This window comes from Micromonospora sp. NPDC005171 (assembly GCF_040608575.1).
GTDB lineage: Bacteria > Actinomycetota > Actinomycetes > Mycobacteriales > Micromonosporaceae > Micromonospora.
This window is the reverse complement of record NZ_JBEXIM010000022.1, coordinates 1-57671: the sequence shown is the minus strand read 5'-3', so window position 1 is coordinate 57671 and position 57671 is coordinate 1. Positions and strand designations below refer to the sequence as shown.

The window sequence follows — 57671 nt, the reverse complement described above, 5'->3', positions numbered from 1 at the left end:
TCGCCAACGGCTCCGTGCCGGTCGCCGATCTCATCACCCACCGCCTGCCGCTCGACCGCGCCCTCGACGCCTTCGGCATCGTGGCGCGCGGTGAAGCGATCAAGGTGACGATCGAACCGTAGGAGGATCCGTTGCCCACCAGAACAGTCCTCGTCGGCTCCGCCAGCGGGCTGCACGCCCGCCCGGCGGCGCTGTTCGTCGCCGAAGCTGCGAAGCAGCCGGTGCTGGTCACCATCCGCAGCGGCGACAAAAAACCCGTGCCGGCCCGCAGCATGCTCGCCGTGCTGTCGCTCGGCGCCAAGAAGGGCACCGAGGTCACCCTGGAAGCCGACGGCGACGGCGCGCAGGCCGCCGTCGACACCCTGGCCGACCTCCTCGAACGTGATCTGGACGCCGTCGATGCGTGAACTTCGGGGAGTCGGGGCCAGCCCCGGTGGTGCGGCGGGGCCGATCTACCGGCTGGCCCCGCCGCCGGCCCTGCCGCCGTTGGCGGAGACCGTTGATCCCGGGGCCGAGAAGGCGGCCGTGCGGGAAGCGGTCCTCGCCGTCGCCGCCGACCTGACCCGTCGCGCCGACACCGCCCTGGACGCGACCGCCGCCGAGGTCCTGCGCGCGCAGGTCATGATGGCGCAGGACGAGACGCTCGTCGACGCGGCCGACATCGCCATCGACGGCGGTGCGGACGCGCCGCACGCGATCACCGACGTGCTCGCCGGGCACCGGGCCGCCTTCGAAGCCGCGGGCGGGTACCTCGCCGAGCGGGTCAGCGACCTCGACGACCTGCGGGACCGCCTCGTCGCAGCGTGCCTGGGGCTGCCGATGCCGGGCGTGCCGAACCCCGGCCATCCGTACCTGCTCATCGCCCGCGACCTGGCGCCCGCCGACACCGCCGGTCTCGAACCGGGCCTGGTCCTGGGCCTGGTCACGGCCGAGGGCGGGCCGACCAGCCACACCGCGATCCTGGCCCGGACCCTCGGCATCCCGGCCGTGGTCCGCTGCGCGGGCATCCTGGACGTGGCCGACGGCGCGCTGGTCAGTCTCGACGGCGCGAGCGGCATCGTGGTGGCCGGCGTCTCCGCCGAGACGGTGCGCACCGTCAACGCGGACCGGCTCGCGGAGATCGAACGCCGCGCCCGCTCCCAAGGCCCCGGGCGGACCAGGGACGGCCATCCCGTCGCGCTACTGGCCAACATCGGCTCGGCCCGCGACCTCACCGGCGAGGTTGAAGGCGTCGGCCTGTTCCGCACCGAATTGCTCTACCTCGACCGCAGCGACCCGCCGTCGCACGAAGAGCAGGTCGCCGCGTATCGCGACGTCTTCGCCGCGCTGCCCGGCCGCAAGGTCGTCGTGCGCACCCTCGACGCCGGCGCCGACAAGCCGCTGCCGTTCCTGCGTCTGGCCGATGAACCCAACCCCGCGCTGGGCGTCCGCGGTCTGCGGGTCGCACGGCAGGCACCCACCGTGCTCACCACGCAGCTGGCCGCGATCGCGGCGGCGGCTGCGGCGACGGACGCCGACGTGTGGGTGATGGCGCCGATGGTCGCCACGGCGGCGGAGGCGGCCGCGTTCACCGAATCCTGCCGCGAGTACGGCCTGCCCACCGCTGGCGTGATGATCGAGGTGCCGGCCGCTGCCCTGCGCGCCGGCCAGGTGCTGCGCCACGTGGACTTCCTCAGCGTCGGCACCAACGACCTCAGCCAGTACACGTTCGCCGCTGACCGCATGTGCGGCGACCTCGCTGACCTGCTCGACCCGTGGCAGCCCGCGCTGATCGCGCTCCTCGCCGCCTGCGCGGCAGCCGGCGTCGAGGCGGGCAAGCCGGTCGGTGTGTGTGGAGAGTCCGCCGCGGATCCCGATTTCGCCCTGGTCCTGGCCGGCCTCGGCATCACCAGTCTGTCCATGGCGCCCCGCAGCATCCCGGCGGTGCGCGAGTCCCTGGCCGCGCACACACTGGACGAGTGCCGCCAGATCGCCGAGGCAGCCCTGGCCGCCCCCAGCCCGGAGGTAGCCCGGGCGGCGGTCGGTGCTTCACGCCAGCTCCGGTACGGCGACAGCGTGTCGTGCTGACTCTCGACCATGTCCACCTGGCAGACCTGCGCCCATGCCACTTCCTGGCCGTGAATTGGACCGCCATTCGGATTTGTGGACGATCGGTCGCGCTAGGCCTCGGCGCCGCCGCCCAGCGTCTCTCCCAACGACCCACAGCTCAGGGGTGGGTGGGTGATCTCCTTCGAGACCACCCAATTGCGCTTGGCGCGGCGCACATCTCCAAGGCCTGCCGCCACGCTGCCTGAGAAAGCAAGCAGCATGGCTGGGCAGTTGCGAGGTCGATGCCGGGTGCCAGGGGCAGCGGTGCCGCACTCATCACGCTTGGCTCGGCCTCGGCTCCGCTCGAAAGGGCCGTACCGGACGCATTGCGTGTGATCCGCGCGGGTGCAACGCTGGGTCGATGGGTTGGTGGGAACGATTTCGACGTGGATCACGTCACCCGCTGCGCCGGCCAGGCCCGGGCGTACCACCGGCCATCTGGCCGTCCGACCTGCGGGAGCTGATCGGGGACCTTGCGTCGGCCCAGCCGGAGAACCGGGCCGAGCTGCTGGCTCTGCTGCGGCGATTGGAGTCGGCGAGGTACACGCGCATACCCGAGCGGGTGTACGAGATCCGCGAGATGATCCGCCGGCACGCGCCGGTGCCGGACGACGACGCGACCGCCGCAGCCTGGGCGGTCTGGCACGCCGTGCCGGAGTTGGACCTGATGGCGAGCGCCCGGGATCGCTGCAAGCACGCCAAGAGCCTGCTCGGCACGCTGCGCGAATTGGTGCTGCACGGCCCGGACCCGGCTTTCGAGATCGGCGATGCGGACACCACCATCGCCGATGCCCTCCGGCTCGAGGCGGAGCGGATCGGTCACGCACAGGTGGCCGGCGAGGGTGAACACCAGGTCGGCTACCGGGCCGCGCACGCCGGGTTCGTCAAGCAGATGGCGCATCGGGCGAGGGAACTCGAGGGGACGCCGGAGCGCAACCTCCGCCGCGGCGTCCTGGCCACGACTGCTCCGTCCGCAAGCCCGACCGATTCGCCCACGCCGGTGCTGGTGGCCCTACGCGACGCGGTGGCGGCGCTCCCGCGTCAGCGTGACGCTCGTCGCGGGCAGTGGACGGCGCGGGTGACCAGCGCCGTCGAGCCGTTGCATCCCGGCGGTCCGAGCGTGGATCCGACCGCGCTCGGGCAGGCGATCGTGGCTGACCTGCCGGAGCTCGACCGTCTCGATGAGACGCTGGGTCGTCTCGAACGGATCGAGGAGCAGCTGGCCGCGACACAGCGGCGGTTGGCGGCTCAGCGGGCGCACCTGACCGAGGAGGTGATCCGCTGGCGTAACGCGCTCGCCCGCGAGCTGCGCCAGCAGGCCGACCATCACGTCGCCGCGACCGGCATCTCCCTCGACGCCGATTTCACCGCCGGCTTCACCCTGGCCAGCGACCAGATCGCCCGGCACCTGCGCGAGCGGGCCGACCGGCTTGCTGTCGCGGACCTGCCCAAGCTCTCCTTCCCGATGACCCGGGCCAGAGACGCGACCTGACCGCAAACACCGTCAGCTGGTCGGTGATGGGGACTCGGCACGGTATGACACGGTAGGCGCGTCGGGGTGGGTGGCCGTGCTGGTGTCGGCGGCGGTTCCGAACGTCTGGAACGCTGCTCCCCAAGCACCTGATCAGGCCCTTGCTTGGTGACCTCCTCAGCTGTGCCAGGGGAGTCACCAACGCTAGACTTGCGTGAGCCTCAGCGTCGCGATGAGCGTCATTGGCGGTGGGGCAATGGGTCGCGTCGCCCCTCGGACACAAACGATCTACCTACGGTGTGCGCTGAGATCGACTGCAGCGCGCACCGTTTGCGTTTGAGGCTGGTAGGTGAGTCGGAGTCCGAGTTGCCGGTAGACCTCCCGTGGTGGCGCTGACCCTCGGCCGTACCGGGCACCGACCATGATCTCAGGTCCAGAGCACAAGCCCCGCCTTAGCTGCTTGACGAGCACCAATGGCCCCAGTAGGCGGTCAGCCCTTGACCGGTCCCGCTCAATCCTCGGCTGCCGACGTAGCTGCCGGGCCCGACTGATCGGTTTCCCGGTTTACGAGCGCGAGGCGGCGGACGAACTCGACATCCTTGTCCAGGTGCAGGGCGGTGACTGGCGCATCCGCCATCGGCGGCGTCTCGGTGCCGACCGAATATCGCGTACGCACCAGTTCGTCGTACGGGCCCTGCTCGTCGATTTCGGCGAGGATGAACGGTGCGCCGGCAGCCCACCTCCCGGAGGCTGTCCAGCTGTACCGCAGCTCGACCTCGCCGTCGCGGGGGCAATCCCAGGTGAGTTGGCTCACCGCCGCGCTGCCAGTGTTGGCGACCGCTGTCCAGCCAGTGCCGTCCCGCCGAAGGCAGACCCAGCTCGACTCCATCGCACCGTAGTCGTACGGACTGCTGTCCCAAAGTCCCACAAGATTCTCGTCCCGCATGAAGAGCATGATCACAGAAGCGAGACGACGGAGTTCCTGACGCGGATTCTTCCGCCTACGCGCCGATCGACCCAGCACTGGTTCGGCCTGCCCACGGTTCGGGCGGTGCGACAGCGCGTCGGCGCCGCGCTCAGGTCCGTCGAGCGAGCAATACGGCGCTGTTGCGTTGGCGGATCGGTGGGCACGCCGAGCCGCGTCAGGGGGCACCGGTTAGATCGCTCGGGCCGGTTCGGTGAACGCGGCAGCCATCTGGTTCGCGGGCGACGCGTCGAGTCCGAGTCGATCGGAGTGTTGGCATGCCGCTCGATGTCGCGCCACGCCGAGGGAGAGGTTGAACCGCCGATACCAGCGCATTTCCAAAACGATCACCTCAGGCGGGAGCCGGAGCCTGACGAACGCCGGCGCCGGCGGAGACCAGGACCGGAGACGAATTAGTCGCTGCGGGGGTGCCACTCCGCCGCTGCCACAGGTCACACCGACCTGGTTGAATTCATAGGACAAGTGGGCACGACAGGCGGAGGACCAATGGGCGGTTGGGGCAGCGGCAACTTCGACAGCGACACCGCAGCCGACCATTTGGGGATCTTGACCGACCGACTCATCACCGAAGTCGCCGAGGCGATGTCCGGCGACCCCGTCAAAATCGAGCCCGACGAATACTGGGGCGTCGCCGTGCCCTGCAACCTCGAACTGCTCCACCTCATTGCCCAGCAGAACTACATCGGGGTCGACCTGCCCGACCTGGATACCATCGCCGACTGGAAGACTAAGTTCCTGACCGTCTGGGAAGCGGCCATCGACGATCTGGAACCCACACCCGACCACAAGGAACAGCGGCGCGCCCAGCTCGTCCGTACCTTCGATCAGCTCGCTGAACTGGCCAAGGCCGAACAGGCGTAACGTTCCGGCCGTCCGCACCACCCACAGCAGGGATGGACGCACATCGTTCTCTGCTGCGGGCTGCGGCTATCTTGCCATCCCGTGTCTTCTGCCGCTGCCCGTTGCTGCTTGGGCGGCAGTTAGCTGGTCGGCATGCTCCGGATTCAACCGTCGGGGAGCGTTAAGCTGATCGCCGTTCGTCAGGTGGGGAAGTGGTTGTGTCGCCGACCGGACAGCTCACCTGTGGGTCAAGGGCACGCGCATGTGGGCTCGCTGCCCGAGGATCGTGCGATGCGTCTTCGCCACAGCATCATCGCCGTCACCGCCGTTGTCATGCTCGCCGCCGGCGGCTGCGGCACCAACACACCCGACACCCCGGCCGCCGCCCCGCCAGCGCCCACCGCAATGTCGGCTGCCCCCGCACCAGCCCGGGCGCCCGCAGAACCGCTCACCGCCGAACAGGTGCTCGGCAAACTGTCGGCGGCGAAAATCGGCCTCACCTCGGGTGCTGTGCAGGACGAGGACACCGACCCCAACAACCTGCTCGGACGGCCCAATGGGTACACGTCAAGGGCGTCCGCTGACATGCCCGGTGGGGACAAGAACGCCGACAAGTACGACGTCGGCCGAGGGCTGGCCATCGAGGTGTTCCCCACCGCCGAGGACGCGGACCGGAGGGCCAAGTACATCCAAGACCTGATGAAGAACATGCCCATCCTGGGCACTGAGTACCACTACCGGGCCGACAGTGGTCGGGTGCTGGTCAGGGTGTCGGGGAAGGTGAAGCCGACGCAGGCCAAGAAGGTTGAGGCCGCGGTGAAGGGCATGTGACGCGGTAGCCGCGCAGATGATCGTCCCAGCTGGTCCGTCCGGCTACCGGGCGTACCGGGCCGGCGCGGCCCTGGTGGGATCAGCGCCGTCGGGCGGGGGCTGGCCATGAGGGTACGAATGTCCTTGACTCCCCATGCCTACCCGGCCGTTGGCGGGGTCCGCGGGTGACCGTGACGCCCGTCCAGGCAGGTCAACTGTCCGTTGTCGAGACAGACAGGTCTGTCATGCGCGGTAGCGGACGACGAAGTTGACGTAGGCATTGTCGGGACGCGTTTCTGCGTCGCCGCCGGAGGTGATGAAGTGCTGGTGTGACCCTGCGGAGCCGGTGTCCCCGCCGTTTTCGTTCCAGATGGCGCGGTGCGATCCGGCGATGGGGGTGGACGACTTGTCCTGGGGCACGCCGTAGACCTCGTGGCTGTGGTCGCCGTCGCTGTCCAGGGTGAACGCCTGTCTGGGCCGGCCGGTGGCGTTCTTCTGCGTGGAGCCGCAGCGGTCACCGGCGGCACCGCCGGGCGCCGGCTCGCTCCGGCTGCCCGCGTCCGGGTCACGCCCCGCGCCGTCGTCGACGCCGCGCAGCAGGTAGCCGCGGTAGTCGGGCAGGTTGAACGTGGTCGTTCCGTCCCCACCGCCGTGCAGGGTGCCGATCACCGCGAAGAGATCAGGGTAGTCGGCGCGGCCGACCAGCCGTCCGTCGCAGTACATCCAACCCTGCTCTTCCAGCCCGTACTGGTCGAGTGGGTTGCCGGCACCGTAGGCCAACACCGCCCCGATGACGAAGTGGCCTGTCGGCACGACGGGCAGGTCCTGCTCACTCATCTGGTGCTCCTCACGAAGGGGTGCCGTAGAAGATCAGGTAGTTCTGGTAGAGGTTCACCGGGCAGCTGTCCTGGTCGCCGCCGCTGAGCCCGTGGCTGTGCCAACCGTTGTTGCTGGTGTTGCGGCTGCCGTCGTTCCAGTCGGCGTAGTGCGATCCGGCGGCCCAGGGGTGGGAGTTGTCGTCCGGCAGGTTCGGCACCCAGTGGTGGTGGTCCTCGCTGTGATTGGTGGCGAAGCAGTCGCCGGCTGGTAGGCCGGTGGCTTTCGGTTGGACCGAGCCGACGCGGTCGCCGCTGAGACCTCCGGGGTTCGCGGGGGTGCGGGTGCCGGCGTCGGGGTCGCGGCCCGTGCCGTCGTCGACGCCGCGTTGGAACCGGCCCCGGTAGTCGGGCAGGTTGAAGGTGCTGGTGCCGTCCCCGCTGCCGTGGATGTCGCCGAGGACGCTGTAGAGGCAGGCGTACGTGGTTCGGGACACGGCGCTGCCGTCGCACAGCAGCCAGCCCTGTGGGGCGGGATCATTGCCGGAGACGACGGCGCCGTAGCCGACGACCGTGCCGACGAGCACACCGGCGACGCCGATCACCCCGGCCGGTTCTGTTTTCGAACTGGTTGTCATGGTCACCTCATCCGTCGAACTTGATGACGAAGTAGACGTACGTGTTGATGGGGCGGGTCTCGGCGTCGCCGCCGGCGTCGATGTAGTGGGTGTGCGCGCCGGTGTCCCAGGTCCAACGGCTGTCCTGCCAGATTCCGTAGTGGCTGCCGGCTACCGCCGCTCCTGTCGTGTCGGCCGGCATGTGTTCGACGGGGTGCGTGTGGTCCCCGCCGCCGTCGACCGAGAACGCGGTGCCTGGGGGGGCGGTGTACCAGTCCTGGGCGGAACCGGGATTGTTGCCGGCGAGCCCGCCGCGCCCGGAAGGGGCGCGAGTGTTGGCGTAGGGATCCCGCCCGGCGCCGAGGTCGACGCCCCGGGCGAACCGCCCGCGCAGGTCCGGGAGGCGGAACCTGCCGTTGCCCGCGCCGTAGTTGCCGCCGATCACGGCGTGCAGAGCGGGATAGTCCGCCTCATCCAGTTCGGCGCCGTCGCAGTAGAGCCAGCCCTGCGGCCGCAGCCACGAGACGTCGAGCCGGCCGGCGAAGGCGGTGATGGTGCCGATGGGCACCGGTGACGGGTCAGCTGGCATCCAGGAGTCCTCTTCTCACGCTTGGTTCGGCATCCGCTCGCCGATGGTCGTGGCCCACAGCTGCAGCAGCGTGGGAGAGCGCACCCACAGCGGCGGGTGCAGGCCCGCCTCCCGGAGCACGCCGCTGGCGTAGGTGGTGCAGTTGTTGGTGAAGACCGAGAAACGACCCGCCGCCGCCTCCGCGCTCCTCTGCGCGAACTCGTCGGCGGCCTGCACCTTCTGTCCGGGCAGGTGGATGCGGCGTACGTAGCGGCGGGGGATGCCGTTTCCGCTCATGGGCTCGTAGTCCACGTTCCGGACGTTGATCGTGGTGTGCTGCCCACCGCGGAAGGTCGCCTTGACGTTGCCGAGGTCGGCGTTCAGGTCGCTGATCCTGGTGGTGGCCGCGTGCGGCGCGCGGGTGCCGATCTGCGTGTGCCAGACGCTGCCCTGGTCGTAGTTCATGACGTAGGCGGCCCCTGCTTCGCCGGCGGCCTGTGCCCGACGCCCGGCGCTCACCGTCATCCGCGTGCGCAGCATGTTGCCGCGGCCCAGGACGCCGCCGATGGCCCCGCCGACGGCTCCGCCGAGAGCGCCCAGCACGGTCGACAGGCCGGCGCCGGCGCCGAAATCCTGGCCCTGAAGGTGGTTGGTGACGCCGTTGCTGATGAATCCGTCGAGGGCGCCGAGTCCGGTGCCGATGAACGTCTCGATGCCGAGCGACGCGGCCACGCTGGTGGTGGCCGCCGCCGACACGAATCCCAGCCCCGCGGCCGCCAGGCCGAACGCCGCTCCCAGGCCCACTGAGATGCCCCACTCCTTCCAGGTGGCCTGCGGTCCTTCGGCGTTGGCGTGGCCCAGTCCGTACGCGGCGCTGGCGATCCCGCCGCCGATGAGGAGGCCGCCGAGTAGGGTGCCGCCCACCATGAGCGGCCAGGCGAGTCCGGCGGTTCCGATCGTGAGCGCGAATCCGGCCAGGGCGACGGCGACGCCTCCGAGGACCGCTCCGAATGCCGGCCAGGACCAGGCGAACCCGCCGCTGGGGTCGTAGCCGTTGACGGGATCTCCGCCGGCGTACAGGTAGGGACTTGGATACTGCCCGGCCGGGTCCATGCTCAGGAACCGTCCGGTGTCCGGGTCGTAGAGGCGCTGCGGGAAGAGGTAGAGGCCGGTGCCCGGGTCGCGCTCGGCGCCGGTGAACAGGTACGGGTAGGTGGCGCTCGCGCCGCGGTCCACTGGGGTGCCGAGGAATCCACCGGCGGGCAGGTAGGTGAACGCGCCGATGAGGCCGGTCGAGTCGTAGACGCCGCGGGTGGAGCCGAGCCGGCCGCGCAGGACGTACGCGGTGCCCTGCGGTGACCAGACGGCGATGGTGCCGCCGGGTCCCGGGATGAGGTAGCCGGCGCGGCGGATCCCGTCCGGCTCGACGTGGTGCAGCGCCAGCGGCGCCGCGTCAGGGCCCGGTACGGAGAGCCGTTGCCGGTCGTGGGTGGTGCGCAGGAGCAGCGTGCCGTCGGCGTCGCGGGTCAGGCGGAGCGCTCCAGCGGCCCCGGTGAGGCTGGTGGGAAACCCGGAGACCGCCTCGTAGCGTAGGTCGCGCACGCTCAGCGGCGGCGCGTCGGTGACGTTGCCGTCCCGGTCGTAGCCGAACGCCTCGCTTTCCACGTCGTCGTCACCGATGGTGCACAGCCGGTTGGTGCCGTCGCGGTAGTGCAGGCGCTGGGACACGCCGGCGGCGGTGCGGGTCGTCAGGTTGCCGTTCGCGTCGTAGGTCAGTCCGCTCATCCCGAACCGCTCACCCGCGCTGCACTCGGCCACGGCGAGGCGGCCCAGCGGGTCGTAGCCGTAGCGGACGGTGACATCGGGCAGGAAGCCATCCTGGCGTACGCCGGTGAAGCGGGTGCCGGTCCGGGCGGCGCGGCCGTCGTGGTAGCCGCTGTCGTCGTGTCCGCCGCTGGTGTAGTCGGTGGTCTCGGTCAGGTAGCGGTCCTCGACGCGGGTCAGCCATCCGGGTGGTGTGTAGCGGTAGGCGCGGGTGAGCTCCGCCGCGGTCCCGGGAGCGAACACCTCGGTGGCCAGCGCGCCGCCGGGGGTGTAGGCGAACCGGGCCAGGTGGGTGTCCTGGCCGGCGTGCTCGCCGCTGACCGAGACCAGATTGTTGAAGCCGTCGGTGGCGAGTCGGGCGGTGAACGCGTTCGCCCCGAGCTGGGCGTCGTAGGTGATGGCGGTGACCGCGCCCGTGGCGTCGTAATCGAACGCGAGGGTGTGCGGGGCGTCGTCGTCGTAGGAGGCGACGTGGATCGTGCGGGTGGTGACCAGGCCCCGCTGGTCGTAGGTGTAGGTGCTGCGGGTGGATGCCGTGTCGTCGGTGGCGGGGCCGGAGCAGGTCTGCCACAGCCGGCCGTACAGCAGTGGGTCGGTGCCGTCGCCGTCGTAGCGGTAGCGGGCCAGCCAGGTGCCGGTGCCGGGCAACCAGGCGGAGTCGTCGGCATGTCGTTGCAGCTCGTCGCGATTCCAGGCCGCGACGCAGGTGCCCTGCTCCACCAGCCGGCTCAGACTGTCGTACCGCCGGTAGCTGAGGTAGCCCTCGCTGGCGGCCTGCGGGCCCTGACTGAACCGCAGCCGCCCGAGGGTGTCGTAGACGTGGTTGACGGTGCCGTCGAGGTCGGGTCCGGTGACCGACACGGGGTTGCCGACGAAGTCGTACTCGAATCGTTCGACGAAGCGGTCCCGGTCGGGCACCCGGGTGTCGGTGACGTTGGGTTGGTCCCTGCGCACCAGGTTGCCGTAGGGGTCGTAGTGGTTGCGCACGAGCGCGAAGCTTCCTGCTTCGCCGATCAGGTCGCCCTGCGCGACGGCGACGGTCTGACCCAACCGGTCGCGCCACAGCCGCATCACCCGGCCGTCGGGGTCGGTGCTGACCTCGAGCGGGTACTGTCCAGCGGGCAGCTTGGGCAGCAGCGGCTGCTCTGTGTTCAGGCGGTATTCGGTACGGGCGGTGTGCCGCTGTCCGACCGGGATCGACTCGACGACGGCGAACGCGCGGCCGGGCCGTCCGGATTCGACAGGTCGACCCAGTGGCGAGGGTTCGAAGAGGGTGCGGGAAAACGGGTAGCCGCCGTCGTCGGGGTAGGCGCGGGTCAGCTCGCAGTCGCCCATCGCCCCGGTCTCGGGATCCAGGTCGGTCGTCAGGCCGGGTCGGTAGCCGATCGGCTCACCGTCGACTTCGACGGTCTTGGTAGTGATCGCCGCCCGGCCGGCGCTGTCGTAGCCGGTGGCCGACAGCCGCACGCGGGTGTCGTCGACGCGGTGCAGTTGCCGGGGGCGGCCGGCGTTGTCGGTGAAGCAGATCCCGACCACCGGGGCGGTCCCGAACGCGATCCATCGCAGCGCCAGGGGTCCGTCGGTGGCGAAGGCCACCGGACCGGCGAAGCCGTCCGGTGTGACCCGCTGGAGCAGCAGTTCACCGTCGACGTACCAGAGCATGCGGTGTGGCCAGACGATGAGCATCAGGTCGGTGCCGGGTTCCGCCGGTGCCGAGGCCGCCACCTCACCGTCGGGCCGGTGCAGCGTCCAGCAGCCGTCGGCCCAGCGTACGCACCACTCACCGAGGGTGAGCCGCACCGGTCGCCGTACGGCCGGGTCGGCGGCCAGGGCGAGACGCAGCAGGTAGCTGCCCTCGGGCGTCTCGGTCAGGGCGAGCGTGCCGGTGCCGTCCTGCGCGTAACGCAGCAGGCCCGGTTCCTGCTGCCAGCCGGCGTCGGCACACCACTGCGCGCGCCACTGGTCGCCCTGCCGGAAGTCGGTGAAGGTGCCGGGGCCGCGCAGCGACGCCACCAGGGTGGCGTTCGGCCGCGCGGGGTCGAAGGTGTCCCGTCCGCAGCGCCAGACGTACTCGGCGGTGGCCGACAACGGCCAGTTGTCGAAGCCGACGTCCAGCACGGGTCGGGTCAGCAGGTCGTAGCCGATGCGCCGGGTGTCGCTGAGCATGTCCACAGTGGCGCGCAGTTCCTGCCCGTCCGGGGAGTACACCGAGGCCTGCAGGCTGGCTGTGACCGGGGCGAACGCGAGGTCGTCGACGAGGAGGTACCGCCGGTCCTGGCGGCTGGTGAGGGTGAGTGTCACCGACGCGATGGCGCCCAGGTCGTGCGCCTGCGGGTCGATGAGCTGGTGCAGCCAGCGCCACCGGTCGTCGGTGGCGGGGATGGACAGCACGATCTCGGCCGTGCGGCCCTGCTCGTCGCGGACCGTGGTGCGCAACGCGGCGAGATCCGGGTCGTCGACGAATCCCGGCTGGGTGCAGACCCAGCACGACAGTTGATAGGGCCGGTCGCCGCGGTCCGGGGTGAACTCGTTGGTGATGCCGATGGCGCAGTCGGGGTCACCGGGGATGGCCAGTCGCCGTGACCCGGAGTGCGCCGGGCCTTCGGTGATGTACCCGGTCGGGTCGAGGCCGGCGGGGGTGAGCGTCCAGCCGCCGTCGTCCTCGTACTCCTCGAAGCCGTACCAGCAGACCTCGCCCTGTCTGGGGTCGGCGTTGGCCGTGGTGGCGACCGCGAAGCGGCGCTCGCGGTCGTAGATGGCGGCGGCGACGTGTCCGCTGGCGTCCAGCGCCGCCAGCGGCTGGGCCCGCTCGGTGACGTCGAGGACCTGGCGGGCGCAGAGCCAGCCCGGTCCGGGTTCGGCGTCCGAGCCCCACCCCGGGAAGGTTGGGTCGTCGACGCCCAACCACTGGTAGCCTCGCTCGGCCGCCCAGGGCCCCCACTCGTTGCGGTAGGTGGTGACCTCGCTGGCGGTGACCACGTCCGCCGTGAGGTCGCTGGTGGTGACCTGGCTGGTCGGGACGAGGCAGTTGAGCTCGCGCAGGCCCGGGTGGGTCTGCCAGGCGTAGGACGTGTCCCGGCGCAGCCGCCGCCGCACCCCCTGGTCGTCGGTGTTGTCACGGATCTCGCGGCACGGCTGCCCGTGGTCGTTGTACTCGTGTTCGGTGGCGTCGACCAGCCACCCGTACACGGTGAGCCGTGTCCCGTCGGCGACCACCTGGTACTTCGTCCCGTCGGCGTCGGTGAGCCGCCAGCGCCGGTCGGGCACCTCCTCGTGCACCGCCACCGGGTCGGTCAGGGGTAGGCCGTGTGCGGTGAAGTGCGTCAGTAACGCGGCCCGCGCTCCGGGCTCGCGGGTGTCGGCGCGGTCCGTGTCGGCGGTGAAGAGCTCACCCACGGTCGCCTGGGTCTGCCTGCGCACCCTGGTCCAGGCGCCGACGACGTGCAGGTCGCTGTCCTGACCCGTGTACGTGTAGGGGTAGCTGACGCTCTCGCTGACCTGGCGACCGTCGGCGTCGAAGGCGCGGGTGCGGAACAGTTGCCCGTTGAGCTTGCTGAAGTACGCCCGGGCGTTGCTGTACTGATCGGACACCGGGTAGAGCACGCCGGGCACGCTCGGGCTGAGCCCGTTGAAGAACACTCGTTCGACGCAGCCCTGGCCGCCGTCGTCGGGCGTGGCGCGGACCGTCACGTACTGGGTGACGAGCCCGTACGGGTCGTAGGTCGCCGTGGCGAGGTCGTAGTCCAGCGTCGTGTGCCGGGCCTGGTAGCCGGTGTCGCTGCCGACGCGGACCACCGGGTAGGCCACCAGCCGGGTGGCGGTCCGGCCGCCGACGACCCGGTACAGGGTAAGGCTGGTGGCGTGGTCGAAGTCAGGGCCACGGTAGGTGACGACCGTCTCCGGGCCGGTGAGGATCTGGCCGGGCTGCGGGTCGTGGACCACCACCCGTTCGCCGGGCAGGGCGACTGACTCCCGCACCGCGGCGTCGACGAGCGTGACCAGGTGAGTCGAGCCGCTGCGGTCCTCATAGCTCAGGTAACCCGGCGCGGCGTTGGTCAGGGTCGCCAGGTCCGCGTCGACCGGCAGGGTGTACACGGTGCTCCAGGCGCCCTCTGGTGTGCGCCAGAGCAGGTCGCGGCCGACCGTGCGGTAGCCCTCGGCGAGGGTGGGCAGCCCAGGGCTGGTGCCGCTGGTCCGGGTGGGGGTGCGCCACGCGTTGCGGTAGGGGTCGTACTCGTACAGCTCGGCTGACCACTGGCCGCTGTCCTGGACGGTGATGGCGTAGGCGGTGTCGGCGGCGTAGTGGTAGGTGTAGCGGGGGCCGACGGTGGGGCGGGTCGAGGCGACCTGCTGCCAGCGGGCGCCGTCGAAGCGGAACAGGTGCTCGCCGTTGGCGGCGGTCGACCCGTTCACCGTCGCGTATCCGACCGGGTTGCGGGCGTCCACGGGCTGGCTGCCGTCGACCTTCAAGACCTGCCCGAACCGATATGCCGTGGACCAGGTGACCAGCCGGCTGGCGTACCGCACGGTCCCGGCCGCGTCGTCGAAGGCGGTCACGAAGCCGAGCACGGCGAAGGACGCGCCGATGGCGAGTAGCCGATCGGTCGAGGTGGCTGTCCAGTCGATGTCGACGGTTTCGCTGACGGTGTCTCCGCGACGCCAGTGCCGCTCCGCGTCGCAGTGATAGACCGCAACGCTCAGCGTTCGGCTCTGCTCGACGTAGGTGACGGCGACACAGACACCTGCGCCGCTGGCCAGCGCGACGCGGTCCACTCCGCTCAGCCCGAAGTCCTGCTCGACCCAGCGCCGCTCGACCGGATCCCACGTGACGATCTTCAACTGCCCGGCCCGGGCGTCCGCGACGGCGACGAAACCGCCGCCGACGCTGACCGCCGGCTCGGCCATCGGCTCATCGAGCGTGACCGGGTACGTGTCACGTTGCCACTCGCCGAAGCGGAACGGCTCAGCGCGGACCAGGTGGACCCGGTACTGAGCGCTGCGCGCGTCCTGGTACCAGACGGCGAAGAACCCGTCGGTGGTGAGCACCCGCAGGGTTGCGGGCGTCGCCGCCCACTGCCGGGTGTCCTGTTGCGCGGACCAGCTGCCGTTCCAGGAGTACACGCCGGTGGTGATCTGACCGGTGGCGCTGTTCTCCCAGGTCAGGATCGTGAAATTGGGGCCGTGCCAGACCCGTGGCGTCCCGCCGGCGGCCGGTCGTTGGACCGCGACCCGCAGCGCGGTGTTGGGCAGCTCGGCGGCGCGGTACTCGTATCCCGCCTGCCCGCCCTGCGGCGTGCGCGCGCCGCACATCGCGCCCGGGTTCGAGCTGTCAGCGCCGTGGTAGTCGAACTCCAACTCCGGCAGGGCTCCGCCAGCGGCCAGCTCCTGCCCGACGGCGATGAGATAGCGCTTGAGGTACCGGCTGTCGTCGGCGTGGCGGGAGCGGTTGTGCAGCGCGTAGCGCAGTCGCGTGGTCAGCACGGTGCCGCCGGTGCTGTCGCGCACGACAATTTGGTCGAGGTAGTGGTCCTCGAGCTGGAACTGATAGGCGTTCTGGCCGCCGTGCGGCGGCACGTACGGAGACGGGGTCTCGCAGGGCTCCTTCGACAGGTAACGGAAGTCGACGGTCTGCCCGAACACGTCGACGATCCGGCGGAGCCGGCACGAGCGGGTGCAACGCGCCTGCGGGCTCGCCCCGATCAGCACGTCGTCGATGTCGTACTCGAACGACACGGTGTCGCCCGCCAGCGAGCGGATGTGCAGGAGGTTCCACGCCAGCGGAAAACTCATCCCGCCCGGAACTGTGGACGGGCCGATCCAGTTGCCCCACCGCACGCCGCGCTGCACCGCCCCCAACCCGTAGGTGGAGGTGCTGCCGTCCTCCCGGACGATGGTCCAGTACTCGGATTCCGGGCAGGTGGGGTCAGGGTGGTAGGTGATCTGCCAGAACGGCTGGTCGACAAGTTGGAAACACTGCGCCGGCCCGTCGACGCCCACTCGCACGAGCTGTCGCGCAGCACCGCCGGTGATCAGGTAGAACACGTCGTCAACCGTCGTGCCACTGGTCTGGGACTCGACGACGACGCGTTCGTACGGCAGGGACCAGCCCAGGCCAAGCACCCCGGTGGGTGAGGTGAGGTTGGACCGCTGCACGGAATGGTGCACGCCGCTGCCGTAGAAGGCGGTGACGGTGACGTCCAAGCCGCCACGGCCAGTCAACGAAACCAGGTCCAGGGGCAGGTTCACCTCCCCGCGGAACATGTTCACCACGTCAGCGACGTCACCACCGACGAGCAGCTGCGACGTCCGTACCCCTGGCGCGGCCGCTGCTTGCGCCACCGCCATCGTGGCCACCCCCGTCTGCCGACAGCCGATTGCACTCGCGTCGACTGGGCTGGCGACGCAGGTACCGAGAATATCGACCAAAACTCGCAGAGGAGGACAAAGGGCATAAAGCACATCAAAGGGTGTACAACTTGCCGCTCCGGTCGGGCAGCGTCGGCGTGTCGCCCTACCCTGTCGGTGCGGCAGTCCGGTTCGCGCGCCATCGGAACTTAGATCAGGTAGCGGAATGCCGGCGACGATACCTCCGACAACCGCGCTCGTCTGGCTCCACAGACTGCGCGTGGTCGACGCCGCACTCCTCAGGCGGAAGTGACCCATAGGCATCCGTAGCCGGGTGCGACTGGGGCGTTCGGGTGATTAGTCTGCGCGGGCCAGCGTGACGGCGCTGTGCACGGGGGTACTCGCCCAAAGTGCTTGCAACATCAGGTGGTGCCGCACCTCCGACTTCGCTTCACTAATCGCACGGTCTCGCTCCGGACCGGATGGAAATGGGGGCGGATCGAGGAGCTGGCGTGGAGTGGTCCACTGTCGGACGACGAGTTGCTGCCTGTCATCGAGAAGGTTGTCGCTCTTGCTCAGCGCGCGCGGGACGCGGGCGAGGATCTGTATTTGCTGGTGCTGCCTGTGACTTGCACATTCCCCGGAAGACGTAGGGGTTGCGGGCGGGGCGCTGGCGTTCCTGACGGTCGACGGCTCGCGAGCGCCGGGCGAGTAGGGCTGAGCTTGCTCGAAGGTTTCGTCATCGATCAGGGGTGGGTGGGTGATCTCCTTCGCGACCACCTGGCAGCAGGCACGGTGAACGCGACCATGCACAGCTGATCGCCCTGCGGCGAGAACCGACCGGGCCGCGAAGATCGGACCCACGTCGAGCCGTCGATCGACCGGGACCAGGTCGTTCGTCGCGAGTGGCGAGCCCTGGTCCCGGTCGATCGGCCAATCAGCAGTTCTCGGTGGTGTACTGGACCCATGGGTTGAGGTACGCCCCGCTGATGAAGCCGGACCCACCGGTGCTGAAGCGCGCGTGCCACCAGACGGCGATGCCGTTGACCGTGTCGCCGCGCGTGGCGCAGTCCAGGTACGCCGTCACGCCGCGATTCACCTGGCCATAGGCGGTGCACGACGTGTGCGGCCCGGTGCGGTAACGGACACCGTCTGCCGTCACCACGGCTGTGCGGCTGCTCCGGTCGGACCAGCCCTGCCCACAGGCCGCCGACGCCGGTGTCGCGGGTACAACGTAGGTCACCGCCGCCGCGAGCAGCGCGATACCTGCCAGCCGAGCACTCATTCGTCGCGTGGTCATCAGGCTCCCTCCACAAAGGTGATTCCCAGCGCAGCATATATCGATAGCTGTGCTCAGACCTCTCGCTTCTCGTGGACATCGGGTCGCTACGGACAGCGCCGGGTCTATAGCTCGACCTTGTTCCGGGCTGCACGCCGGCGGATGACGATGCCCTTGTGCGCGGGAACTGTTCGCCGCGGGGAAGGAGAAGACCTCGCGTCCGGTGCTGAGCTATCCAGCTAGCGGCGCATGGCGGTGAGGCAGGGACTCGACCAGGCGTGCGTGCAGGCGGCGTCATCAGACGTGTCGGTGTGCCGCAGTACGAGGAGGCACCTGTCGGCTTTGCCAGCCTGTTCGGCCGCAACATCGCCTCAGCGCAGCGGGTGGAGCAGGTGCCGCCGGTTCCAGATCAAGGTCCGGTCCAACGGGGTGACCCACCGGAGTGGTGCGAACCGCGCGGGACGATCACCAGGTGCAGGTTGCGGGGGCCGTGAACGCCCTCGACCCGGTTGAGTTCGATGTCACTGGTGGCTGAGGGACCACTGATCCAGGTGAGTGGGCGGCGGGGATCGAGGCGCGCGAGGGCGTCCGGCACCCCTGCGGCGATCTGGTCGACACGCAGCACGCAGATGTGCACGTCGGGCAGGAGCGTAATGACTCGCCGACCCTGGTCGGCGGCCGCGTCGAGGATGACGGTCCCGGTCTCGGCGACCGCCACCGCCGCTGCGGTGACCACCCCGTCGGCGGTGGCGATCTGTTCGGTCGGGCGATTGTCGTCGGCGAGCGCCTCGACGGTGTCGGGCAGCCAGTGCCGGGGCAGCCCCGACGGGATGACGACCCGCCGTCCGCCGAGAATCGCGTCGACGACGTGCGCCACCTCGTCGTCGGCGCACTGGTGCACCGTTGCCCCGTAGTCGGTGAGCCGGTGAACGAGGACGTCGAGGTGCACGGCACCGCCAGCCGGTCGATAGTCCCGCGCCACCTCACCTGGGGCGTTCGGTGGCGGGCCCAGAGCCGCACGCAGCCGACCGAGGATCAACTCGCGGGAGGTCACCGTTGCGCCCACCATTCGCGGAAGGTCTGCGGAGGCGGCTGCGGTAGGTCGCGGCCGACGGTCCAGCCGGACAGCGGCGGAGGAAGGCCCCGGCCATGCCGGCCGGCGAAGCGGGTGAGCCGCGACCGACGCTGGGCGGCCTCGTACAACGGCAGGTGATCCATGGTGTACGCGGCGACGGCCATGGTGACCGCCTCGGCGCTCGGCAGGCGATGCTCGCTCCGGTAGGCCGTCACGTGCTCCGCGCGCAGGTGCACCAGGATCGACGGAATGTCGATCTTCACCGGGCAGGCGTCGAAACATGCGCCGCAGAGCGAGGAGGCGTACGGCAGGGAGGCATTGTCCTCGACGCCGGTCAGCTGGGGCGAGAGCACGGCCCCGATTGGTCCGGGATAGACCGACCCGTACGCGTGGCCACCGGTGCGCTCGTAGACGGGGCAGACATTGAGGCAGGCCGAGCATCGGATGCAGTGCAGCGCCTGACGGCCGACCTCGTCGGCGAGCACCGCACTACGGCCGTTGTCCAGCAGCACGAGGTGGAAGTCCTGCGGCCCGTCGCCGGGAGTGACACCGGTCCACATCGACGTGTACGGGTTCATCCGCTCACCGGTGGAGGCCCGGGGCAGCAGTTGCAGGAACACCTCCAGGTCCGCCCAGGTGGGGATGACCTTCTCGATGCCCATCACGGTGATCAGGGTGTCCGGCAGGGTGAGGCACATCCGGCCGTTGCCCTCGGATTCGACCACCGCCAGGGTGCCGGTCTCGGCGACCGCGAAGTTCGCCCCGGAGATCGCGACCCGGGTACTGAGGAACGTACGGCGCAGATGGCGACGGGCCGCTGCCGCCAGGACCGCGGGTTCGTCGGTCAGCGCCGGGTCCACCCCGGGCATCTCGCGCAGGAAGATCTCGCGGATCTCCGCCCGGTTGCGGTGGATCGCGGGTACGAGGATGTGGCTGGGCTTGTCCCGGCCGAGCTGGACGATCAGCTCGGCGAGATCGGTCTCCACCGGTTCGATGCCGGCGGCCTCGAGCGCCTCGTTGAGGCCGATCTCCTGGGTGGCCATCGACTTGACCTTCATGGCCCGGTCACTGCCGGTGGCGGTGACCAGGTCGGTGACGATCCGGTTGGCCTCGACGGCGTCGGCCGCCCAGTGAACGGTGCCGCCCGCGGCGGTGACCGCCGTCTCCAGTTGTTGCAGCAGCTCCGGCAGGCGGGCCATCGTGTCGGCCTTGATGGCCCGGCCGGCCTCGCGCAGTTCCTCCCAGTCGGGGACCTCGCCGATGACGGCAGCCGACTTGGCCCGGATGGTGCCGGTGGCGTGGCCGAGGTTGCGGCGCAGTTGGGCGTCGGCGAGGCTGCGCCGGGACGCGACCGGGAAGGGCTCGTCGCCGCGCAGGTGCCCGACACCGCGGGGTGCGGTGACCGGCATGCCGAGGAAGGTCCGGGTCATACCGGCACCCCGCCGGTCCGCGGCTGCTCGATCGGGTCTGCGGTGGTCTCGGTGCTGGCCAGGATCTCCGCGAGGTGCACGGTGCGTACGCCGGTGCGCAGCCGGGCCAGGCCACCACCGATGTGCATCAGGCAGGAGGCGTCCCCGGCGGTGCAGACGTCGGCCCGGGTGGCGAGTACGTGGCGCATCTTGTCGGCCAGCATCGCCGTCGAGGTGTCCGCGTTCTTCAGCGCGAACGTGCCGCCGAAGCCGCAGCACTGCTCGGCCTGCGGCAGCTCGACCAGGTCCAGGCCGCGGACCGCACGCAACAACCGCAGCGGCTTGTCGCCCACCCGGATCAGCCGCAACGAGTGGCAGGTCGGGTGGTAGGTCACCCGGTGCGGATAGTAGGCGCCCAGGTCGGTCACCCCGAGCACGTCGACGAGCAGTTCCGACAGCTCGTACGTGCGTCGGGCGACCTCCTCGGCCTGGCTGGCCAACCGCTCGTCGCCGGCTCGTCGGGCCACCAGCGCATGCTGGTGACGCACCGAGCCGACGCACGAACCGGACGGGGCCACCACCAGGTCGTACGGGGCGAAGGCTCGCACGTGCCGACGCACCAGACGCAGCGCCTCGCCCGGATAGCCGGTGTTGATGTGCATCTGCCCGCAGCAGGTCTGGTCCTGCGGAAAAACGACCTCGTGACCGAGCCGTTCCAGCAGCCGTACCGTCGCCTTGGCCGCCTCAGGGAACAGGGTGTCGGCCAGGCACGTGACGAACAGGGCTATTCGCATGTTCAGTCGTCCCATCCGAGGCGTCGGGCAGCCGCCCGCCACGCGGCTGCGTCGCCGCGTGGCTCGTACCGCGTGATCTGTTGGGTCTCCTGCAGCACGGACCGCAGGGACGCCAGGTCACCGCCGATCACGCCGAGGGCGCGCGCCTGCACCAGCGCGTTGCCCAGGGCGGTGGCCTCGACCGGCCCGGCGAGCAGCGGCAGGCCGCAGGCGTCGGCGGTGAGCTGACACAGCAGGTCGTTGCGGGCGCCGCCGCCGACGACGTGCACGGTGTCGACGTGCCGACCCGAGAGCCGTTGTGCCTGCTGGACAGCGCGTCGGTGCGCCAGTGCGAGGCTGTCCAGGATGCACCGGACCGTGCCCGCCGGGCTGTCCGGCACGGGCTCGCCGGTACGCCGACAGGCTTGGGCGATGCGTGCGGGCATGTCGCCGGGCGGAAGGAAGGTGGGGTCGTCCGGGTCCACCACGGAACGGAAGGCCGGTTCCTCGGCCGCCTGCCGGAGCAGGGCGGGCAGGTTCGTGGTGCCCCAGGTGCGCAGCGACTCCTGCAGTGGCCAGAGACCCATCACGTTACGTAGGTAGCGGATCGTGCCGTCGACGCCGGATTCGTTGGTGAAGTTGGCCCGTCGGCTCGGCTCACTGAGCACCGGGGCGTCCAGCTCGACCCCGACCAGAGACCAGGTACCGCAGGAGATGTAGGCGAAGTGGTCATCGGCCGCCGGTACACCGACCACCGCCGAGGCCGTGTCGTGCGATCCGACCGCCATGACGTCGGGCGATCCGGGGAGGTCGAGCGCGGGCAGGACCGGACCGATTCGGGTGCCCGGCTCGCGCAGCGGAGGGAACAGCTCACTGCGGATCCCGGCGTCGGTCATCAGGTCGGTTGCCCAGGCGCGGCGACGCAGGTCGTACAGCTGGGTGGTGGAGGCGTTGGTGATTTCGGCGCCGACCTCACCGGTGAGCCAGTACGCGATGAGGTCCGGAATCAGCAGCAGCTGGTGCGCGGCCTCCAGCTGGGGTGTACCGGCGGCGGCGGCGAGCTGGTAGAGGGTGTTGAAGGGCAGGTGTTGCAGCCCGGTCGTGGCATAGAGCCGCTCCGGTCCGAGCTGCTTCGCCACCCGTTCGCTGACGCCGTCGGTGCGCCCGTCGCGGTAGTGCACCGGGTTGCCGAGCAGAGCGCCGGTGGCGTCGAGCAGCCCGTAGTCGATCGCCCAGGTGTCGATGCCGATTCCGGCGACCGGGCCGGCAGCCCTCAGCCCTTCGAGCACACCCCGGTAGAGCGCCAGGATGTCCCAGTGCAGGGTGCCCGCGACCCGCACCGGTTCGTTGCGGAACCGGTGCGCCTCCGTGAGCTCCACCAGCCCCGGCCCGATGTGCGCGAGCATGACCCGGCCGGTGGACGCGCCCACGTCCACCGCGGCCAGTCGCACGGCGGTCATCAGCGGAGGAAGGCCGCAGCGACACCGGCGTCCACCGGGACGTGCAGCCCCGTGGTGTGCGACAGCTCGCCGCCGGTGAGCACGAAGACCGCATTGGCGACGTGCTCGGGCAGCACCTCACGCTTGAGCAGGGTGCGCTGTGCGTAGAACTCGCCCAGCTTCTCTTCCGGCACGCCGTAGACGGCCGCCCGCTGGGCACCCCAGCCGCCGGCGAAAATCCCGGAGCCGCGGACCACCCCGTCCGGGTTGACACCGTTCACCCGAATGCCGTGGCCACCGAGTTCGGCGGCGAGCAGCCGAACCTGGTGGGCCTGGTCGGCCTTCGCCGCACCGTACGCCACGTTGTTCGGGCCGGCGAACAGGGAGTTCTTGCTGGAGATGTAGACGATGTCCCCGCCCATTCCCTGCGCCAGCAGCACCCGCGCGGCCTCCCGGGAGACCAGGAAGGAGCCCTTGGCCATCACGTCGTGCTGGATGTCCCAGTCCGCCTCGGTCGTCTCCAGCAGCGACTTGGACAGCGACAGCCCGGCGTTGTTCACCACCAGGTCCACCCCACCGAAGGCCAGCACCGCCTCGCGGAGGGCGGCGGCCACGGCGTCACCGTCGCTGACGTCGGCCGCGACGGCGACCGCCACGTCGGCGCTGCCGATTTCCGCGGCGACGGCGGTGGCCCCCTGGGCGTCGCGGTCGGCGACGACGACACACGCGCCCTCCGCGGCGAGCCGGTGGACGATCGCCCGGCCGATCCCGGAGCCGCCTCCGGTGACGAACGCGACCCGTGTGGCGAGGGCCTTCGGCTTCGGCATCCGCTGAAGCTTCGCCTCCTCCAGGGCCCAGTACTCGATCCCGAACTTCTCGGCCTCGTCGATCGGCGCGTAACGCGACACGGCTTCCGCGCCGCGCATCACGTTGATGGCGTTGACGTAGAACTCGCCGGCGACGCGGGCGGTCTGCTTGTTGGCGCCGAAGCTGAACATTCCCACACCGGGCACCAGGACCACGGCGGGGTCGGCGCCCCGCATCGGCGGGCTGTCCGCGTCGGCGTGTCGCTCGTAGTAGGCGCGGTAGTCGTCGCGGTAGGCGGTGTGCAGCTCCCGGAGTCGGGCGATCACGTCCTCGACGGGCGCGGTGGGCGGCAGGTCGAGCACCATCGGGCGGACCTTGGTGCGCAGGAAGTGATCCGGGCAGGACGTGCCGAGGGCGGCGAGCGCCGGATGCTTCTCCCGCGCGACGAAGTCGAGCACCACGTTACTGTCGGTGAAGTGGCCGACCTGCGGCCGGTCGGTGGACGCCAGGCCCCGCAGCACCGGGAACAACGCCGCCGCGCGCTCCCGTCGTTCGTCGGTGGGCAGCGGCTCGTAGCCGGGGATGACCGGGCCGAGCGGCTCGGCCCGGCCCCGCTCGTCGAGGTACGCCTGCGCGCTGCGAATCATCTCCAGCGAGTTGCGTTCGCACTCGTCGCTGGTCGCGCCCCAGGCCGTGATGCCGTGCCCGCCGAGGATCACGCCGATCGTCTGCGGGTTGGCTCGTGCCACCACGGCGATGTCCAGACCGAGCTGAAAGCCGGGCCGCCGCCAGGGGATCCACAGCACCCGGTCGCCGAAGATCTCCTTGGTCAGCTCCGGCCCGTCGGCGGCGGCGGCGATCGCGATGCCGGCGTCGGGGTGCAGGTGGTCGACGTGCGCGGCGTCGACGAGCCCGTGCATGGCGGTGTCGATGGACGGCGCGGACCCGCCCCGGCCGTGCAGGCAGTAGTCGAACGCGGCGACCATCTCGTCCTCGCGCTCGATGCCGGGGTAGACGTCGACGAGGGCGCGGAGCCGGTCGAGCCGCAGTGCCGCCAACCCGGACTCGGTGAGGGTGCCGAGGTCGCCGCCGGAGCCCTTCACCCAGAGCAGCTCGACCGGACCGCCGGTGACCGGGTCGGTGGCCGCGCCCTTGGCCGAGGTGTTGCCTCCGGCGTAGTTCGTCGTGGTCGGGTCGGCGCCGAGCCGGTTGCTGCGCGCGATCAGCGCCTGAACCTCGGATTGCATGGTCCTCACGTCCCCAGTCTGCGTTTCTTCGGTGGTGGTCAGGCGCCCCAGCCGGCCTGCTGGCCGCCGGCGCGTTCGGCGCGGATCGTGTCGAAGTAGCCGGAGCGGGCGTACGCGGCCATCGGGTCCGGATCCAGGCCCAGGTCCGTACGAAGGTCGGCGAGCAGTGGTCGGACGTCGGTGTTGTACGCGTCCATCAGCACGGCGTTGGCGGCGAGCACGTCACCGCTGCGCTGCGCGGCGGCCAGGGCGTCCGCGTCGACGAGCAACGCCTTCGCCGTGGCCTCCTGCACGTTGAGCACCGAGCGGATGATGGCCGGAATCTTCGCTTCGATGTTGTGGCACTGGTCGAGCATGAACGCGATGCCGGCCTCCGGTGCCAACGCGTCGCCGCGGACGATCTCGTACATGATCCGGAACAGCTGGAACGGGTCCGCAGCGCCGACCATCAGGTCGTCGTCGGCGTAGAAGCGCGAGTTGAAGTCGAACGCGCCGAGCTTCCCGACACGCAGCAGGAACGCCACGATGAACTCGATGTTCGTGCCCGGGGCATGGTGCCCGGTGTCGATGACCACCTGGGCCTTCGGGCCCAGCTCCAGGCAGTGCGCGTAGGCGGTGCCCCAGTCCGGCACGTCGGTGGTGTAAAAGGCCGGCTCGAACAGCTTGTACTCCAGCAGCAGCCGTTGGTCGTCGCCGAGCCGGTCGTAGGTTTCGCGCAGCGCCGCCGCGAGCCGGTCCTGCCGGGCGCGGATGTCGTCCTGTCCGGGGTAGTTCGTGCCGTCGGAGAACCAGAGTTTCAGGTCACGGGAGCCGGTGCGGTCCATGATGTCGACACATTCGAGCAGGTGGTCGATGGCCTTGCGGCGCACCCCCGGGTCCGGGTTGGTGACGCTGCCCAGCTTGTAGTCGTTGTCCTGGAAGACGTTGGCGTTTATCGCGCCCAGACCGACGCCGTGATCCCGGGCGAACGCGGCCAGGTCGGCGTAGTCGTCGACCCGGTCCCACGGGATGTGCAGCGCCACAGTGGGGGCGACGCCGGTGAGCTGGTGGACGACCGCCGCGTCAGCGATCTTCTCGTACGGGTTACGCGGCACCCCCTCCTGCGGGAAGACCTTGAAACGGGTCCCGGAGTTGGCGTACGCCCAGGACGGCGTTTCGATGCGCTGGGACCGCAGAGCCAGCTTGACCCGTTCGAGGGTCCGCGCGTCGGGCTGCGTCATGATGTCTCTCCCGTCTCTACGGCGGACCGCGCCGCAGGATCTGCGGCAAGCTGCGCCTCAAGGTTGAAGACCTCGTCCAGTGGCCGGATGGCGCGCTCGGGTGCGCCCTGGTCGAGGTCGACGAAGTACGACGCCATCTCCGCCTGCCAGCGAGCGTTGACGTCACTGGCCTGCATGCCGGCCTGGGCCGCGGCGAAGTCGTCGGTGACCAGATAGCCCACGAGCAGGCCGTCCTCGCGGAGGAAGAGCGAATAGTCCCGCCAGCCGCTCTTGGCCAGCGCGGCGAGCATCTCCGGCCAGACCCGCTCGTGGCGGGTGCGGTATTCGGTCAGACGTTCGGGGTGTACCTGAAGGGTGAAGCAGACGCGGGGCACGGTTCTCCCGTCGGCTCCCCGGTCGGTGCACGACGTGCGCCGGCACCGACCGGGAGGGCGATCAGAACTGGAACTGGTCGATGTTGTTCTTGTCGAACACGGTGGGTGGGCCGAGGATGACCACCCCGTCCTTCCCGACGGTGAACTCGCCGAGCTTGCCGGCCTTGAACGTGTCGCCCTCGGCGCCGGTGATCTGACCGGAGGCCAGTGCCGCACCGGCGTACGCCGCCAGGTAACCGAGGTCGGCAGGACTCCACAGGGCGAACGCGTCGACGGTGCCGTCCTTGACGTACTGGCGCATCTGGTTCGGGGTGCCCAGCCCGGTCAGCTTGACCTTGCCCTTGTACTGCGACCCGCTGAGGTAACGGGCGGCCGCCGCGACACCGACAGTGGTCGGGGAGATGATGCCCTTGAGGTTCGGGTACGACTGGAGCAGGCCCTGGGTCTCCTGGAAGGACTTCTGGTCGTCGTCGTTGCCGTACGCCACGGTAACCAGCTTGATTTTGCTGTACTCGGGCTTCGCCAGCTCGGTCTTCATCAACGCGATCCAGGCGTTCTGGTTGGTGGCGTTGGCGGTGGCGGAGAGGATCGCGATCTCGCCCTCGCCGCCGATCTGCTCCGAGACGAGCTTGACCTGGTTCTCGGCGATGCCCTCGGCGGTCACCTGGTTGACGAAGATCTGGCGGCACTCCGGCTTGGTGTCCGAGTCGAAGGTGACGATCTTCGCGCCGGCCGCCTTGGCCTGGTTGAGCGCCCCGCAGATCGCGTTCGGGTCGTTGGCCGAGGTGACGATCACGTCCATGCCCTGCTGGGACAGGGTGTTGATGTAGCTGACCTGGGAGGAGGCGCTGGCCTCGGAGGGGCCGACCTCCTTGAACTCGCCCTTGAACTCAATGACGGCGTCCTTGCCGCCGTTGTCCGAGACGGTGAAGTAGGGGTTGTTCAGGGCCTTCGGCAGAAAGGCGATCTTCAACCCTTCCTTGATGGCGGCGTCAGGATTGGCGGTGCCGCTCGCCTGCGTGCCGGCGCCGGCGTCGTCGGTGGAGTTGTCCCGGGTGGTGCCGCCACAGGCGGCGCTGAGCAGCAGTGCGGCGAGGGCGAGGCTGGTCGCCCCGACCCGGAGGCCTCTGCGGTATGCGGACATCGTCATCCTTCCGGGGGTGATGGGTGTGCGGGGGAACGTCACGAAGCGACGGGCTGCCGCTGTCGTCGACGGTGCAGCCGGGCGCGGATGTCCGCGACGGCGTTGGGCAGCACGACGGAGGCGATGAGCAGGCTGCCGGTGACGATCGTCAGCGCGTTGGCGTCGACGTCGGCGAGTTGCAGCGCGTTGCGGAGGACGCCGAGGAGCAGCACGCCGGCCACCACACCGAGCAGAGCCCCCCGGCCACCGAAGATCGACACACCGCCGAGCAGCACCGCGGTCACCACTGTCAACTCCAGCCCGGTGGCGTTGTCGCCGCGGGCGCTGGCGTACCGCAGGGTCCAGAAGATGCCGACCAGTCCGCACACCGCGCCGGAGACCACGAAGAGCCAGAACTTCGTCCGGGCCACCGAGACGCCGGTGAACGTCGCGGCCTGGTCGTTGTTTCCCATGGCGTAGAGCGCCCGACCGGCCGCGGTGGCGTGCAGCACGACACCGAAGATCACGGCGAGCACCAGCAGCGGGACCACCACGACTGGGATCGACGTGCCGGGGATGTTGCGCACCACGGCAGCGGTCCAGTCGGCCGGGAAGTCCGCGACCGCCTGGTCGCCGAGCACCACGAAGGACAACCCCCGGTAGAGGGCGAGCGTGCCGATGGTCACCGCCAGCGACGGCAGACCGAAGCCGGTGACGAAGAGGCCGTTCACCGCGCCGAGCACGGCGCCCAGCAGCACCACGAGGACGCAGATCAACTCCAGGGACAGCCCACTGGAGAGCCAGAGCTGACCCATCAACGTGCTGCACAGCCCGACCATGCTGGCCACCGAGAGGTCGATCTCACCGGTGATCACGATCAGGGTCATCGGCAGCGCGATGAGCGCCAGCGGCATCAGGTCGAGAAGCAGGAACTGGGCGTTGCGGCCGGTGGCGAAATTCTCCACGGTCAGGCTGGCGACCAGCACCGCCACCACGAGGGCGGCGACGATCACCGCGTCCCAGGAGCCGAGCAGTCCCCGCACGCTGGCGAGGCGACCGCCGCCGGGTTCGGCCTCGGCGGTGGGCGGTGCGGCGTACAGGCTGTCATGCGCCATGGGCGCTTCTCCCTCGGAGCCGGGCCGCCACCCGCAGGGCCACGAGCCGGTCCAGCCCGATGGCGGCGAGGATGAGTGCGCCGACCACGGCCTGCTGCCAGAACGGGTCGATGCGCAGGACGGCGAGCGAGCTGCCGATCGTGGTCAGCAGTACGGCGCCGAGCGCGGCACCGTACGCACTGCCGCTGCCTCCGAAGATCGCCACCCCGCCGACCACGGCGGCGGCGACGACCTGGAGCTCCAGGCCGGTGCCGGCGGCCGCGTCGAGGGTGCCGAACCGGGCTGCGTACAGCACACCGGCGAGCCCGGCGAGGGCGCCGCTGGCGACGAAGACGGCGAACACCCGCCGGCCCACCCGGATGCCGGAGAGCCGGGCCGCGGCTGGTTCGGAGCCGATCGCGTAGAGCTCCCGACCGCTGCGATAGGAGCGCAGGTAGAAACCGACGGCGGCGACGACGACCAGCGCGACGAGGAACAGCACGGGTACGCCGAGCACCGTCTGGTTGCCCAGCCGCAGGAACGACGGAGGCATGTCGGCGGCGTTGATCTGCCGGCCGGACGCCCAGTAGTAGTCGACGCCACGGAAGGCGTACAGGGTGCCGAGCGTGATCACCAGGGCGGGCACCCGGGCCACCGCAATCAGGCCGCCATTGACCGCGCCGCACAGCGCGCCCAGCGCGACACCCACGACGAGCGCCACGGGCCACGGCGTACCGGGTGCGGAGAGGAACAGTGAGCCGGTGGCGAAGGCGACCAGACCCAGGATCGAGCCGACCGAGAGGTCGACGTTGCGGGTGACGATGACCAGCGTCTGGCCGACCGCCAGGATCACCAGGATCGCGCAGCCCAGCAGCAGGTCCTTGATGCTCTGGCCGCTCAGGAACCGATCGTTGCGCAGGGCGGTCACTCCGACCAGCAGGCCGAGCGCGATCAGCAGGCTCAGCTCGCGTACGGCCAGCAGCCGTTCGGTGAGGCCGCGACGCTGCCGGTCGGGGTCGGGTGGGGCGTTCCCGGCGGCCCGTTCTGGGGCGCCGGCGTCGGTGAGGCTCATGCGGTCGCTCCTTGACCGGTGGCGGCGAACATGATGGAGGTCTCGTCCGCCTCGGCCCGGGGCAGCTCGCGGACCAGTCGACCCTCGTGCATGACCAGGACCCGGTCGGCCATGCCGAGCACCTCGGGCAGTTCGCTGCTGATCATGAGGATGGCCAGGCCCTGGCCGGCCAGTTCCGAGAGCAGTCGGTGCACCTCGGACTTGGTGCCGACGTCGATGCCCCGGGTGGGTTCGTCGATGATGAGGACCCGTGGTGCGGTGGCCAACCACTTGGCGAGGACGACCTTCTGCTGGTTGCCCCCGGAGAGGGTCGCCACGGGCGCGTCGAGGCGGGAGGCCTTCACCTGTAGCCGCCGCGTCCACTGGCGGGCCTCGGCGCGCTCCACGCCGCCGAGTAGCAGGCCCAGCCGGCTCAGCGCCCGGCGGCGGGCCAGGGTGGCGTTGCGCTCCACCGACAGCTCCATGACCAGGCCCTGCTGCCGCCGGTCCTCGGGGACCAGGGCCATGCCGGCGGCAATCGCCCGACCCGGGTTGCCCGCCGGGACGGCCCGACCGGCAACCAGCACCTCGCCCGCGTCGTAGCGGTCGACGCCGAAGACGGCGCGGGCGACCTCGCTGCGGCCGGCGCCGACCAGCCCGGCGAGCGCGACGATCTCACCGCCCCGGACAGAGAACGACACGTCGGTGAAGACACCGGCCCGGCTCAGCCGGCGAACGTCGAGCAGCGTGTCCCGCAGCTCGGCGTCCTGCTTGGGGTAGAGGGAGGAGACGTCGCGGCCGACCATGCGCCGCACCACCTCGTCGACGGTCAGGTCGGCGGTGTCGTCGCTGGAGACCCAGGCGCCGTCGCGCAGCACCGTGACGCGGTGGCACAGGTCGAACACCTCGTTGAACCGGTGCGAGATGAACAGCACGGCCGCCCCACCCTCGCAGAGCGACCGGGCGACAGCGAAGAGCCGCTCGACCTCCACACCGGAGAGCGCGGCGGTGGGCTCGTCCATGACCAGGACGCGGGCGTCGAACGAGATCGCCTTGGCGATCTCGACGAGCTGCTGGTCGGCGATGGAGAGGCCACGCGCGGGTCGGGTCGGGTCGATGCGGACACCCAGCCGCTGGAACAGCCGCTCGGCGTCGCGGTTCATCGCGGCAGTGTCGATGCGACGCAGACCGCGCAGCGGTTGCCGACCCATGAAGATGTTCTCCGCCACGGAGAGGTCCGGGAAGAGGGTCGGCTCCTGGTAGATGACCGCGATGCCGGCGGCCCGGGCGTCGGCGGGAGCGCCCAGCCGCAGCGGTTGCCCGTCCAGGGTCAGCGAGCCGGAGTCCGGTGCGTGTGCGCCGGCCAGAACCTTCACCAGAGTGGACTTGCCCGCCCCGTTCTCACCGACCAGGGCGTGGGCCTCACCGGAGTGCAGTGCCAGGTGCACCCCGCGCAGCGCGGCGACGGCCCCGAAGGACTTCGTCACGCCGTCGAGGACCAGCAGCGGAGCCTGGGTGCCCGATGCGTCGGCGGTCATCCAACCCCTCCTGAATCGTTTCATGCGTCGTTGCATGGACGGTAGGGGTAGCCCTTCAAGAGCGTCAAGAGTTTCACTGCGATTTCTTCGCCGTTGCTGGCATGGGCTCGAGGCCGGCTCACGGCCCTGGTGGCGAACTGGATGAAACGTTTTAGGCGCTATAGACTGCCGAGCGACCCGGTCGGCACGGGCCGCGACCACCGTAGGGAGCATCTGGGGAGTCATGGCAACGGCGAACATCAAGGAGGTCGCCCGGCATGCCGGCGTTTCCCTCGGCACCGTGAGCAACGTGCTCAACCGACCCGACACTGTCGCTCCCGCCACCCGTCAGCGGGTGCTTGACGCCATCACCACCCTCGGCTACGTCCGCAACGACTCCGCTCGTCAACTGCGCGCCGGGCACAGTCGCACCGTCGCCATCGTCGTCCTGGACGTGGCCAACCCGTTCTTCACCGACGTGGTCCGGGGCGCCGAACAGGTGATTGAGGGAGCCGGCGCCATGCTCGTCGTCTGCAACAGCGGCGAGGACAGCGCCCGGGAGCGCCGCCACCTGGAGCTGCTGGAGGAGCAGCGGGTCCGTGGTGTGCTCATCACCCCGGTCGACCACGGCCCGCAACCCACACTGGACAAGCTCATTGAGCGAGGCATCCCGGTGGTGCTGGTGGACCGGGGAACAGGCCGGGCGAACCGTTGCTCGGTGGCGGTCGACGACGTGCTCGGCGGTCGACTCGCCATGGACCACCTGCTGGACCAGGGCCACCAACGCATCGCCTACCTCGGTGGTCCGCTCACCATCGCCCAGGTTGCCGACCGGCACGCCGGGGCGGCCGCAGCTCTGCAGGACCGGGGCAGCACCGCTGAGCTCCGGGTGGCGGTGACCACCAGCCTGACCGTCGCCGCCGGCCGACGCGCCGCCGAGGAACTGCTCGCGTTGCCGGTCCGGAAGCGCCCGACCGCCGTGTTCTGCGCCAACGACCTGATCGCGCTCGGTGTACTTCAGGAACTGACCGCGCGCGGTGTGCGGGTGCCGATCGACGTGGCCATCGTCGGCTACGACGACATCGAGTTCGCCGGCGCCGCGGCGGTGCCACTGTCGTCGGTGCGCCAGCCCCGCGACCAGCTCGGCCGCGCCGCAGCGGAGCTGCTGCTCGAAGAGGCCGAGTCCGGCGACACCCACCGGCACCGGCACGTGGTGTTCCAGCCCGAGCTGGTCGTGCGCCGATCCAGCGACCAACCCCGACGCACCCGGCGCTGACCGGCCTCATCGATCGAGGAGCCGGGCGGATGCCCGCCCGGCTCCTCCGCAACGCCAGCTTGGTCAGGCCCCCGGTGCGGGCATCGCCCAGACGTCGGCGATCGACGGGTCGTATCCGGTGCCGGTGTCCTGGTACCGCACCCGCACCACGCCGTCCCGAGTCGCATCCGGCAGGTTCACGACGAACTGGTAGCTGACCGTGCCGGGCCCGCTCGCGGTGCGCTGCCACGAGCGGGTGTGCGCCACCGCTCCGTCCACGACCACCTGGTAGTCCTTGAGCTGCGGCCCGTCGTACGTCTCCACCGAGCGCAGCACGAACGGTTCACCCGGTTTGACCGCGAGGTCGAACTCGAACCAACCGCCGGGACGGGTCACATCGGTGTACCGGCGGGTCAGCCCGGCCTCGGTGCTGGTACCCGAGTAGGTGGAGGCCGTCAGGCGGTGCGCCTGCTCGGACGCCGCAACGCCGAGGTCGACGTGGTCGTACGCAGCCGTCGGTGGGACGACCGCGAAGGAGTAGGAACCGGAACCGATCTCGTACACGGCGACCGCGCCGTCCATCCGGACGAACCGCACCCCGTCAGCCTGCTCCGCCGGCCGGCCGCCCTCGGTGACCGCCTCACGTCCGGGCGCCGGGAAGCGCACCGTCGCCGTGGTGTTGGGCGGCACTGTGAGACGCAGACGCATGTCGCCGCGCGCGTCAAGATCCCAGTCACTGCCGATCGTCCCGTACGCCGAGCGGTACGACGCCTTGGCCGAGGTGAGATTGCCGCCCGGCTGGGGGGCGAACGTCACGTGCGCGTACCCGGGGTTGGCGGCGTCGGGCTGGATGCCGGCAACCGTCCGGTACATCCAGTCGCCCACGGCGCCGTACGCGTAGTGGTTGAAGGAGTTCATTCCCACGTCGCCGAAGCTGCCGTCGGGTCTGATCGAGTCCCACCGCTCCCAGATCGTGGTCGCGCCCTTGGCGATCTCGTAGCCCCAGGACGGGTAGGTGTCGTTGAGCAGCAGCCGGTAGGCGACGTCCAGGTGCCCGGTGGCGGTCAGCGCCGGCAGCAGGTCCGGGGTGCCGAGGAAGCCGGTGGAGAGGTGCCAGTCGTGCCGTTGGACATTGGCGACCAGCCGGTCGGCGGCCTTGGCCCGCAGCGGATCGGTCAGCAGGCCCATGCCGATGGCCAGCACGTACCCGGTCTGGCTGTCGCCCTGCACGCTGCCGTCGGCCGCGACGTAGGCGTTGACGAACGACTGGGCGATGGCCCTGGACAGCGCCGTGTAGTGGGTCGCGTCGGCGTCGCGCCCGATGGCGGCGGCCAGCTCTCCCAGCAGCCGGATGCTGTACGCGTAGTAGGCGGTGCCGACCACGCCAGCCGGCGTCGGGTCCTCCAGGTTGAGCCAGTCGAGGTACGGGCCGGCGTTGGTGCGCAGGTTGCCCGAGCTGGTGCTCTCCAACCAGGACGCGTACCGCACCATCGACGCGTAGTGCTCCTCGATGACCCGGGTGTCGCCGTAGCGCTGCCACAGCGCGTACGGGACGGTGATCCCGGCGTCGGCCCAGCCTGTCGCGCCGTCCCCGCAGCAGGCGCGCGGTGCGACGTCGGGGTACGCGCCGTTGGCCGACTGCGCGTCGCGTAGGTCCTGCAACCACTTGCTCAGGAACGTCAGGCTGTCCATGTTGAACGTCGCGGTGTTGGCGAAGACGTTGATGTCACCGGTCCAGCCGAGCCGCTCGTCGCGCGCCGGCGTGTCGGTCGGGATCGAGAGGAAGTTGCCGCGCTGCCCCCAGGTGATGTTGCTGTGCAGTTGGTTCACCATGGCGTTGGAGGTCTGGAACTCGCCGGTGAGGTCCCCGTCGGTGTGCATGACCAGCCCGGTGACCGAGGACAGGTCGGGGGCGCCCGGATAGCCGGTCAGCTCGACGTAGCGGAAGCCGTGGAAGGTGAAGGTCGGCTGGTAGACCTCGGCGCCACCACCGCGCAGGGTGTAGAGGTCGGTGGCCCGCGCCGAGCGCAGGTTGGCGGTGTAGGCGGTGCCGTTCGGGTTGAGCACCTCGGCGTGCCGGATGCGTACCGTCGAACCGGCCGGGCCGTTGACCCTCAGCCGTACCTTGCCCACCATGTTCTGACCGAGGTCGAAGATCCAGGTGCCGGGGGTGGGCTGGGTCAGCGTCCGGGCCGGCAACTCCTGGGTGACCCGTACCGGCGGGTCGACCTGGGCGACGATTGTGTCGGTGGCGTCGACGCTGTCGACGGTGGCGGGCTTCCAGCCGGCGTCGTTGAACCCGGTCCGGTCCCAACCGGCCGGCAACCGCCGTGCGTCGTAGGTCTCGCCGTGGATCAGGTCGCTCTGCAGGAACGGTCCGCCGGTGACGCGCCACGAGCCGTCGGTGCTGATCGTCGCGCTGCGTCCGTCGGTGTAGTCGATGACCAGTTGGGCGCTCAGGTGTGGCCGGGAGCCGTAGTTGTCGGTGCCGAACCAGGCGATGCTGCCGGCGTACCAGCCGTCGCCGAGCAGGGCGCCGAGGGCGTTGTCGCCCGGTTGGAGCTGGCGGGTCACGTCGTAGGTCTGGTACTGCACCCGCTTGTGGTAGTCGGTCCAGCCGGGCGCCAACTCGTGGTCGCCGACCCGCTGACCGTTGAGAGAGAGCTGGTAGACCCCGAGCGCGGTGGCGTAGATCCGGGCCCGTGCGACAGTGCCGTCGACGCGGAAGCCCCGGCGCAGCAGCGGGTTCGCGTCCAGCGCGGCGAGCATGGCCTCGGTGTCGCCGCCGACCCGCAGGCCGGCTGCGGTGGCCGTGCCCGCGCTGAACGGGTTTTGCCCGTCGGTGAGCGGGGCCGCGAAGAGGGTCTGGCCGCCGTTGGTCACCGAGAAGTTGGAGAAGACGCCGGCCTCCAACCCGTTGGTACGCAGGCCGACCGAGCCGGCCTGGTGCGCGGTGCTGGTGGTGACGTCGACCTGGGTGCCGTCGACCCAGGTGGTGATGGTGTTCCCGGCCGCGGTGATGCGCAGGGTGTGCGGCGTGGTCAGCCGGTCGGCCGGTACGACACCGCCGAGCGGCACCTCCTTGAGCACGGTCCAGGCGCCGTTGACCCGGGCGTGCGGGCGGAGCTTCGCGCTGCCGTCGGTGATGGAGAACTGCCACATGTACGCGTTCGCTGCGCCCCGGGCACGGAGGTAGATCCCGGCCGCGTCGCGTTCCAGCCGTACCGTCGTCTGCACCGTGTAGTCGGTCCAGGCCTCGGTCGGCGACGGCATGCCGATCCACTCGGCCTGCCAGCCCGCGCCACCGCGTACGCCGGTCTCCCAGGACGCGGGCGCGCTCCAGCCGGAGGCGTTGCCGGCGGTGTCCCAGACCTGGACCTGCCAGGCGTATCGGGTGCGGGGTCGCAGTTGCGGGCCGGCGTACGCGACGAGGGCGCTCTGCCGCGACCGGACCCGGCCGCTGTCCCAGACGTCGGGGGCGTTGAGGCGGTCCGCGCTGGTGGCGACGCGCACCTGGTACGACTCCTGGAGCACGCCCCGGGCGGTGGCTTCGATCTGCCAGCCGAGTCGGGGTTGCGCCACGTCCAGGCCGATCGGTTCGGTGGCGCGTTCGGTGGTCAGGTTGGTCGCGGTCAGCGTCGCGGCGGCCGGGGCTGCCGTGGCTGGGCCGGGCGCCACGAACGGCGTCAGGCCGAGCAGCAGCACGAGAAGCGCGGAGGGTGCGGCGCGACGGCGCGTCATGCGCATCATTCCAGGTCCTCATCCTTCTGGGCGGCGGTCTCCCGGCACGGGTGTGGGGGTGGAGGTCCGAGCCGGGCGAGGGGCGGTGGACTGAATGAATCGTTTCACCACTGGTCTCAGGAAGGCTACGCGCTCACGCTGATCAACTGAAGACGTTCACGCAAATGAATATGCGACCGGCCCGTTGGGTCAGAGGATCCACGGCGGATGCCGAGGCCCAGGACGTCCGAAGGTGCGGGACCGAGGAGCGTCCTCGGGCGGCAGGCGTTGCCGCTACAGGGGAGCTGTCGTCCGCCGGGCCGCGAGGGTGGGGGAGAGCTTCACCTGGGTTGTGGGCCGACTGCCGTCGGTGATGCGGTCGAGCAGTAGTCGGGCGGCGTTGGTGCCGATCTGGTGGCCCGCCTGGTCGACGGTGGTCAGTGAGATCGGACCGAAGGCAGCGAAGGTGGTGTTGTCGTAGCCGGCGACGGAGATGTCGGCGGGCGCCGACAGGCCGGCATCGGCGAGGGCGTCCAGGACTCCCATGGCGACGATGTCGGCGCCGGCGAAGATGGCCGTCGGCCGCTGCGGCCGGGCGAGCAGCTGCTGCGCGCCGAGGTAGCCGCCCTGCTGCGTATAGGTGGTGGAGGCGATGTCGATGTGCTCGCCGAGGCCGTGAGCGTGCATGGCGTGGCGGTAGCCGTCAGCGCGTACGGCGTTGGGCATCTCGGCTAGCCGTATCGGGTTGGTCTCGTGATGTTCGATGTGGGCGATCCGGCGGTGACCGAGCTCGGCGAGGTGGGCGACGATCAGGCCGGCGCCGATGAAGTCGTCGTCTGCGACGGTGTCGTGGACGGCGGAGCGTCCATGCCGGCCGACGACGACGGTGGGTACGGTGCGGGCGATGCGTTCCAGGCGCTGCCGGGACGTCAGTGGGGCGATGAGGATGAGGCCATCCATGTTGCGGTCGATCATGGCATCGGTGACGCGGGCTTCGCCTGGCTCGCTGTTGCAGGACGCGGCGATCAGCACCTGGTAGTCGGTGCCGTCCAGCTGAGCGCTGATGCCGTCGAGGATGTCGGCGAAGAACGGGTTGCGGAGATCGGGCAGCATCACGCCGATGGTGAAGGTCTGCCCGCGCAGCCCACGGGCGGACGCCGACGGGCGGTAGCCGAGCTCGTCGATGGCGGCCCGGACCTTGGCTTGCATCTGCGGGCTGGCGCCGTACGCGTTACGCAGCACCTTGGACACGGCGGTGGTCGACACCCCGGCGTGTTTGGCCACGTCGATGATCGTGACTCGGCGCGTCGGCGCTGGCGGTCTCGGCATCCGATCTCCTCGTTCCGGGAAACGTTGCCCAGTCTAGGGATGGCATGGCTGTCTGGCGAGGCCCGGTGATGATCAAAAAAAGATCACCGCCTACGACCCTCGCGGGCTCCAGCGGCGCATCTCTTGACGCTTGTCGGTGTCGACTCTTAAGGTCGGCGAAACATTTTGGAAAACGTTGCCCGTTCTCGCAACCAAGGCCGTGACGCGAGAGACGCAGCTCCGCACCCTCTCACTGTTCGCATCTTCTACCACGAGACCCTCGGCCCTCGTGGTATGAAACGATTCAATCAAGTGGGTATCCAGTGACAGTCCAGGTGAAAGAACGTTCCTCACCACCGCCGACGGTAGTGCCCGCACGCCGTCGACCGGGCGCGCCGCCCTGGTGGTTCATGGTTCCCGCGCTGCTGCTGTTCGCCTTCGTCGTCCTGGTGCCCAGCGCACGTGGCCTGTACTACGCCTTCACCGACTGGGACGGCCTCGACCCGAACTTCACGATCATCGGCCTGCGCAACTTCACCGACATGGTCCACGACGCGGACGCCATGTCGGCCGTGTGGCACACAGTGCTCATCGCGACAGCGGTCACGGTGATTCAGAACGGCATCGGGCTGTTGCTCGCGCTCGGCGTCAACAGCACGATCAAGAGCCGGAACTTCCTGCGGGTGTTGTTGTTCGCGCCGGCGGTGGTCACACCGATCGTGACCGCCTATCTGTGGCGCAACCTGCTCAGCTACGACGGTGCTGTCAACACCGTGCTCGGCGCGGTCGGTCTCGACTCGTGGCGGCAGGACTGGCTCGGCGACCCGGACCTGGCGCTCTGGATGATCGTGCTCGTCGTGGTGTGGCAGTTCGCCGGCTACTCCATGGTCATCTTCCTGGCCGGGTTGCAGTCGGTGCCCAAGGAGATCTACGAGGCAGCCGCCATCGACGGCAGCGGCCCGGTCCGTCGTTTCTGGTCCATCATCAGGCCGCTGCTCGCCCCCGCCATCACCGTCAACCTGATGCTGTCGATCATCGGCGGGATCAAGCTGTTCGACCAGGTGTACGCGCTGACCGGCGGCGGCCCGGGACACGCCACCGACACCATCTCCACCCTGATCTACAAGGACGCCTTCACCCTCGGCGAGTTCGGCTACAGCATCGCCCTCGCCGTCGTGCTGACCGTCATCGTCGCGGTCGCCTCCGCCGGCCAGTACGCCGTGCTGTCCCGCAACGAGAGGTCGGCGTCATGAACCACTACACCAAGCGCACCTTCCTGCTCGAAGTGCTCATGATCGCGGTGGCCCTCGCCTTCGCGTTCCCGGTCTACGTGCTGATCAATCTGGCCGTCCGGGCCCCGTCGGACACCTCGTCACCGATCAGCCCCACCGTCGCGCCGACGCTGAGCAACTTCACCCAGGCCTGGCAGGAGGCCGGTCTCGGCGGCGCTCTGATCAACAGCGTTCTCGTCACGGCCGCCAGCGTCCTGATCGTCCTCGCCGTCTCCTCGCTGGCTGCCTACCCCCTCGCCCGCTCCACCGCCCACTGGTCGCGCGCCACCTTCCTGCTGATCATGCTGGGGCTGGTCCTGCCGTTCCAGCTCGCGTCGCTGCCGCTCTACCAGACGGTCCGTGACCTCGGTCTGCTCGGCTCGGTGTGGTCGCTGGTGCTGTTCTACGCCGGCCTCCAGGTGCCGTTCACGACCTTCCTCTACGTCGGCTTCCTGCGGGCGATGCCCCGCGACTTCGAGGACGCCGCCGCCATCGACGGCTGCACACCGTTGGCGACCTTCCGCTACGTCGTCCTACCGATGATGAAGCCGATCACCCTGACCGCGCTGGTCCTCAACGCCGTCAGCGTGTGGAACGACTTCTTCACCCCGCTGCTCTACCTCAGTGGCAGCGACCAGCAGACCATGCCCGTCGCGGTCGCCGGCTTCGTCGGCCAGTTCGTCTCCGACTGGAACCTCATCTTCGCCGCCCTGCTGATCAGCATCGTGCCCGTACTCGCCGTGTACCTCGCACTGCAGCGCAGCATCATCAACGGCTTTGCCGGAGGGCTGAAGGGATGACCCCGTACGGCTTGCAGGTCGAGCAACGCACCCAACCGCCGGACGGGCCAGGACGGATTCCAGTCTGCCGCGACGTACCGCCGTACTGCAGATCCCCACCACCAACCCCGCCGACGTGCGCGAGAACGACGTGCCCGCCGCCGGAACCCGTGGGGTTCTCGGGGCCGAACCAGATGCCGCCGGGCTCACCCTGCGGCTGACGTCCGGCCGCTACACCTTCACCGCCCCGCCTGATTCATCTCCAACGTGGGAGACATCGTGAAACCACGCAGACTCAGCGCCGTCGCTGCCGCATTGATGGCCGCGACCCTGACGGCCGCCTGCAGCAGCGGCACCAACGCCGGCTCCGGCGGCAAGGACACCCTCACCATCGCCTCGGTCGACCAGGGCTCCATCGAACCGGTCGTGAAAGCCTTCGAAGCCGCCAACCCCGGTGTGAAGGTCAACCTCACCACCAGCGGCGCCGACCAGCATCAGCAGCAGATCCGTACGCAGCTGTCCTCCGGCACCGCACCCGATGTGATGTCGGTGTGGCCGGGCAACGGCAATCCCGGCGCCACCTACGTGATCGCCAAGCCCGGCTACCTGCTCGACCTGTCCGACCAGCCGTGGGCCGCACAGCTGCCGGACGCGTTCAAGAGGCTTGCCCAGTACGAGGGGAAGACCTACAACGCGCTGTTCGGGCTCAACGGGATCGGTGCCGTCTACAACGACGAGGCGGTGAGCAAGGCTGGCCTGACCCCGCCGGGCACCTGGACCGACCTGCTTGCCTTCTGCAGGGCCGCCGCCGGCAAGGGCACTCCCGCCTTCGCCCTCGGCATCCAGGACAACTGGGTCACCCAGCTCGTCCTGTACGCCCTGGTGGCCACCGAGGTCTATGGCACGGACAAGGACTTCGACACCAAGATGCAGAGCGGCCAGGCCACCTTCGCCGGGTCGCCGTGGGCCAACGCCATGGCCAAGTACCAGGAGATGAACAGGGCCGGCTGCTTCCAGAAGAGCCCTCTCAGCACCAGCTACGAAGCCAGCCAGACCCTGGCCGCGACCGGTAAGGCGCTCGGCGTCATCCAGGGCAACTGGGTCATCGCCCTGCTGAAGCAGAAGAACCCGAACGGCACGTTCACCATGAAGGCGCTGCCGGCGACCGACGACGCGGCGAGCTTCCTCATGCCTGCCGCCGCCGGTATGGGTTACGGCGTCAACGCGAAGGCGAAGAACAAGGAACTCGCACTCAAGTTCGTCAACTTCGTCATGTCTCCCGAAGGCATGAAGTTGTTCAACGAGGCCCAGGGCAGCCTGCCGACGCTGCCCACCGCCGCCACCACCGTCGACCCGGGCCTGACCGAACTCACCACGTACGTCAAGGACAACCGCACGGTGCCGTTCATGGATCAGCTGTGGCCCAACGCCAAGGTCCAGCAGACCATGCTCAGCGGCCTGCAGGAGATCTTCAGCGACCAGGCAACCACCGACGAGGTCCTCAAGGACATGGACGCCGACTACAAGGCAGGATCATGAAAGCCGTACGCCTGATCACCGCATTCGGGCTCGCCGCGACGCTCGCCGCGACCACAGTCCTCGCTGCCACCCCGGCTGGTGCCGTCGGTCCCGACGTGCGGGTCGTGGACCTACGCGTCGACGGTCGCCCCGACCAGCCGATCGGGCTGGACAACCCCAACCCCCTGCTGAGCTGGCGCTTCGCCGAAACTCGGTCGGCGGCCGCCGACCGGCAGACCGCCTACCAGATCCAGGTCCGCGACCTCGGCCGCAATCGGCTCATCTGGGACTCTGGCAAGGTCACCTCCGCCATCCAGTCCGGCGTCCGTTACTCCGGTACGGCGCTCCGTTCCCGGCAACGCCTCGCCTGGCAGGTCCGGGTCTGGGACGCCAACCGACGCGCCACCGCGTGGAGCGCACGCTCCACCTGGGAGGTGGGCCTGCTCCAGCAATCCGACTGGGGCAGCGCGGAATGGATCGAGTACCCCGACCGCGTCGACACCCAACCGATGCCGATCTTCGCCCGCCAGTTCAGCATCGACTCCCGCCGTAAGGTCAGTCACGCGCGGCTCTACCTGTCCGGCGTCGGCATGCATCTGCCGACCGTCAACGGCCGCGAGTTGAACAACGAGGTCCTCGCCCCCGGCTACTCGAACTACCAACTGTCGAGTGAGTACCGCGGCTATGACATCACCAACGAGCTTCGCAGGGGCGACAACACCGTCGGGGTAAAGCTGGGCAACGGCCCGGCGTACGTGCGGCGCAGTGTCACCAACCCGGCGGTCGGGCGTACGTCGCCGTACTCCTGGTGGCAGAGCCAACTCAAGGGCCGCGGCGTGCTCACCGCCGACACCGAGGCCGGGGCCACCACGGTGCGCCTCGACAGCGTCACCGGTTACCACGTCGGCGGCACCATCAACGTCGACACCGCGGGCGGTGGCGACAACCTGGAGTCGCGGGTCATCACCGCGATCGGGACGGCCGGCGCCGACGGTACCGGCATCACCTTCACCCCCGGCCTGTCCAAACCACACTCCACCGGCGCCACTGTCACCGGCTCCGGAAACAACGTCGCAGCCAGCGATGCCAGCGCCGGGGCGGCCGTCACCCCACGGCTCATCGCCCGCATCGAGGTCTCGTACACGAATGGGGCCTCGACGGTGATCGTCTCGGACCGCGAGTGGCGCACGTCGCCGGGCCCGCTTGTCACCGACGCCTGGTATTCCGGGTCTGATCACGACGCCCGCCGCGAGCAGCCCGGGTGGGACCTTCCCCGCGCCGACCTGACGGCCACCGCGAAACGGCGTGACGGCAGCCCGGCCGGATGGATCGCCGCCGGAATCGCACCGCCGCCGAACCTCGCGACCAAGTTGGTCGGACGCACCGCACCGCCCATCACGATCGCGGAGAAGTTCACCCCGGTCGCGGTGACCAACCCGAAACCCGGCACCTGGGTGTTCGACTTCGGGCAGAACATCGTCGGCCTGCCGCAGCTCACGCTCAAGCCGGGTGTGCCGGCCGGCACCACGATCCGCCTGTCGCCAGCCGAGTCCCTCGCTGCCGACGGCACCGTGGATCAGGCCTCGTTGATGGGTGGTGGAGGCAGCCGCGGCACCGATCTGTTCAACACCTACACCGCGGCCGGGCTCCATGGTGGGGAGAGCTGGCGGCCGGACTTCAACTACTTCGGCATGCAGTGGGTGCAGGTCACCGGCCTGCCCGAAGGCTACGTGCCGACCAGGGACACCATCAGCGGGCTGCGGGTACAGGCGGACACGCCCCTCGCCGGCACCGTGGTCACCTCGAACGCGCGGGTCAACCGCATCCACGACATGGCCTGGTACTCGTTCGCCGGCAACATCATGTCCGTCTTCACCGACTGCCCCGGCCGGGAGAAGCTGTCCTACCCGGCGGACTACACCATGCCGATGGGCTCGATCCACCGCAACTTCGACCTGTCCGCCTACCTGCGCACCCACGAGCGGCACCTGGTCGAGGGCCAGTCGATGGCGGACACCCCGATGTTCGGCAACGTGGCCCTCAAGACCCCCGTCTACGACTGGGGCTACTCGGGCCGCTTCGGTGACGAGGTCAACTGGGGTAACGCGATCATCCTCGTGCCGGGATTCCTGCGGGAGTTGTACGGCGACACCGAGACGGCCGCCCGTTACTACGAGCCGATGGTGCGGTTCGCCGACTATATCCAGCGGCAGAAGGCGGTCGGGCACATCGTCGACGCGGCCCTGGCCGACTGGGTGTCCGCCGACCAGACCTCCGGCCGGATCACCGGCACCTGGGGTTACTACCTCATGATCAGCGAGCTCGCGAAGCTGGCGGAGCTGACCGGCCGTCCCGCGGACGCGCAGAAGTACACGGCTCTCGCTGCGGACATCAAGACGGCGTTCAACGCGGCCTTCTACAACACGACCCTGCGCCGCTACACCACCGACGGCAATGCCGGCAGCGTTGGCGCCACCCAGACGGCGCAGGCCCTCGCCCTCGACGCCGGCCTGGTGCCCGACGGCGAACGGCAACATGTCCTCGACGCACTCGTGGAACTCGTCTACGCGTTCCACCCGGTCGGTGACGGCCCGCACTTCAGCGGCGGCACCATCGGCATGGCACCGACAGTGCGGGCGCTGTCCGACGGCGGCCGCGACGACGTGCTGTGGGACCTCATCCAGGAGGACGAGCAGCCCAGTTACGGCTACTTCATGGAGTCCACCACCGCGAACCCGGGCGGCATGACGACGATGGGGGAGCGGTGGAACCGGGGCGACTCGAAGAACCACATGATCCTCGCCCAGATCGAGGAGTGGTTCCACGCCGGCCTGGCAGGCATCCGTGCTGCCGACGGCACCACCGCCTACCGCGATCTGGTCATCCAGCCGAAGGTGGTCGGCGACCTGACGTTCGTCAAGGGCAGCTACACGACCCCGCAAGGGACGGCCCGATCCGAGTGGACCCGCACCGGCGACCGCCTGCGGCTGACCGTCTCCGTCCCGCCGAACAGCACCGCCGAGGTGTGGGTACCCACCCTCGGCGGCACGGTGACAGGCACTCCGCACCGCACGAAGCTCCTGCGCACCGAGGACGGCTATGCCGTCTACCGGGCGCCGTCGGGCACCTACACCTTCACCACCAGGTGAGATGACGTGGCCTCCGCGCCCCCGGGCGCGGAGGCCACGCCTCCACCCGGGAGAGGACTCGCGTGGACTTCCCGGACGGCTTCCTGTGGGGCAGCGCCACCTCGGCCCACCAGGTCGAGGGCGGCAACACCAACAACGACTGGTGGGACTTCGAACACCAGCCCTGGTCGGCCGCGCAGGCGTCGTCGGGCGACGGCATCGACCATTTTCATCGGTACGCCGATGACTTCGCGCTCCTGCGCTCCCTGGGGCACAACGCACACCGTCTGTCCATCGAGTGGTCGCGGATCGAACCGGCGCCCGGCGAGTTCAGCCGCACCGCCATCGCCCACTACCGACGGGTCCTCACCGCGCTCGCCCGGACCGGGATGACCGCCTTCGTCACCCTGCACCACTTCACACTGCCGCGCTGGTTCGCCGCCCGGGGCGGCTGGCTCGCCCCGGACGCCATCGACGTGTTCACCCGCTACTGCGCTCGGGTCACGGCTGAGCTGGGTTCGCTGATGCCGTACATCTGCACCATCAACGAGCCGCAGATGATCGCCCTGCACGGCTACCTAGAGGGTTACCCACCTGGCCGCCCTCGCCCAGGCCCGCGCCGAAGGTGTCGATGTGCGCGGGTACCTGCACTGGTCGGCGTTCGACAATTTCGAGTGGAGCGAGGGGTACCGACCACAGCGGTCACGACCAGGGCACCACGGCGCACCTGGCGCACCGCGAGCCCCCTCAGCACATGCTCCCGGCGGGCTGCTGCCGCCATGGTCGCGATCATCGGGCGTTCTGCCCGTAGTAGGCGAGGAAGATCTCCTCCAGGCTCTGCTCGCGGACGACGATCGTCGCCACATCAGCGTCGGCCAGGGCGCGTAGCGCCGCAGCGGGGGAACCGTTCATAGTGAACCGCACGGTCGCAGCGCCCTCCGCGTGCAGGCCGTGGACGCCGTGGACGCCGGTGAGGTCCGGTGGCGTGCCGGTGAATGTCGCGGCCACTTCGGTGTGGTGCAGTCGACGTAGCTGTGCGACGGACGCCACCTCCACCAGTTCACCGGCGCGCAGGATGCCGACGCGGTCGCAGACGGCCTCGACCTCTGCGAGCTGGTGGGAGCTGAGGAACACCGTCTGCCCGTTGTCGCGGGCAACGCCGACCGCCTGCCGGAACTGCAGTTCCATGAGCGGGTCCAAGCCACTGGTCGGCTCGTCCAACACCAGCAGAGGCGCCCGGGTGGCGAACGCCGCGATCAGAGCAACCTTCTGCCGGTTACCCGTCGAGTAGGTGCCGGCCGGTTTGGAAACGTCCAGCGCGAATCGTTGGATGAGCTCGTCGCGGTAGGCGGTGTCCGTGCCAGGGCCGATGCGGGCGAGCAGGTCCAGCACCTCGGCGCCGGTCATCCGTGGCCACAGCGCCACATCCGCCGGCACGTAGGCGAGCCTGCGGTGGGCCGCGGCGACATCGGCGGCGTCGGTGTCGAAGACCCAGGCCCGTCCGGAGGTGGGTCGGGCAAGGCCGAGCAGCAGCCGGATCGTCGTTGACTTCCCGGCGCCGTTGGGGCCGAGAAACCCGAACACCTCGCCCGCCAGCACGTCGAGGGTGAGGTCATCGAGGGCGAGTAGCCGCCCGTATCGCTTGGACAGATGTTCGGTGCGCAGGGCAGAAACGCCCATCGGAGCCTCCAGAGCCGCAGCACGACATGACCTGCCGACCAGACTTCCCGGCGCACCTGACGTGAGGGTACTCCCGGCGCTCGCGGCGCGGAGGCCGCCCGGGCTGGCATTCGGGCTACTGGCTTCCGATGTTCGGCAACGGCCTCAGCGGCATGTCGGCCGGATGCTGACCTGGATGCCGGGAAGGAAGGCCAGCGACGATGTGGGCATGACAAGCGACATCGCCCTACTCACCGAGGACCTGACCAAGTTCTATGGTCAGCGCCGCGGTATCGAGGGGCTCAGCCTGGAGGTTCGCGCCGGGGAGGTGGTGGGATTCCTGGGACCGAACGGAGCCGGGAAAACCACCACGATCCGACTGCTGTTGGACTTCCTGCGCCCCACTCGTGGACACGCGACCGTGCTCGGGCTCGACCCACGCAGGGACAAGGCAGCACTGCACCGTCAGATCGGCTATCTGCCCGGCGAACTCGTGTTTCCCGGGCGGGACAAGGCGGAAGACCTGCTGCGCTTTTTCGCCGCAGCGCGCGGCGGCGTGGCCTGGTCGCAGGTGACCGAGCTCGCGGAGCGGCTCGACCTGGACCTCTCGCGCTCGGTACGGACGATGAGTAAGGGCAACAAGCAGAAGGTCGGGTTGGTGCAGGCGTTCATGCACCGGCCGGCGGTGCTGGTCCTGGATGAGCCGACCAGTGGCCTGGATCCCCTCATGCAGCAGGAGTTCCTGGCCATGGTCCGCGACGCCAGTGCTGCTGGGCAGACCGTCTTCATGTCCTCTCACGTCTTGGCCGAGGTGCAGCAGGCGGCCGACCGGGTCGCCATCGTCCGCGACGGCCAGTTGGCCGCGGTCGAGCGGGTTGAGTCACTGGGGAAGCGGGCGGTCCGCGCCGTCGAGATTCATTTCGATGATCCGGTGGACCCGGCGGAGTTCAGTGTCCTGCCCGGAGTAAGTGACGTGGTGGTGTCCGGCCCGGTGTTGAAATGCACTGTCGACGGCCGCATCGATCCGCTGATCAAGGCAGCGGCGCGTCATCAGGTGGTGGACATGTTGTCGGCCGAACCCGACCTGGAAGAGACGTTCCTGTCGTTCTACTACCACGGGGAAGGAGCCGGCGATGCTTCCCGCGCTGGTGCGTAAGACCTGGCGTGACGACCGCCTGGCACTGATCGGTTGGGCCGGCGGCGTCGCGGCGTTCACCGCCATCTACACCTCTTTCTACAGCCAGTTCCAGGGAGCCGCGGAGCTGAAGCAGGACGCTCTGCCCCAGGGCATGCTGGACTTCCTCGGCATCGCCGACATGCTGTCGCCCGCCGGCTATCTGCAGGCGACCATCTTCAGCCTGGTCGGCCCACTGCTGGTCCTGATGTGCGCCATCACGCTGACTGCCCGCACGATCGCTCGGCCGGAGGAAGACGGCGGCATGGAGCTGATGCTGGCCAACCCGGTCGCGCGAGCCTCATTCGCCTGGCAACGGGTGGCCGCCGCCGGCAGCGCGCTCACCGGGATCGCCGCCATCCCCGGGATACTGCTGATGATCATTGTTCCCTGGATCGGCATGGACATCGCCCTGTCCAACGTCGCCGCCGCCTCCGCCGGCCTGGTCGCCCTGGTGTGGAGCTTCGCCGGCATCGCCTTCCTCGTTGGCGCCGCCACCGGAAAACGGGCTGCCGTCCTCGCGATCACCGGTGGCCTTGCCGTGGCCACCTACATGGCCAACGCCATCGGCGGCATGCTCGACGGGTGGCACTGGGTGCGCTGGCTGTCACCGTTTCACTACTTCATCGGCACCGACCCGCTGCACACCGGCTGGCACCCGGCCGAGCTTCTCGCCCTCGTGCTCATCGGTGCCGCAACCACGACCGCTGGAGTCATCGTGTTCGACCGCCGCGACATCGGTGTGTAAACCTGAGGCTGGTGGCCTCCGGTTACCGGCGGCCACCAGCACGCCGACAAGGAACAGCCCATGAGCGACGACAATTGGCTGGCGGCCAACTGCCAGGATCTGCTGTACGTCCCGGCCAGTGCCCGGCGTCACGCAGCGGTCAACCTGGGTGCCCGCGCAGCGGATGAGGGGCTGACGCTGCGCGAGCTTGTTACCGGTCTGCTGGATGCCACCACTGCCCATTGGAGCGCCACCCCGGTCGCGTCGACCGACACCGCCGTCGCCGTGCATGCCCGCGCCGAGACACTGCTGGGTACCGCCCGTGTCCTGCTCACCGACACTGTCGACGGGTACACCCGGCAGAACCGCGCCGAGCTGGATCGCCACGACAACGAACGTGCCGCGTTCGTCAACGACCTGCTCACCGGCCGCGCCGACCCAGGCGGTCTGGCCGAGCGCGCACACCGGTACGGCATCCGCCTGTCGGCCAGCCACACCGTCCTCATCGCCCGTGCGGCCGGCCTGACTCCCGGCATCACGCACCGCATCGATGCCGCACTGGCCTCCAGGTTCGGCGAAGGCAACACCCTCACCACCCTCCGCGACGGCGACGTGGTCTGCATCAGCGCCGGCGGCCTACGCGGCATCGCTGCCGAACTCGCCCACCTGCTCCTCACCGAACTCGGCGCGGACAACTGGCAGATCGCCGTCGGCCGCACCCAACCGGGGGTGCATGGCCTGGCCACATCCCTCGACGAGGCCCGCCACACCCTCGACTACGCCGTCAGGCTCGGCTTCACCACGCCCGTCCTCAATGCCGCCGATCTGCTGGTGTTCCCCGTGCTGCTGCGTGACCGCGACGCCATCACCGACCTGGTGACCACGGTCCTCGGGCCACTGACCACGGCGCGCGGCGGTGCCGAGCCGTACCTGGAGACCCTGACCGTGCTCTTCGACAACCAGGGCAACCACACCGCGACCGCCCGGCAGATGCACCTGTCCGTCCGCGCGATCACCTACCGACTCGACCGCATCCGGGACCTGACCGGCTACCACCCCGGCGAGCCGACCCAACGGTTCACGCTGCAAACAGCCGTACTCGGCGCTCGACTGCTCGGCTGGCCCTCATAGCCCAGGAGCGCCAGATCAGGACGGCGTCGTCCTGGTCGGCTGCTCCTCATAAACGTCTGGCACCCCGTCGGCGTCGCTGTCACGCTCCTCCAGCGCGCAGACCCCCTGGTAATGCCGATTACGCGCGCGTAGGACGACGGTGGCCAGCACCGCCGACAGCAGCGACCCGAGCAGAACGCCGATCTTGGAGTGGTCGTCACGTTCGGTCCCGGCGCCGAACGCCAATTCACCGATCAGCAGCGACACGGTGAAACCGACCCCGGCCAGCAGCGCCAACCCCACCATGTCCCACCAGGCCAGCCCTTCCGCGAGCCGGGCCCGGGTGAACCGCTGCACGAGCCAGGTGGCACCGAGAACGCCAGCCGCCTTGCCCACCACCAACCCCACCATCACGCCCAGGGCGACCGAGTCGGTCAGGGTTGCGCCGAGGCCACCCGCCCCGGCAACGGAGACTCCGGCGGCGAAGAACGCGAACACCGGCACCGCGACCCCGGCGGACAGGGGCCGGATCCGGTGTTCGAAGTGCTCCGCCAAGCCAGGACCATGTCCCGGCCTGCGGCGTAGAACCGGCACGGTGAAGGCCAGCGCGACCCCGGCGACGGTGGCATGCACCCCGGAGGCGTGCACCAGCGCCCACGTCGTGACCGCCAGCGGTAGCAGCAGCCACCAGGACCGCACCCGGCGCTGAACCAGCAGACCGAACAGCGCCATCGGGGCCAGCGCGAGCAGCAGCAGCCCGAAGTGCAGGGCACTGGTGTAGAAGACCGCGATGATCACAATGGCCAGCAGGTCGTCGACCACCGCGAGGGTGAGCAGAAACGTGCGCATCGCCGAGGGCAGGCTGGTGTTGATCACTCCGAGCACGGCGAGGGCGAACGCGATGTCCGTGGCGGTCGGGATCGCCCACCCGGTCAACGCCCCGTCGCCGGTCCCGACGTTGAACGCCACGTAGATCAACGCCGGCAGCGTCATGCCGCCGAGCGCGGCGGCGACGGGAAGCATCGCCCGGCGGGGCTCGCGGAGATCGCCGGCGACAAACTCGCGCTTGAGTTCCAGCCCGGCGACGAAGAAAAAGATCGCTAGCAGGCCATCGGCAGCCCACTGCGCCAACGAGAGGTCCAGATGCAGTGCCTCGGGGCCAACGGTGACGTCGGCGAGTGAGCGGTACCCGCCGGACCAGGGAGAGTTCGCCCAGGCGAGAGCAACCACGGCGGCGACCAGCAGCAGCACCCCACCGACCGTTTCGGTCCGGAGAATGTCCCCGATCCGGCGTACCTCAGGCCAACTCCTGCGGCTGAGCAGGAGTGGCGTGCGGTTAGCCGGTGGGCGGCTCATCGTGGTCCTCTGGTGGGGTCGGTGACGAAGTCGCCGACCAGTCTTCCCGGCACACCGGTTACTACGTTAGCCAAACGACGATCATCAGCCTGTCACCGCCCCTGAGAACGAGAGCGTGTCATCCACGGCTAGGCAGCGTGCAGCCTTGGAGGTCATTCGCGCCTTGGATGTGGCCCTGAGCCGGAGTCACCGATGATCGTCGGTCACCAGTGGCTACGCCGCGGGCCGCTGAGCCGCAGTGTGTTGCAGAGGTCGAAGACGCCCGGCACGTCGTAGGCGAGGTCCGCCGCGACCTGCCGCGTGTTCGCGTCACTCACCACGCCGGCGAGAATGACGACCCGGTTCTGCACGGAAACGGTGATCTGCTGGCGCCTCGTGGTCCAGTCGATGCTCAATCGCTGCGCGACCAGCGCCTCAAGTCTCCGGTCCTCGTGGTCCGGCTCGGGCTGGTGCGAGGTGTCGGCGAACCAGTTCTCATCGGGCAACGGCCATGGCATGTACACGGTCAGCTCCTTGATTGTGACGAGGCCGGGCGGGATGGCGGACGGTGAGCCGGTGACCTCAGGCCTGCCGGGAACGCGATCGGGTGGGACTCAGAGGTTTCACTCCTGCTCCTCGTCCACTTGAACGAAAACCGGCCTGAACCTGCTAGTGGCTGGCTTCTGGTGCTGGCGCTGCGTCGTCTGCGGTTCAGGGGGAGTCGGATGGGTCGGGCCTGGCGGTGGCCACGACGAGTACGACGCCGATGCCGGCGAGGCCGGCCTGGATGACCAGAGCCAAGAGGTTGAGGGTGCTGGTATCGACGCCCGCGAGACGGGCGACGATGCTGCCCGCCAGCGCGGCGACCACCCCGACGGACACCGTCAGCCAGATCGGGGCCTCCTGGCGTCCTGGGACGACGAGCCTGCCGAGCAGGCCGACAGCGACGCCGACGAGGAGCGCGGTGACGAGACCAGCGATGCTCATGGGCTCCCTCGGACTTCCTTCGAGCACGAGTGCTACGACAAAGTGGGTTGGTACTGGAAATTCGCCGTGCACCAGCGGCCATTCGAATGGCCTTGGCTCCTTGCGATCCGATCCCTGGGTGCCGGTTGTCGCTACCGGTGGCGAGGATGCCCTCGGTCCGGGACCGAGTTCGATCAGGAAGGGGTGGCCGTGGCGGCGGTGGCGGTTGGCCGCTCCGACACCGACAGTTGGGCGAGAGCGTCTTCGAGGCTGTCGAAAATGGGAAAGGCCCCGTCCAGGCGCATCGTGTGCAGGACGGTACGGATGAACCGCGACGGCGCGGCCAGGCAGAGGGTGGCCCCACGGTCTCGGGCGTCGCGGTGGGCACGGACGAGGTGACCGAGGCCGGTGGAGTCGATGAGGTGTACTTGGCTCAAATCAACCACGACGTGCCCGCCCATGTCGGCTGCGTGACGCAGGGCGGTGCGCAGGGTGTCCCCGGTGTCGAGATCGACGTCACCGGCGGCGGCGACAACGGTCACGTCGTCGAGGTGGTCGATGCCGAGGATGCCACCGGGACCGTGGTCGCCGCACGACGCGTGGCCGCCACCAGGGAGCGGCAGCAGGCTGCAGTGCGGGCAGCGGTGCGGGCCGGTGGCGAAAGGGGAACCGCTCCAGCCCTGTTCGGACACCAGGGTCCAGACGACCTCCGCGTCGGGGAGCACGCACGCGGTGGCCTTGACGGTGTCGCCGCAGGTGTCGCAGATCAGGGTCATGAGGTGGTCGTCCGGGACAACTGTCATTCTTCTGGTCCTTCCTGGTCCGTGTCTCTCCGTGCGGTGGGACACGGCATTCGTGCAGTGCCGAAGCGGCTTGGCTTCCGAGCCTGGTGTTTCCGTGCCGGGTGGCGGTCCAACCCGATGGTGGGGAAGGTGAGACCGCTGGCGGTTCGTCAGTGCGGGGCTCTCACCGGGGCGCGGCCATGAGCGACCAACGCCGGCGGTGCGGAGGCGGGCTCCTGTCCCGTCGTGGGCGTGCAGGACGGCAACGATGAGGCAGCGTCGACGACCGGCAGGATCTGGTCCAGACGGGCGGTGTGCAGGATGCGCCGGATGCGCGGGTTCGGGTTGCGGACGGTGAGGACCCCGCCGGCACGGGCCAGCCGCCGGTGCACGTCGAGGAGGAGGCCGATGGCGGCGGCGTCGATGTGCCGGCACCCGGACAGGTCCACCACCACCTGTGCGGGGTGTAAGGCCAACAGTCGTTCGAACACTGCTCCGGTCGCCGGAAGGCAGGCCAGGTTGAACTCGGTGATGCACACCTCGACCAGCGGCAGCGTGCACGTCGTGGTTGCCAGCGGTCCTGTCACGGGCACACTCCTCTCCTTCACGGGCGCGGTCGTCTAGGACCCTGCCGTGCTGGCTTGGCGGTCACCACGCGGATCTGTGACAGTTCCGTGACAAATCAGCCAACCGGCTGACACGGTTGGCCGCCGAGCCGGTCGTCTGGGGATGATGCCCGGTATGACGGCCGTACTCGTCTGGGCTGCTGCGGTGTGGGCAGGACGCTCATACTGGACGGCATGGCGCAGGGTGCCTCATCGGCTGCCGCCGTTCGGCGGTTCGTCGCTGAACTGCGCGATATACGTGGTCGGCTACTTGCCGACTTGCTCCCCATCGCGGACATCGCGGATCTTCTGGCGGCGGTTCGTTCGCGCCGGGAACTGCCCCGGGAAGGTTTCACCCGCAGCGGGATCACGTACACCGTCCACGGCGCCGGGTGCCGCATGGTCAACTCCGACGGCAGGGAGGTGGACGTCGACCTGGTCACCGATCCCGTCCTCGGGCGCGAGGTCGAAGCATTCGACGCCTGGCGTATTCGCTGGTTTCTCGACAAAGCCGCCGAGGACGGCTACAACCATGAGGACATTGTCGAGGCGTGTATCGAACTTGCCCGCGAAGGTCACCTACGTGAGGTGGTTGAGGGCTGCTGGTTCGCGTTGCCCGACGCTCCGGGTGGCCCGGCCTGAATCACCCGGGCAACGCAATAAACCGCCGTCGGTCTTGAAACATCGCACCTGGCGGGTGTCCGGATCTGCCGCCGACCGGGCGTCACTCCTCAGCGTTACGCGACGGACGGGCCGACTGTGCTGAGCGGTAGGCGCGTGCGACCGTTGACGACGTGGTGGCCAGCTGTGGACGGGCGGGCAACCAGACGGTTGAATGCCGAGTTGCTCGTTCATCGCAGCGAGCTGGTACTCGTAGCGAAGGTCCGCAGCCGTGCGCACGACGCGGACGATGACCGTGGCGCCGCGGGCGGTAGGCGGTACAGGATCATGTGGGGATGGGCAGTGTCGTGGAGGTGCGGAGTCCGGTCGACGTCGCGCAGCTCCGCGCCCGGCTGGGCCACGCGGATGTCGTCCAGTTCAGTGAGCCGCTTACCGAGGCGGAGTATCGGTCGGTCGCCGCGCTCCTGGTGGATCATCCGATGGTCCCGCTGCGGGTCTACGGGTTCGATGACGACCTTGCGACGCTGCGGTTCCTGCGTTGGTTTCCACATGTTCGCCGGTTCAGTGTCGCGGGCCTGTGGCGCCTGACCGATCTGGCCCCGTTGAATCAGTTGACCGCTGATGTGGAGTTCCTTGACATCGGGGAGACCCGCAGACCTCTCGATCTCGCTCCTGTTGCCCAGTTTCGTCGGCTTCGCCGGTTGAGGGTCGTCGAGCACCGGCGTGGGCGCACCGAAGTGCTACAGGCCAACCCGGGCCTGCGGGACCTGTCGCTGTGGCGGCTTCCCGTCGACCACGTCCTGCCCGTCATTGCCTTGCCACACCTGCACGCCTTGGCGCTGACCCTCGGCTCGTTGACGAACAGCGAATGGCTCACCCAGATCCCCACACTTCGCTACCTGGCACTGCGCCAGGTGCGAAAGATCAGCGACCTCACCCCGGTGACACGGTTGCGCGCACTGCAGTGGCTGTGGCTGGAAACGCTCGCCGTCGAACGGCTTGCGGACTTCGGCTCCAACACCATGCTGACGCGGGCCGAATGCCTCGGGATGCGTCATCTCCGCCACCCAGCAGCCCTTGAGGGCCTCGCCGCGGCACCGCAGTTGCGGGAGCTTCTGGTCGCAGCGCCGCACCTACCCGTCGACGCGCTCGCCCCCTTCGTTGATCACCCGACACTCGAACGCGCCGAAATCGTGCTGGGCAGCCACCAGCGCGACCGCGACGCCGATAACCTTCTGCGGCTGCCACCACCACGCCCGGACACGCAGTTCGCCGCGATGCACGAGCTGACCCGCATGCTGTAACCAGGCCCTCGGCTGAGGGCGGTGAGCCGACCGGGCAGCTCCGGAATGTCCTGCAGCGACCAGCAGAGCCCGGATCGATCACGACCATCCCGGAGGCTCCCAGGGGCCACCGGTTCGACAAGTTGTCTTGTGAGATGGAAGCCCGATCCGACCCTGTGATGCCATACCAGCACATCTGCTGTGGTGACCTCTCTGGCGGACCCTAAGGGGCCAGCACTGGGATCCTGGTTGTTGCTTCCGGCGACGTCCGCCCATGTCGAGATCCGTGCTCTACGGCGACGAGTACCAGCCTGTTTCGCAGTCTGGCCCGGACCACCGTGGGCACTTCTTCGTCGAAGAGCTCACGTTCACAGATGCGGAGTGTTTGAAAAGGGCGGCGCGTGCGGGGCGGGGATTGGGTAGCGTCCCGGGCGTGATCGAGCTTGTCGAGCGGCAGGTTCTTGCCGTTGTGGTCGGGTCGCGGGCGTACGGGCTGCATGACCGGACTCCGACTACGACCGACGTGGTGTCTATGTGGCACCCACACGGGCGTTCTGGCACCTCGACAAGCCGCCCACCCACCTCGACGGTCCGGCGGTGGAGCAGTTCTCCTGCCTGACCCGCGTCCCCGGAGGCTAGACGCCAGTCGATCAAGCGCGCTCGAAGGGATCTCGAACCCCTAACCTTCTGATCCGTGCATGCCCGATGGGCGCGCACATACCTTGCGGCCGCTCTCCAGTCCCATCAGTCGGCCACCGTCGAAGCTGGTCCAGGGCCGATCGCTGCTGCGACCGGCGCGTACCGTGCGGACGGTAGCGAACTGTTCACCTTACGCTCTTGATTGGTGTATCGAAGATCGGTTACATTCCTCGCGCGGCGGATGACACGCGGGGTGTCAACACGGGGCGTCGCGGGTGCGTTGCATGGCGACAAGCCTGTCCGCCTTGGGTCCGTGTGTCTGAGCGACCGTTTCACGGCGCGCTCGCAGCGGAAGGCGGAAACGGTCACCCATGATCCGAGCACAACGCCTGGTCTCCCTGTCGGCGGCGGCCCTCATGGCGCTGGCGGCCACGGTCTTCGTCGCCGCTGGCGGCGCCCCGGCGTCCGCTGACCCGGCGCCGTCGCGCTACCCCTACAGCAACCGTGACGTCGGCTTCTCCGAGGTGGGCTTCGACTTCGACACCCCGGGCGGGATCGGCGATCATCTGGACCGCATCCAGTCGTTCGTCCCGGGCCGCACACCGATCATCAGGGCATGGACCGACTTTCACACGTACGCGTCGAAAGATGCCACGGGTGCCATCCACATGAACTTCGACCACCTCGACCGGGTGGTGATGGAGGCGCACCGCAAAGGCATGCGGCCGCTCGTGACCCTGTTCGGCTCGCCCTCCTGGCTCAACGGCGGCCACATCTGGACGCAGGAGCCGAACCAGGACCCGCCGGAGACCTGGCTGCCGACGGACAGCGAGGGCTGGAAGACGCTCGTGGACCTGACGGTGCAGCACTACGGGCCGCCGCCGGGCTCGCCGCCCGGCACCCCGCCCATCGTTGACGCCTTCGAGATCTGGAACGAGCCGAACATCGTTGGCTTCGGCAAGTACGACGGCGTGTACGGCGACGACGGCGTCATCCGGCCGGGGGACGGGCGCTACGACCCGGCCGCCGACGCGACCGCGACACTGGCCCGGTACTGGGAGCTGGTCAAGATCGCGTCCACGGAGATCCGCACCACGTGCGGCCAATGTTATGTGCTGGCCGGTGCGTCGGCGGGGCTCGACGCGACGAGGTCGCCGTCGGCATGGCTGGACTGGGGGTACGCCCACGGTTACAAGGACACGTTCGATGCGGTCGCCCATCATCCGTACTCCAATATGAACGACGCCCCGGACATGCCGAAGTGTGGCGCGCCCTGGGAGAACCTGTTCGGACCGCCGGCCGATGACACGCCCGGGCAGATCTGTGGTGAGCTCGCCGCGGTCCGCGACGTGATGGTGCGGAGGGACGACGCGGGCAAGAAGATCTGGGGCACCGAGTGGGGCTACGGGCTGATAACCCCCAATCCCGGCTGGTGGTTTTCGACGAAACGGGACCAGATGGTCAAGGGCGTCCGTATGTGGCAGGCGCAGGACTACACCGGCCCGCTCGTCCTGTTCTCGTACCGCGACTCCCCAGGCAACCCGTACGGCATCGTCGAGGAGCAGGGCTTCGTCAAGAAGGACGTGGCGCTCTACGACGACCTGAGCCTGGCGTTCACCAACCCCGACCTGCGGGTGCCGTTCAAGTCGCAGAGCGGGATCGGCGGGTACGACCTGGCCGATCCCCGAGACCGGGTGGTGCCGTTCGACTACGAGCACACCGGCAAGCTCGACCACCTGCTGGTCTACCGGCCGGGCACCGGGATCGTGTACGTGCTGCGGCGAAAGGCGACGGTCGGCACCGAGCGGCCCAGCTTCGAGACGGTGTTCAGGTCCACGAACGGGATCGGCGGCTTCAATCTGAGCAGCACCAACGACCAGATCATCAGCTACGACTTCGCGCACACCGGCCGGCAGGACTACCTGGTGCTGTACCGGCCGGGTACGGGCGTCGTGTACGTCGTCGGCCACGCGTCGGACGGCAGCTTCTGGCCGGTGTACACCTCGACAAGCGGCATCGGCGGCTACGACCTGGCGTCGACGAAGGACCGGCTCGTGGCCTACGACTACGAGCACACCGGCAAGCTCGACCACCTCGTGGCGTACCGGCCCGGCGACAACGTGCTGTTCATCCTGCAGCACAGCGCCGCGGGGCCGTTCACGACGGTCGTCGGGTCGCATCAGGGCATCGAAGGATTTGCCCTGACCAGCCCGGACGACCAGGTCATCGCCTACGACTATGCGCACACCGGCAAGCAGGACGCCCTGCTGCTGTACCGCCCCGGCGCCCGGCTCGTCACCATCGTCGGGCACGCGGCCGGCAACACCTTCTGGCCGCACCTGGTCTCGTCCAGCGGCATCGCCGGCTACGACCTTGCCGATCCGCGGGACCGCATCGTCGCCTTCGACTACGCCCACACCGGCATGGCCGACCACCTCGTCGTCTACCGGCCCGGCACCGGCTACCTGGACGTGGTGCGGCACGACCTCACCGACACGTACTCGGCGGTCCACGTCTCCCACCTGGGCGTCGGCAGCGTCGGCTGGTTCGACCTGCGCAACGTCCAGGACCGGATCGTCGCCTATGACTTCGGGCATACCGGCAGCGCGGACCATCTGCTGCTGTACCGGCCCGGCGAGCGCGCCGTCACCATCGGCACGCGATAGGACATGCCTTAGTACTGCAAACGGCAGTAGACGAATCGGGTTCGACTCGCGTTCGTTGGTCCGACTGTGACGGACGTTGATGTCGATCGGTGGCATGGAGAGTTGGACCGGTTGCATGCCCGGATCGGGCCTCGGTTTCGGCGGTCGGAGCCGCGGCTGCGGGTGCGTCAGTACGTGTGTGGGTTTGTTCTCTGGTCTGGGTCGTAAGAACGGCTGGACCTTGGCCGAGCAGGCCGGTGAGGTGTCGCCGGAAGTCTGTGGATCCAACAAGTTGGTGTTTCCGGCCTGACCTGCCGGGCGTTGTGCCTGTTGAGGAGGGTGCCGTGATGGCCGCGACAGCCCGGTTTGGGGGGG

General features: G+C 69.4%; 43 protein-coding genes and 3 pseudogenes (1 of these 46 running past the window's edge). 21 read left to right on the top strand and 25 right to left on the bottom strand.

The window, feature by feature from the left end; all coding sequences use genetic code 11:
- The 4 genes from ABZU74_RS23050 to ABZU74_RS23035 all read left to right on the top strand — a co-directional run.
- A protein-coding gene (locus ABZU74_RS23050; protein ID WP_355427364.1) for a zinc-dependent dehydrogenase crosses the window boundary here: on the top strand, positions 1 to 122 show its end. It extends 919 nt beyond the left edge of the window; only the last 122 of its 1041 coding nucleotides appear in the window; its start codon lies beyond the left edge, outside the window; it ends in the stop codon at positions 120 to 122.
- A gap of 9 nt (positions 123 to 131) precedes the next feature.
- Positions 132 to 407 carry an HPr family phosphocarrier protein gene (locus tag ABZU74_RS23045; protein WP_124820844.1) on the top strand — a complete coding sequence of 92 codons (276 nt, stop codon included), beginning with the start codon at positions 132 to 134 and terminating at the stop codon, positions 405 to 407.
- The gene (gene ptsP / locus ABZU74_RS23040; RefSeq protein WP_355427361.1) at positions 400 to 2067 is read left to right on the top strand and encodes a phosphoenolpyruvate--protein phosphotransferase; all 1668 of its coding nucleotides are present in this window, start codon (positions 400 to 402) and stop codon (positions 2065 to 2067) included. Before ABZU74_RS23045 ends, ptsP begins: the two co-directional genes overlap by 8 nt.
- 382 nt (positions 2068 to 2449) lie before the next feature.
- On the top strand, positions 2450 to 3580 hold the full coding sequence (locus tag ABZU74_RS23035; RefSeq protein WP_355427359.1) for a hypothetical protein: 1131 nt from the start codon (positions 2450 to 2452) through the stop codon (positions 3578 to 3580).
- Between the two features lie 490 nt (positions 3581 to 4070).
- Here ABZU74_RS23035 and ABZU74_RS23030 read toward each other — a convergent pair whose 3' ends face one another.
- The gene (locus ABZU74_RS23030) at positions 4071 to 4520 is read right to left on the bottom strand and encodes a hypothetical protein (RefSeq protein WP_355427356.1); all 450 of its coding nucleotides are present in this window, start codon (positions 4518 to 4520) and stop codon (positions 4071 to 4073) included.
- 510 nt (positions 4521 to 5030) lie between these two features.
- On the opposite strand from ABZU74_RS23030, the gene ABZU74_RS23025 reads away from it, so the two are divergent.
- Positions 5031 to 5405 carry a DUF4259 domain-containing protein gene (locus ABZU74_RS23025; RefSeq protein WP_355427353.1) on the top strand — a complete coding sequence of 125 codons (375 nt, stop codon included), beginning with the start codon at positions 5031 to 5033 and terminating at the stop codon, positions 5403 to 5405.
- Between the two features lie 270 nt (positions 5406 to 5675).
- The gene (locus tag ABZU74_RS23020) at positions 5676 to 6215 is read left to right on the top strand and encodes a hypothetical protein (RefSeq protein WP_355427350.1); all 540 of its coding nucleotides are present in this window, start codon (positions 5676 to 5678) and stop codon (positions 6213 to 6215) included.
- A gap of 222 nt (positions 6216 to 6437) precedes the next feature.
- Here the strand turns inward: ABZU74_RS23020 and ABZU74_RS23015 are convergent, their stop codons facing one another.
- From ABZU74_RS23015 to ABZU74_RS22940, 16 genes are all read right to left on the bottom strand, one after another.
- Entirely contained in the window at positions 6438 to 7031 is a 594-nt protein-coding gene (locus ABZU74_RS23015) for a phage tail protein (RefSeq protein ID WP_355427348.1), read from the bottom strand.
- 10 nt (positions 7032 to 7041) lie between these two features.
- Positions 7042 to 7647 carry a phage tail protein gene (locus ABZU74_RS23010; protein ID WP_355427345.1) on the bottom strand — a complete coding sequence of 202 codons (606 nt, stop codon included), beginning with the start codon at positions 7645 to 7647 and terminating at the stop codon, positions 7042 to 7044.
- A 7-nt stretch (positions 7648 to 7654) separates the two neighbouring features.
- Positions 7655 to 8215 (bottom strand): phage tail protein, encoded by a 561-nt coding sequence (locus ABZU74_RS23005; protein WP_355427343.1) that lies wholly within the window; start codon positions 8213 to 8215, stop codon positions 7655 to 7657.
- Between the two features lie 15 nt (positions 8216 to 8230).
- The gene (locus ABZU74_RS23000) at positions 8231 to 16363 is read right to left on the bottom strand and encodes an RHS repeat-associated core domain-containing protein (protein WP_355427340.1); all 8133 of its coding nucleotides are present in this window, start codon (positions 16361 to 16363) and stop codon (positions 8231 to 8233) included.
- Between the two features lie 937 nt (positions 16364 to 17300).
- Positions 17301 to 17663: a hypothetical protein gene (locus ABZU74_RS22995; protein WP_132344441.1), complete on the bottom strand. Its 363-nt coding sequence runs from the start codon at positions 17661 to 17663 to the stop codon at positions 17301 to 17303.
- Between the two features lie 388 nt (positions 17664 to 18051).
- The gene (locus ABZU74_RS22990) at positions 18052 to 18696 is read right to left on the bottom strand and encodes an LUD domain-containing protein (RefSeq protein ID WP_355427337.1); all 645 of its coding nucleotides are present in this window, start codon (positions 18694 to 18696) and stop codon (positions 18052 to 18054) included.
- Positions 18693 to 20147, bottom strand: coding sequence for a lactate utilization protein B (locus tag ABZU74_RS22985; RefSeq protein WP_355427334.1), 1455 nt, complete (start codon positions 20145 to 20147; stop codon positions 18693 to 18695). The genes ABZU74_RS22990 and ABZU74_RS22985 overlap by 4 nt, the downstream gene beginning before the upstream one ends.
- Positions 20144 to 20920, bottom strand: a complete 777-nt coding sequence (locus tag ABZU74_RS22980) for a (Fe-S)-binding protein (RefSeq protein ID WP_355427331.1) — start codon at positions 20918 to 20920, stop codon at positions 20144 to 20146. The genes ABZU74_RS22985 and ABZU74_RS22980 overlap by 4 nt, the downstream gene beginning before the upstream one ends.
- A gap of 2 nt (positions 20921 to 20922) precedes the next feature.
- A complete protein-coding gene (locus tag ABZU74_RS22975) occupies positions 20923 to 22359 on the bottom strand; it encodes a rhamnulokinase family protein (protein ID WP_355427329.1) in 1437 nt (478 codons plus the stop codon).
- A complete protein-coding gene (locus ABZU74_RS22970; RefSeq protein WP_355427458.1) occupies positions 22359 to 24392 on the bottom strand; it encodes a bifunctional aldolase/short-chain dehydrogenase in 2034 nt (677 codons plus the stop codon). Before ABZU74_RS22970 ends, ABZU74_RS22975 begins: the two co-directional genes overlap by 1 nt.
- Before the next feature lie 38 nt (positions 24393 to 24430).
- The gene (rhaI, locus tag ABZU74_RS22965) at positions 24431 to 25612 is read right to left on the bottom strand and encodes an L-rhamnose isomerase (protein WP_355427326.1); all 1182 of its coding nucleotides are present in this window, start codon (positions 25610 to 25612) and stop codon (positions 24431 to 24433) included.
- Positions 25609 to 25986 (bottom strand): L-rhamnose mutarotase, encoded by a 378-nt coding sequence (locus tag ABZU74_RS22960; protein ID WP_355427323.1) that lies wholly within the window; start codon positions 25984 to 25986, stop codon positions 25609 to 25611. Before ABZU74_RS22960 ends, rhaI begins: the two co-directional genes overlap by 4 nt.
- Before the next feature lie 61 nt (positions 25987 to 26047).
- Entirely contained in the window at positions 26048 to 27130 is a 1083-nt protein-coding gene (rhaS, locus tag ABZU74_RS22955) for a rhamnose ABC transporter substrate-binding protein (RefSeq protein ID WP_355427320.1), read from the bottom strand.
- Positions 27131 to 27168: 38 nt separating this feature from the next.
- A complete protein-coding gene (locus ABZU74_RS22950; protein ID WP_355427317.1) occupies positions 27169 to 28224 on the bottom strand; it encodes an ABC transporter permease in 1056 nt (351 codons plus the stop codon).
- Complete coding sequence (locus ABZU74_RS22945; RefSeq protein ID WP_355427314.1) at positions 28214 to 29275, bottom strand: ABC transporter permease; 1062 nt, start codon at positions 29273 to 29275, stop codon at positions 28214 to 28216. The genes ABZU74_RS22950 and ABZU74_RS22945 overlap by 11 nt, the downstream gene beginning before the upstream one ends.
- On the bottom strand, positions 29272 to 30792 hold the full coding sequence (locus ABZU74_RS22940; RefSeq protein WP_355427311.1) for a sugar ABC transporter ATP-binding protein: 1521 nt from the start codon (positions 30790 to 30792) through the stop codon (positions 29272 to 29274). Before ABZU74_RS22940 ends, ABZU74_RS22945 begins: the two co-directional genes overlap by 4 nt.
- Before the next feature lie 223 nt (positions 30793 to 31015).
- Here ABZU74_RS22940 and ABZU74_RS22935 point away from each other — a divergent pair, with 223 nt between their 5' ends.
- The gene (locus tag ABZU74_RS22935) at positions 31016 to 32047 is read left to right on the top strand and encodes a LacI family DNA-binding transcriptional regulator (RefSeq protein ID WP_355427308.1); all 1032 of its coding nucleotides are present in this window, start codon (positions 31016 to 31018) and stop codon (positions 32045 to 32047) included.
- A 63-nt stretch (positions 32048 to 32110) separates the two neighbouring features.
- Here ABZU74_RS22935 and ABZU74_RS22930 read toward each other — a convergent pair whose 3' ends face one another.
- Positions 32111 to 35767: a family 78 glycoside hydrolase catalytic domain gene (locus ABZU74_RS22930; RefSeq protein WP_355427305.1), complete on the bottom strand. Its 3657-nt coding sequence runs from the start codon at positions 35765 to 35767 to the stop codon at positions 32111 to 32113.
- A 273-nt stretch (positions 35768 to 36040) separates the two neighbouring features.
- Positions 36041 to 37075 (bottom strand): LacI family DNA-binding transcriptional regulator, encoded by a 1035-nt coding sequence (locus ABZU74_RS22925; RefSeq protein WP_355427302.1) that lies wholly within the window; start codon positions 37073 to 37075, stop codon positions 36041 to 36043.
- A 389-nt stretch (positions 37076 to 37464) separates the two neighbouring features.
- On the opposite strand from ABZU74_RS22925, the gene ABZU74_RS22920 reads away from it, so the two are divergent.
- The 6 genes and pseudogenes from ABZU74_RS22920 to ABZU74_RS22895 all read left to right on the top strand — a co-directional run bounded on the left by ABZU74_RS22920 (position 37465) and on the right by ABZU74_RS22895 (position 44638).
- Complete coding sequence (locus ABZU74_RS22920) at positions 37465 to 38307, top strand: sugar ABC transporter permease (RefSeq protein ID WP_355427299.1); 843 nt, start codon at positions 37465 to 37467, stop codon at positions 38305 to 38307.
- Positions 38304 to 39125 (top strand): carbohydrate ABC transporter permease, encoded by an 822-nt coding sequence (locus ABZU74_RS22915; protein ID WP_355427296.1) that lies wholly within the window; start codon positions 38304 to 38306, stop codon positions 39123 to 39125. Before ABZU74_RS22920 ends, ABZU74_RS22915 begins: the two co-directional genes overlap by 4 nt.
- A gap of 258 nt (positions 39126 to 39383) precedes the next feature.
- Complete coding sequence (locus ABZU74_RS22910; protein WP_355427293.1) at positions 39384 to 40643, top strand: extracellular solute-binding protein; 1260 nt, start codon at positions 39384 to 39386, stop codon at positions 40641 to 40643.
- Positions 40640 to 43771 (top strand): family 78 glycoside hydrolase catalytic domain, encoded by a 3132-nt coding sequence (locus ABZU74_RS22905; protein WP_355427290.1) that lies wholly within the window; start codon positions 40640 to 40642, stop codon positions 43769 to 43771. The genes ABZU74_RS22910 and ABZU74_RS22905 overlap by 4 nt, the downstream gene beginning before the upstream one ends.
- Before the next feature lie 62 nt (positions 43772 to 43833).
- Positions 43834 to 44289: pseudogene (locus tag ABZU74_RS22900) on the top strand (family 1 glycosylhydrolase); the annotation flags it as partial.
- A 55-nt stretch (positions 44290 to 44344) separates the two neighbouring features.
- Positions 44345 to 44638, top strand: a complete 294-nt coding sequence (locus ABZU74_RS22895; RefSeq protein WP_355427455.1) for a family 1 glycosylhydrolase — start codon at positions 44345 to 44347, stop codon at positions 44636 to 44638.
- On the opposite strand, the gene ABZU74_RS22890 is transcribed toward ABZU74_RS22895, so the two are convergent.
- Entirely contained in the window at positions 44540 to 45430 is an 891-nt protein-coding gene (locus ABZU74_RS22890) for an ABC transporter ATP-binding protein (RefSeq protein WP_355427287.1), read from the bottom strand. The two genes, ABZU74_RS22895 and ABZU74_RS22890, sit on opposite strands and share 99 nt — an antisense overlap.
- On the opposite strand from ABZU74_RS22890, the gene ABZU74_RS22885 reads away from it, so the two are divergent.
- Genes ABZU74_RS22885 through ABZU74_RS22875 form a run of 3 tightly spaced genes read left to right on the top strand, consistent with a single transcriptional unit; the run spans position 45408 to position 48441 of the window.
- Positions 45408 to 46565 (top strand): ABC transporter ATP-binding protein, encoded by a 1158-nt coding sequence (locus tag ABZU74_RS22885; RefSeq protein ID WP_355427284.1) that lies wholly within the window; start codon positions 45408 to 45410, stop codon positions 46563 to 46565. The two genes, ABZU74_RS22890 and ABZU74_RS22885, sit on opposite strands and share 23 nt — an antisense overlap.
- Positions 46543 to 47331 carry an ABC transporter permease subunit gene (locus tag ABZU74_RS22880; protein WP_355427281.1) on the top strand — a complete coding sequence of 263 codons (789 nt, stop codon included), beginning with the start codon at positions 46543 to 46545 and terminating at the stop codon, positions 47329 to 47331. The genes ABZU74_RS22885 and ABZU74_RS22880 overlap by 23 nt, the downstream gene beginning before the upstream one ends.
- Positions 47332 to 47391: 60 nt before the next feature.
- Positions 47392 to 48441, top strand: coding sequence for a helix-turn-helix domain-containing protein (locus ABZU74_RS22875; protein WP_355427279.1), 1050 nt, complete (start codon positions 47392 to 47394; stop codon positions 48439 to 48441).
- A 15-nt stretch (positions 48442 to 48456) separates the two neighbouring features.
- On the opposite strand, the gene nhaA is transcribed toward ABZU74_RS22875, so the two are convergent.
- The 5 genes from nhaA to ABZU74_RS22850 form a co-directional block, all read right to left on the bottom strand.
- The gene (nhaA, locus tag ABZU74_RS22870; protein WP_355427276.1) at positions 48457 to 49776 is read right to left on the bottom strand and encodes a Na+/H+ antiporter NhaA; all 1320 of its coding nucleotides are present in this window, start codon (positions 49774 to 49776) and stop codon (positions 48457 to 48459) included.
- Between the two features lie 203 nt (positions 49777 to 49979).
- Positions 49980 to 50273, bottom strand: a complete 294-nt coding sequence (locus ABZU74_RS22865) for a BON domain-containing protein (RefSeq protein WP_355427452.1) — start codon at positions 50271 to 50273, stop codon at positions 49980 to 49982.
- A gap of 193 nt (positions 50274 to 50466) precedes the next feature.
- Positions 50467 to 50742 (bottom strand): GlsB/YeaQ/YmgE family stress response membrane protein, encoded by a 276-nt coding sequence (locus ABZU74_RS22860; protein WP_355427273.1) that lies wholly within the window; start codon positions 50740 to 50742, stop codon positions 50467 to 50469.
- A 173-nt stretch (positions 50743 to 50915) separates the two neighbouring features.
- Positions 50916 to 51524 carry an STAS domain-containing protein gene (locus ABZU74_RS22855; RefSeq protein WP_355427271.1) on the bottom strand — a complete coding sequence of 203 codons (609 nt, stop codon included), beginning with the start codon at positions 51522 to 51524 and terminating at the stop codon, positions 50916 to 50918.
- A 149-nt stretch (positions 51525 to 51673) separates the two neighbouring features.
- Positions 51674 to 52090, bottom strand: coding sequence for an STAS domain-containing protein (locus ABZU74_RS22850; protein ID WP_355427268.1), 417 nt, complete (start codon positions 52088 to 52090; stop codon positions 51674 to 51676).
- 213 nt (positions 52091 to 52303) lie between these two features.
- Between ABZU74_RS22850 and ABZU74_RS22845 the strand changes: the two genes are divergently transcribed.
- The 5 genes and pseudogenes from ABZU74_RS22845 to ABZU74_RS22825 form a co-directional block, all read left to right on the top strand.
- Complete coding sequence (locus ABZU74_RS22845; RefSeq protein WP_355427266.1) at positions 52304 to 52750, top strand: hypothetical protein; 447 nt, start codon at positions 52304 to 52306, stop codon at positions 52748 to 52750.
- Between the two features lie 314 nt (positions 52751 to 53064).
- Positions 53065 to 54033 (top strand): hypothetical protein, encoded by a 969-nt coding sequence (locus ABZU74_RS22840; protein ID WP_355427263.1) that lies wholly within the window; start codon positions 53065 to 53067, stop codon positions 54031 to 54033.
- A 412-nt stretch (positions 54034 to 54445) separates the two neighbouring features.
- Positions 54446 to 54624 (top strand): annotated as a pseudogene (locus ABZU74_RS22835) (nucleotidyltransferase domain-containing protein); the annotation flags it as partial.
- A 398-nt stretch (positions 54625 to 55022) separates the two neighbouring features.
- Positions 55023 to 57317, top strand: coding sequence for a hypothetical protein (locus tag ABZU74_RS22830; RefSeq protein WP_355427260.1), 2295 nt, complete (start codon positions 55023 to 55025; stop codon positions 57315 to 57317).
- Positions 57318 to 57383: 66 nt separating this feature from the next.
- Positions 57384 to 57594 (top strand): annotated as a pseudogene (locus ABZU74_RS22825) (hypothetical protein); the annotation flags it as partial.
- Between the last annotated feature and the right edge of the window lie 77 nt (positions 57595 to 57671).

Bases quoted from the DNA above. Each gene is read 5' to 3' on its own strand.
- rhaS (WP_355427320.1), bottom strand. From the start codon at position 27,130: ATGTCCGCATACCGCAGAGGCCTCCGGGTCGGGGCGACCAGCCTCGCC.
- ABZU74_RS22875 (WP_355427279.1), top strand. From the start codon at position 47,392: ATGAGCGACGACAATTGGCTGGCGGCCAACTGCCAGGATCTGCTGTAC.
- ABZU74_RS22855 (WP_355427271.1), bottom strand. From the start codon at position 51,524: ATGACAGTTGTCCCGGACGACCACCTCATGACCCTGATCTGCGACACC.
- ABZU74_RS22980 (WP_355427331.1), bottom strand. From the start codon at position 20,920: ATGCGAATAGCCCTGTTCGTCACGTGCCTGGCCGACACCCTGTTCCCT.
- ABZU74_RS22935 (WP_355427308.1), top strand. From the start codon at position 31,016: ATGGCAACGGCGAACATCAAGGAGGTCGCCCGGCATGCCGGCGTTTCC.
- ABZU74_RS22845 (WP_355427266.1), top strand. From the start codon at position 52,304: ATGGCGCAGGGTGCCTCATCGGCTGCCGCCGTTCGGCGGTTCGTCGCT.
- ABZU74_RS22830 (WP_355427260.1), top strand. From the start codon at position 55,023: ATGATCCGAGCACAACGCCTGGTCTCCCTGTCGGCGGCGGCCCTCATG.
- ABZU74_RS22995 (WP_132344441.1), bottom strand. From the start codon at position 17,663: ATGACCACGCGACGAATGAGTGCTCGGCTGGCAGGTATCGCGCTGCTC.
- ABZU74_RS22975 (WP_355427329.1), bottom strand. From the start codon at position 22,359: ATGACCGCCGTGCGACTGGCCGCGGTGGACGTGGGCGCGTCCACCGGC.
- ABZU74_RS22940 (WP_355427311.1), bottom strand. From the start codon at position 30,792: ATGACCGCCGACGCATCGGGCACCCAGGCTCCGCTGCTGGTCCTCGAC.
- ABZU74_RS22880 (WP_355427281.1), top strand. From the start codon at position 46,543: ATGCTTCCCGCGCTGGTGCGTAAGACCTGGCGTGACGACCGCCTGGCA.
- ABZU74_RS23005 (WP_355427343.1), bottom strand. From the start codon at position 8,215: ATGCCAGCTGACCCGTCACCGGTGCCCATCGGCACCATCACCGCCTTC.
- ABZU74_RS23020 (WP_355427350.1), top strand. From the start codon at position 5,676: ATGCGTCTTCGCCACAGCATCATCGCCGTCACCGCCGTTGTCATGCTC.
- ABZU74_RS22930 (WP_355427305.1), bottom strand. From the start codon at position 35,767: ATGACGCGCCGTCGCGCCGCACCCTCCGCGCTTCTCGTGCTGCTGCTC.
- ABZU74_RS22920 (WP_355427299.1), top strand. From the start codon at position 37,465: ATGGTTCCCGCGCTGCTGCTGTTCGCCTTCGTCGTCCTGGTGCCCAGC.
- ABZU74_RS22915 (WP_355427296.1), top strand. From the start codon at position 38,304: ATGAACCACTACACCAAGCGCACCTTCCTGCTCGAAGTGCTCATGATC.
- ABZU74_RS22890 (WP_355427287.1), bottom strand. From the start codon at position 45,430: ATGGGCGTTTCTGCCCTGCGCACCGAACATCTGTCCAAGCGATACGGG.
- ABZU74_RS23000 (WP_355427340.1), bottom strand. From the start codon at position 16,363: ATGGCGGTGGCGCAAGCAGCGGCCGCGCCAGGGGTACGGACGTCGCAG.
- ABZU74_RS22865 (WP_355427452.1), bottom strand. From the start codon at position 50,273: ATGCCATGGCCGTTGCCCGATGAGAACTGGTTCGCCGACACCTCGCAC.
- ABZU74_RS22905 (WP_355427290.1), top strand. From the start codon at position 40,640: ATGAAAGCCGTACGCCTGATCACCGCATTCGGGCTCGCCGCGACGCTC.
- ABZU74_RS23025 (WP_355427353.1), top strand. From the start codon at position 5,031: ATGGGCGGTTGGGGCAGCGGCAACTTCGACAGCGACACCGCAGCCGAC.
- ABZU74_RS22970 (WP_355427458.1), bottom strand. From the start codon at position 24,392: ATGCAATCCGAGGTTCAGGCGCTGATCGCGCGCAGCAACCGGCTCGGC.
- ABZU74_RS22945 (WP_355427314.1), bottom strand. From the start codon at position 29,275: ATGAGCCTCACCGACGCCGGCGCCCCAGAACGGGCCGCCGGGAACGCC.
- ABZU74_RS23010 (WP_355427345.1), bottom strand. From the start codon at position 7,647: ATGACAACCAGTTCGAAAACAGAACCGGCCGGGGTGATCGGCGTCGCC.
- ABZU74_RS22925 (WP_355427302.1), bottom strand. From the start codon at position 37,075: ATGCCGAGACCGCCAGCGCCGACGCGCCGAGTCACGATCATCGACGTG.
- nhaA (WP_355427276.1), bottom strand. From the start codon at position 49,776: ATGAGCCGCCCACCGGCTAACCGCACGCCACTCCTGCTCAGCCGCAGG.
- ABZU74_RS23015 (WP_355427348.1), bottom strand. From the start codon at position 7,031: ATGAGTGAGCAGGACCTGCCCGTCGTGCCGACAGGCCACTTCGTCATC.
- ABZU74_RS23035 (WP_355427359.1), top strand. From the start codon at position 2,450: ATGGGTTGGTGGGAACGATTTCGACGTGGATCACGTCACCCGCTGCGC.
- ptsP (WP_355427361.1), top strand. From the start codon at position 400: ATGCGTGAACTTCGGGGAGTCGGGGCCAGCCCCGGTGGTGCGGCGGGG.
- ABZU74_RS22840 (WP_355427263.1), top strand. From the start codon at position 53,065: ATGGGCAGTGTCGTGGAGGTGCGGAGTCCGGTCGACGTCGCGCAGCTC.
- ABZU74_RS22985 (WP_355427334.1), bottom strand. From the start codon at position 20,147: ATGACCCGGACCTTCCTCGGCATGCCGGTCACCGCACCCCGCGGTGTC.
- ABZU74_RS22860 (WP_355427273.1), bottom strand. From the start codon at position 50,742: ATGAGCATCGCTGGTCTCGTCACCGCGCTCCTCGTCGGCGTCGCTGTC.
- rhaI (WP_355427326.1), bottom strand. From the start codon at position 25,612: ATGACGCAGCCCGACGCGCGGACCCTCGAACGGGTCAAGCTGGCTCTG.
- ABZU74_RS22950 (WP_355427317.1), bottom strand. From the start codon at position 28,224: ATGGCGCATGACAGCCTGTACGCCGCACCGCCCACCGCCGAGGCCGAA.